Raw genomic sequence first — 54,422 nt, 5'->3', positions numbered from 1 at the left:
TGACCTGGATATTCTGTGGGGCTACCAGCAGCGACTCGTTCAGACGGAGGGTAGGAGAGATCTGCCTGGTATTATAGGGTCTTCCTCCGGATTTAATGGTCACTTCCTCTAATTGCTGACCGGATAATTGAAGGACGATATCGACCCTGATCGTTTTACCTTCTTCCACCGTAACGGTTTGAAGGGCGTTTGCATAACCTATCAGGGAAACTTCCAGTTGATAGGTTCCTGGTTTCATTCCATTAATTAGAAAACTTCCGTTTTCTTCTGTCAGAGTTGCCTTGGTGGTATTTTTAACGGTAACAGAAACGGAGGCGGCCGCCTTTCCGTCATTGGTGGTTACTTTACCCGATATATGTCCGTTCTTTTTATCTTTCTCTCCGATATGAGCAGAATCCCATCCGGTATGGATTGAAAACCATCCGGTATGGGCCGAAACCTGGAGGGAAGTAGCGGGCAGTAAAAAAAGCCAACTTAAAAGGCAAAAGGCGGATTTAGCCTGGTTGATCTTATGGTTCATACGTTTGTCTTTTTTGAAGATGCAAATCTGCGACCGGACAGCCGGATATAAATACCGGATCAGGAATTTGAGTTACGCAAACGGAAAAAATTATCTTTTGGCCTTCCGGTTCCGGCCCCACCAGCTATAGGGGAATAAGGCAATCTGATTACCTATTTTTTTACTTATCCCCAACTTCAGGTTTTCCACAATAGCGTTAGCAGCAGGAGTTGTTAATGGATTGATTATCAGAATATTTATTTCATTCACCGTTTTTACATATCAAGGAGTTCATTCTTAAATTTAAAAAGTTACCACCATAACTAAAATAATTAGTTAATAAAACTAAAATATTTAGTATTTTTGTTTTCACAAATGTGTTAACGAATGTGATTGCCAAATAGCACTACTGTGATCATGAATTAGTATTAGTGGGACTTAAAAAAGGAGAAACCGGGGGCAGGAAAAAGTAAAGTGAGTATGTGAAAAATGATATACCCGGAGGTGGAAAATGATGTACCCGTATGTGGAAAAGGACATACCCGGTGGGGGAAAAGGATAAATATGGATGTAGAAAAGGATGATCAGGGATTAAAAAAAGGAATAGTTGGGATTTTTTAAAGGAGTAATTGGCATGTTCCTCATTTTTTATTGGAATAAAAGTTTTCTTTGATTATTATGGCACACAGAGATCCACGTTATGACCTTATCAAGATTATGATTGTTCAGGGAAGTATTAAATCCTTTAATGACATTTTTAAGTATATTCCAAAAACTATCGTAGCCACAGATCTGGGTAAGAAGGTAGACCGGTTTACCGAACTGATGAATAGCGTAGAAGATTTTACACTTCATGAACTTTTTATCATAGCCAATTTTTGCCAGGTGGAGGAATCCGAAATGCTGAAACTTGCCCTTAATGAATATTTAATTAACAAAGAGAAAAAATCGAATCCCGAAATATAGTTCTGAATACCATAACCACAGCCGACCATCAGCCTTATCCTTATTTTTAAAATCCAAGTGTCCGGCTAAACCAACTGGAATCAGTAACTCAGACGAGGCCGTTTCTTTTAACAGGGAGACGACCTCGTTTTTTTATTACCTTTATTCCTGACTTGCGGTTCAAGTGCGGAGCAATTTAATTGGCCGACCTTAAAAATTGATGTAAGACTAATACATGATACTATTTACAAAGGAAATGCTGCGGTAAGACTGGGCAGCGGAAATGGCGAATTTGCGCAACGGATAAAAGTCGGACAATTGGCCCTCGTGCAAATCCTTGGATTCGGAATGTGTGGTGTATTTCCAATGCCCTGCATCCAAATGATTATATGGCCAGGTGGTATGCCCAGGGAATAGCAGCCTTATTAATTGAATAGGCTGTATATTTAACATATGATACCCGTCATAAAAATAAAAAGAGCTTACGAAAAGCCTGAAGATAGTGATGGTTTCCGCGTCCTGGTTGATCGCCTATGGCCGCGCGGCGTGGAAAAGGCTACCGCAGATTTTCAGGAATGGGTCAAAGATCTTGCTCCTACAACTGAATTAAGAAAATGGTTTGGGCACGATCCCGAAAAATGGTCGGCTTTTCAGCATAAATATAAAACAGAACTGGAAAAGAACGGCGAAGCAATCAATGGCTTCCTGGAAAATCATGAGGATAAACGCATTATTACCCTGGTATATGGGGCAAAGGATGAGCAGCACACCCATGCCCTGGTTTTAAAGGATTTTTTAGACAAACGTTTTCACAAGAAGTAGATAAAAAAAATCTGTGCCCTGCGCATAATTCAGGCTGCAGGAGAAAAATAAGAAACATGTCCAACATCAGTCTCATCATAGAAGAACGTCCTGCCGATATTGGTAATTTTATGGTCGGCCGTCTGTTGCCTTTTCGTGGCAAACGCATGGTAGGTCCGTTTATATTCATCGACCATATGGGGCCGGTTAGCATGGACGATCATCATAATATGGACATCGGGCCACATCCCCATATCGGCTTATCGACCCTTACCTATCTTTTAGAAGGAAATATTCTGCACAAGGATGCACTGGGAACCACCATAGAGATCAAGCCCGGAGAAGTAAACTGGATGACGGCTGGCAAAGGGATTGTCCATTCTGAAAGAACTCCGGACTATCTCCGTGGTCTGAACAAGGATTTGCACGGCCTGCAAATTTGGGTGGCCTTGCCAAAAGACAAGGAAGATATGGACCCTGGTTTTTTCCACGCCTCCAAAGAGGAGCTGCCCATCTGGACGGAAGATGGAGTGGAATACAAATTAATTGCCGGAGAAGCCCTGGGAAAAAAATCACCGGTTCCCGTATATAGTCCTTTATTCTTTTTGGAGATCAGATCAGAAACCCGGCAAACTCTCCGAGTAGGGAAGGGGCTTTTTGGAGAAACAGGCCTGTATATTCTCGCAGGAAGCATAGAGAGCGAAGGCAATACCTATGAACCGCGTCGTATCCTGGTAGCCAAAGATAGCTGTCTTTGTGATTTCATCATAAATGCCGGAACGACGATCTATATTTTCGGAGGAGAACCCTTTCCCGAATCCAGGCATATCTACTGGAATTTTGTAGCCAGCGATCTGGAACGGATAGAAAAGGCCAAGAACGATTGGAAAGAACAGAAGTTTCCCACTATCCCGGGAGAACACGGGTTCATCCCCCTTCCACCGGACAGCCCGCATGTAAAACAAACAAAATAGGCAGCCCAGGAGTTTCAGATCTATTGCTCAGCATACTTTTTGAAATTATCAAGGATAGACTGCCAGCCACCTCTCTGCATCTCTATGGGATTCTCGGATTCAGGATCGAAGGTTTCGGAAATCCCGGTTTTGCCTCCATCTTTCGTAAAGGTGATGTTTACTTTTCTACCATCTCCAAGCGTATAATCGATTTGGTTGTATAGGTCGACTCGGTCATAAACACCTCCAAAGTCAAAACCCATACTTCCGTCCCTGGCTTCCATACGAAAAAGGAATTTTCCTCCTGTGCGCAGGTCGTTCTCTGCCCTTGGGGTATGCCATTCGGGGATAGCAGAATTCCACTTAATAACGTGTTCGGGAGAATTAAAGAGGCTCCAGGTTTTTTCTACCGGTGCATTTACGGTGGTTTCAATGGTGATTCTTTCTTTTACTGGTGTGCTCATTTTGGTGTTTTTAAATGGTTATTTTTTATTTGTTGTTGATGGTACAAACTTAGGATGAATTTTCCGCAGCCATGATGGGTAAAAACGACAATCTGAAGGGTGATTTGCGACTATAATCTCATGGGGCTTGTCACAAGAAAGAAGTCTTATTTGTCTTACCTGATAAAATGAAAAAACAAAAGGCAATCTATTGGACGACCACAGGAATAGTATGTGCCGTCATGGTATATAGTGCGATCAACTTTAATCTTAAAGTTCCGTTGGGACCGGCGATGTACAAAACGGAAGGGCCTTTCGTCCATTTGAAATTACCTGACTATATGAGAATTGAACTTACGACCGCCAAAGTTTTGGGGATTTTTGCGTTATTGATACCAGCTATTCCGGCCAAAATAAAAGGATTCGCTTATGCTGGGTTTGCCATCGTCTTAATTTCTGCCAGTTTTGCCCATTTTTCGGTTGGAGATGGCTTCTTTTTTATAATCGATCCGCTGATTTTTTTGGGGTTTTTGACCGTTTCCTATGTCTATTATAATAGGCTGGTAGGGAAAGACAATTCATCCCCGACCGAAATTACTCCCTCCCCCCGGAATAAAAGGTTTTGACCGAAATGTATTTTATTCTCTGTATTCCGGTATCCGCTTAGCGTTTTCAATGGTTCCTTTCCTTTAGCGGCTGTAACCTGGTCAATGGTAGTGATCGTACAGCGGGCACAACGTTTTACGCCAAAAAAAGAGACGCCGGCAATTTGAAAATGTTCCATGGTATCTTCCTCATAAGGAGCCCCTCCGGTAAATACGATATTGGGTCGGAAGCGGTTCATGTGAAGTGGCGTGGAGAGCCTGCCGTTAAGCTCATCCAGCGATGACTGCCCGATCAACAGAAGGGGATAACCATCCGCAAAACTGGTGATTTCCTTATTATGGGCATACCTGTCGTCCACCAGACGATGACTCGATTCAGGCATATAGGCCAATCTGCAGTTGAATGAGAGCATATCTGAGAACCATTCATCAGCCTTTCTATTCACCCATTGCGCCTGGCAGGAGTCATCCCAGACATTTACGATGCAGGTGTCTGACTGTTGAGCTTCTTCTCCGGAGTTTTCATCAGAATTGCTGTTTTCCCCCGGCGCCCCGAAAGGGATCAGTAACGGGGTATGCGTCTTGTTTTTATGCAGTACGGTCAGCCCCTTATCAGTTATACTCACCTGTAAAAGAGCCATTTCGGGAAGTTCACGCTGCGAAAGAAAACGGTTGTTTTCATCCACCAGCATCCATCTGCGGTCATGTTTAAATCCGCGGTCAGTAAGCGAAGCCTGCCGGACGGATATTCCCCCAAGGGATTTGATGGGGTACACATATAATTCACTAATGAAACGCATAAGGGCAATGTATTGAAATTTATACTAACGTGATACTTCCTGTGCTGGTAAAATTACTATCTTTAACAAATACCCCTTGCCATGAAGTCCCTTATTTTCAGCCTTGCCCTACTATTTTGCGGTTGCACTTTGTACAGTCAAACATGGACAGAGCTCAATCCGCCTGACAATCTGCTTAATAATACCATCTTTTCCACGATCGCCGGTAAAACCGGTCAGGTCTATGCTGCAGGACTTTTTACCAATAAAAATTCAAACAATATTGTGGCCACTCTTATCAATGGGGCCTGGAAAGAGCTGGGAGCGGGAGGAGGGGCGCTGAATGCCGGAAATTCCCTCTACACCCTTGCCCTGGATTCAATGGGTAATTTATATGCCGGCGGGGCCTTTACTAATGCATCGGGTAATTATTATGTAGCGAAATGGGACGGAAGCACCTGGTCGGAACTGGGCACAGGTGCTGCGGGTCTGCAAGCGACCGGTCAGCTCTTTTCCCTGGCTACGGACAAGCTGGGTAATGTCTATGCGGGCGGGGAACTAAGCGACGGATCTGGTAAATATTATATCTCCAAATGGGACGGGCATTCCTGGACCCAGTTAGGCACCGGAACACATGCACTCAATGCCAATGGCCTGATCTATTCCATTCTGCCCGATCCATCGGGGAATATCTATGTGACCGGCCATTTTACCGATGCCAACGGCCGGTATTATGTGGCGAAATGGAACGGAAGCGACTGGAGTATCGTGGGTAATGGAGCAGGCGCATTAAACGCCAATAGTTATATCAATACCCTGACCATCGATGCGGCAGGAAATATTTTCGCTGCCGGTGATTTCACCGATCCATCAGGCCAGCAGTATGTGGCCAAATGGGATGGCAGCGCCTGGACTCCGGTAGGCACAGGAAGTTCCGCGCTAAAAGCGAACGCTACGATCAATTCGATCATCATCGATGCAGCGGGCCGGCTAAATGCGGGCGGGCGATTCACCAATGCCAGCGGAAGCTATTACCTTGCACAGTGGTCGGGGTCCGGATGGTCCGAAGTAACGGGTACTTCACCCCTGTGGCCGGTGAATAATTATATTACTTCTCTTTCACCGGATCCGGCTGGAAATATTTATGCAGCCGGCGATTTTACAGATATCAATGGAGATCATTATGTGGCTGAACTTTCCGGTTCCGGTTGGTCCGAACCGGGTCTTGGTGGAACCAAATTCCCCCTTCAGGCCAACCCCATGCAGGCCGTAACCGTTGATACCGCAGGGCATGTCTTTGTCGTACTGGGAGATAAAGATGCCGGAGGAAACCCCATTGTGGAACATTGGGATGGCCTTTCCTGGAAACCATTATCTAACACTATACCGGGGGGCTATGCGTATATCTCCGGGCTGGCGGCGGATAGTTCCGGTAATGTCTATGCCTTTGGAACTTTCGTTGCGGCGGACGGAGTTGCCAAATGGAATGGCAGCGGCTGGACCATGCTGCCTTCTTCCGCAGGACAACTGACGATCAACTCCATCAATCATATCGCTACCGATAAAAAAGGGAATGTCTATATATCCGGTTCCTTCACACAGAACGGTAATTACCTGAATATGGCGAAATGGGATGGAGCGGTTTGGCAGGCCTTTGCATCTGCCGAAGTTTATTATTTTATCGTTGATACAACAGGCACCATTTATGCGGCAAATTACGACTTCACCAATAGCGGATACAATGTATTGAAGATCACTGGAAATACAGTGACCAGAATCGGTGGAACAGGGCCGCATCAAATGAATGCCAATACGTGGGTTCAGGCTATGGTACTGGATACTGCCGGAAATTTATACGCCGGAGGCGGCTTTGCAGACAATAATGGGCATGCCTATGTAGCCAAATGGGATGGAAATTCCTGGAATGAACTGGGAACAGGAGCTGGTGCGCTTGGAGCAGATGGTTCCATTACAGGTCTTGTTTTTGACAATGCCGGTAACCTTTATTCATCCGGAAGTCTGATGCAAAATTCGGCGACCTATCTGGGCAAATGGGATGGCCAGGCCTGGTCCGCTATCAGTACAGGGCCGATGTTCTGGCATCAGAACACGATTGGTTATCTTAACCGTGACGCCAGGGGGATTATTTACGCAGGAGGGCAATTCAAAGGTTCCAGGGACATCGGCAATTATATCTATACGTACGGGTCCGTTACACCACCCGTAGTTTGCGATGGTAAGGCCTCCGTAAAACTCACGGCCAATCCAACCACCGTCACGCCGCAAAGCGGGCCTGTAGAAGTATCGGCCAGTCTTATTTCCGGCGCGGGTGTAAATATCAGGTATGTTTTCTCAAAAGACAGGAATTTTGATACGCCGATTCAGACCCCCTCCTCAGACAGCGTTATCACCATCCTTATAAGCGACCTTACTGCCGGTACCAATATCATTTATGTAAAAATGCAAATCACCGATCCCTGCGCCAATTTCTTAACGGCAACCGACAGCGTTACCATTATTAAAAATGCCGTTACGGCGGTCACGGATATCGATTTCCCCAATACAGCTATTGTAGCCTTTCCCAATCCGATCGGCCAGTTTATTTTTGTCACCGGTTTGAGCTCCTCAAAATCATACGCGCTTACCCTGCATAATAATCTGGGGATGGCGGTCCGGACACTACAGATCAAGGGCCAGACCAGGGCCTCTTTACCATCCTTTGACCTGTCTTCCGGCATTTATTGGCTGGAAATTTATGACAATACCCGTAAAAGAAGGATCGGCCAGGTCACTCTTCTGAAGAAAACTCAATAGGATCAATAGACTATACTTTACCATTGACCGTTGTTCCGTAGCATTTGCCTAATGATCTATACCTTTACGGCTGAGAAAGTACCTTTATGAAAGGACAAAAGAATAGATGGAAAGGCTTTTTACTCGCTATCGGAGCGGCTACTCTTTGGGGTATATCCGGGGCATTCGGACAGTTTTTATTCGAACACAGGGGGATCAATACGGAATGGCTGGTTAGCGTAAGGCTCCTGATCTCGGGTCTTATCTTATTAACCATCGCCGGAGCGCGGAAAGACCAGGCAGTGAATAGTATATGGAAGGTCAGAAAGGATGCCATTCAACTCTTTTTGTTCAGTATACTGGGTATGCTTGCAGTCCAATATACCTTTTTTGCCGCTATCAAACATTCCAATGCGGCTACGGCAACCGTCCTGCAATATTCCGGACCTGTGTTGATCGCCCTGTATCTGGCCATCCATAATCGAAGATTTCCTGTACCACTTGAATCCCTGGCCATTATCCTTGCGGTTGCAGGGACTTTTCTGCTGGTGACGCATGGAAGTTTCAATAGTCTTTCCATTTCCGGATTGGCGCTGTTCTGGGGCCTTTCTTCTGCCGTGGCCATGGCTTATTACAGCATCCAGCCCGGTCGCCTCTTAAAAAAATACCCTTCGACCGTCATCCTGGGATGGGCCATGGTAATAGGCGGAATGGCCTTAAGTTTTACACATGCTCCTTGGAAAACAGATGGCGAGTGGGATCTTTATACTTTTTTGTTCCTGGCTTTTATCATCCTGCTGGGCAGCTTCGTTGCCTTCTACTTCTATTTAACCGCCATTAAACTGATCGGACCCCAGGTTACAAGCCTGCTGGCCTCCGCAGAACCTCTGTCGGCAGCCATCATAGCTGTCGTCTGGCTGAAAGTGCCTTTTAGCAATATGGATTGGCTTGGCAGTTTGTTTATTTTGTCCGCGATATTTTTATTGACACAGAGGCAGAAACCAAAGGTTGCTGCAGTTTAGCTAACCTATGTTTGCTTTTTTTGCGCCGTTGACAATTTGGTATATTCGTAATGCAGGAAATGGACCAAATGGAGGAAAGGCACAAACCATCACCTTATGCAGTTTATTACGACAATTTTGCGAACGGTTATTTTACTGGGTGCTGTGCAGGGAGTTATTATCGCTATTCTGTTGTTTTTTTCAAAAAAAAGCAGAAGGTCTAACAGGCTGTTGGGGATATTGCTTTTTCTCATCGCCATCGCCAGTCTGAAACTCTACGGCACACAGACAGGTTTGGCCGATACTTTCCTGTTTCGGATAATAGATGCTTTTTTCCCCATGATCATTATTATGCCTGTTGGCCCCCTCCTCTATTTTTATGTAAAGTCATTTCTTATCCCGGATTTTCGTCTCACCCGAAAGGACCGTTTCCATTTTTACCCCGTAATCATCGACCTTGTCCCTCAATTAACGGCGATAGTATTTATAATTGGAGTAGTCGCCCATATTTTCCCAAATCATCCTCAACCATGGGGACTATTCATCGATACCTATAATGTCTATTCTGATATTCCCCGCTGGATTTCCATCAGTGGTTACCTGTGGATGGCTGCCAGGGAGATAAAGAATCAACCCTTAACAGGCGATGACCCGGGAGGGCAAAAGACCGATTCCCGTAAATGGCTGCGCCAATTTATTCGTATGTTCCTGATTTTTCAGGGAATATGGCTGATCTATCTCATTCCTTATGTCATTCCGAAGTATACCGACATTCTCTTAACTCGTTTCGATTGGTACCCGGTATATGTGCCTTTGGCCATTCTGATATATTGGCTGGGATTGCGTGGCTATATCGTATCGCAACGGGAAATTCCTTTTAAAAAAAATACCGGGAACCAACCCGTCCTGCCTGCATCCGATCTGGAACGACTTGTCGTTTTGTTAAAAACGGCGATGGAAACCGACAGGCTTTACCTGGATCCTGCCCTTACAGTAGCCTCTCTGGCTGCTCACACCGGCGCAACCCCAAAGACCCTCTCAGCTGTTCTCAACCAACACCTGAACAAAAGTTTTAATGAGTTCATTAATGAATACCGGGTGCAGGCCATCAAAGAACGATTGCTGCTAGGCGAAACAAAGGAGCTGACCATTGCCGGCCTGGCCTATGAATGCGGTTTTAATTCCCTGCCTACTTTTCAGCGGGCCTTTAAGACTATAATCGGTCAGACGCCAAAAGAATTCCTGTCGAAAAATACCTGAAAAGATACTGCTCAAATCCGGATTTGAATAGGCATTGGTAGCGACTCCACGTTACTTTGTCTCAAAAAAAAAGATGAAGAAATATTTCCGGCTTGCGCACCTTTCCCCGAATTTCCTGGTTCTGTTCCTGGTTCTTTTCCAGATTCTTGCTTCCTTTTCCCGCTTGTCCGCCCAGGACAAAACAAATATTCCTGCTAAAGATACCCTTGATCCACTGACCGGGCTCTACCATATGACGATAGATACCACCCAGGCATTCCGGATCAAAAAAGAAAAGGACCAGTTAATCCTGGAAGTAGCAGGTCAGGGTCAAACAGAACTGTTACCCCTGGGCACTGATCAGTTCAGACCTAAGGTCGTTGCTCCGCCAGCTACGTTGACCTTTATCAGGGATAGCCTGAAGGAAGTAAACCGGTTTACCTGGTACCAGGACCATACCGGCCAGCAGACGAAATTCATCAGGAAAAATCCTGTCAATAAACAGGACAGACTTTCCCATTCTGCCGGATGGGCGGGGTTGTATAAAATGACGCAATCCCCTTACCGGTCGATAACGATAGAAGATGAGGAGGGCCGGCTGTCTGCTCAGATCGATGCCGGAGCGAAAATGGAATTATCGCTGCTGTCCGGCGACGAGTTAGTCTTTAAAAAAGACGGCTATACCATTTGGTTTGTTTTCAAAAGGGATAAACAGGGATTAATCCGGCAATTAATTACCCGCGAAAGCGGCCTGGTGAATTTTACCCGGGTCAGGGAAACCGGGGAGAAAGAAAGTTCGCCGGACTTTAGGGCAAAAAGACAACAATTTACCTATGCAGATTCCCTGCGGGGAATGTTGACTTCATTACGGACCTGTTATGACGTTTTGTACTATGGGTTGGATATTAAGGTAATGCCGGAGACAAAATCCATACAGGGAAGCGTTACGATCCGGTTCCGTGCCGTGGCGTCTTTCGATAAACTACAAGTGGATCTGTATGCCAATATGGCTATCGAAAAAATTGTCTTTCATGACAGACTATTGCCCTTTACCCGGCAGTATAATGCCATATTTATTCAGTTTCCCGGTCTGGTGGAAACCGGAAAGGAAGAATCGATTACGATTACCTATTCCGGAAAACCGCAAACCCCTGACATTACCACCTTGAAGGGAGGTTTTATTTGGTTCTATGACCGCAATGGCAATCCCTGGATCGAGTCCGTATGTCAGGGCTCGGGGGCAAGTCTCTGGTGGCCCTGCAAAGATCATCTTTCCGACAAACCGGATAGTATGGATATAAGCATCACCGTTCCCCCCGGTCTTACGGATATCTCCAACGGCAGACTGCGGAAGGTGACCAGGCTTGCGGATAGTTCCACCCGCTTCGACTGGCATGTCAGTTACCCTATTAACAATTATAATGTGGTTGTCAACATTGGAAAATATGCTCACCTCACCGATCTATATAGCCGCGGCAAAAATGATACACTTACACTGGACTATTATTGTATGCCCTATAATCTGGACAAGGCAAAAAAGATCTATGCCCGGGTGAAACCGCTGCTATCTCTATATGAGCAAGATTTTGGCAACTACCCTTTTGAACGGGATGGATTTACCTTAATGGAATCTCTCTATCCCATGGAGCACCAGGGGGCAGTGAGCATCGGACCCGTCAACAATCCGGTAAACAGTAATAAAACTGATTTACAGGATCTGATCCGTACTGCCTGGCATGAGACGGCACATGAATGGTGGGGTAACAGCGTCACCTGTAAAGATATGGCGGACTTTTGGATCCATGAGGCGTTTGCTACCTACGGCGAAGTGCTGGCTTATGAAAGATTGTCCGGGAAAGCCGCAGCCATGGCCTATCTCGGAAATCAGCATCCGGAAAATACCGAACCCATAATCGGTACCTATAACGTAAACGATTTTCATTTGGGGGATATGTATCCTAAAGGCTGCCTGATGCTGCATACCTTAAGAAGCATCCTGGATAAGGATACTTTATGGTTTGGGGTCCTCCGTGGCATACAGGATAGTTTCAGGTACAAGACGGTGACGACCGAAGATATAACCGGTTATATTAACCAGGCCACACGCAAAGACTTTACTGCTTTTTTCGATCAGTATCTCCGTCACGGGGCCATTCCCGAATTGTCCATCAACCTGAAACAGGAAGACGGCATCCTGGTCGTCCGCTACAAATGGATCGTGGATGTCCCTGGATTTAACATGCGAATAAAGGCAACCACTGTAAAAAACGAATGGGCATTTATATATCCGACAACCGATTGGCAGACTATCAGCCTGCCGGGAATGCAAGAAGAAGACTTTAAAGTGGATACAGATAATTTTTATATTAAGGTTAAGAAGGAATAGCGGATGTGTTCAACGGCAAAATCTGTTAAATTCATTGTGCGTAAAAAAAAGAAGACATAGACTAGTTCCATTTAAACACTTGCGTGTTTCTATTGGGTATGAACAATTATATCGATGATGTTAAAAGAATTTTGGACCATGCAAGAAAGAATGCCTATGCTGCTGTTAACACTGCTATGGTCGATGCCTATTGGCAAATAGGGAAACGGATCGTGGAACAGGAGCAGCATGGTGAAAATAGGGCAGCCTATGGAGAAGGTATTTTAAAGGAACTTTCAAAGGCCTTGACTACCGAATTCGGGAAGGGGTTTTCTTATGCGAGTTTGTATAATTTCCGGCAGTTTTACCTGATTTACCCCATGAATGAGATTTTCTACACACTGTGTAGAAAATTGGCTTGGAGTCATAATCGGTTGATAATGAGGGTTGAAGGAGGTGACGCCCGACAATATTATCTGAAAGAGGCGGCGGAGCAAAATTGGAGTGTACGGACCTTGGAACGGAATATATCTACCTTTTACTATCAACGGTTATTGTCCTCACAATCCTCTTTAGCCTCTCAGGCTAAGCAGGAAACTTTGCAGCAGACGGTGGCGTTGGATAAATCCAATCCTCAGGGTTTTATTAAAGATCCGTTTGTCTTCGAGTTTTTGAATCTGCCTCAACCTGTTTCGGCGACTGAAATAGAAATTGAATCAGCATTAATAGAAAATCTTCAACAATTTTTACTGGAACTGGGAAAAGGTTTTTCTTTTGTCGGACGGCAGTTTAGAATAAGTACGGAGACCGATCATTTTTTTATTGACCTTGTTTTTTACAACTATCTTCTTAAATGTTTTGTGCTGATCGATCTGAAGACAGGAAAGCTAAGTCATCAGGATATCGGTCAAATGGATATGTACCGGCGCATGTTTGACGATTTGAAAAAAACGGAAAGCGACAGCCCGACCATAGGTATCATACTGTGTACTGAGAAAAGTGAGACTATTGTAAAATATTCGGTTATAAATGACAACCAGAATGTATTTGCTACCAAGTACATGCATTATTTGCCAACGGAAGCCGAACTTATCGAGGAAATTGAAAGGGAGAAAAGAAATCTACATTTTTTTAAGGAAGAAAGAAGGAATAAAAGGAATTGAACCGGATGATTAATATATTGTAGTGCCAGACATATTCTGTTAAATATGAATGGTATTAAAAATATATTTTATGCGAGGTGTTAGGTTTCAGTTGATCGTTCTCAGCCTTTTTGCAGGGCTGGTTTCTTTAAGCAAATGCGGTTTTGCACAGGAAGTCTATCCTTTTAAAAAAGGCCTGATAGCCGTTACCGAACCACGCTATGGCCGGGAAGCTTTATACAAGGATCCGCTTGCCTGGCAGCTTTACAAGGATTCTTTAAAAACACCGGTTGACGGAGGTTTATTTGGTTTGAATGCCGTAGGAAAACCTATTCTTTGGAAAGAGTTGGACGCCGATAGCCTGAACAGGTTTCGCAGACGGGGAGCCGGTTTTGGGGCTGAGGGCAGTTACCTTTATCTTTCTTATTTCTCCGACAAGGCAAGACCTGCATTGTTACATATACTGGGCGATGGAGGATTATTCTTCAACGGCGTGCCGCATGCCGGTGATCCTTATAGTTCCGGCTGGTTATATATTCCCGTCAGCCTAAAAAAGGGGCTAAATGAATTGTATATCCGTGTTGGCGGCCAGGTTACGGCCAGCCTGATCTTTGGGAATAAGGACGTGCAGTTAAATTGTGAAGATCCTACCATTCCTGTTATCGAAACAGGAGCCGCCGGAAACGATTCTCTGCAAGGAGCCGTGGTCGTGGTCAATACTTCATCGAAGTCATTAAAAAACTACAGGATCAGTGCTCTTGTGGAGGGAAAGACCCTGGTAACAGCCATCCCGGTTGTGTTGCCTATGAGTACCCGTAAGGTCAGCTTTATATTTAACGGCTCGGGGATACGCAGCAAGGGGCGTTTCGATTGTTTGCTCTCTTTAATGGATCCTGATAAAACTTTGGATGAAAAAAAACTGAGCCTCGAGGCGGCGGGCACCGGGGAATCCTACAGCGTGACCTTCAAAAGCGGGATAGATGGCAGTCTTCAGTATTATGCGGTGACCCCACAAGCCCAAGCCCCGGGGACCAACGGTGAAGCCGTCAGGATCATGAATCCTGGTACAGAAGCGGCTCCTCCCGGGACTGTTTTTGCGGCGGGAACTGCTCCAGGCAATAAAATACCAGACAATAAAATAATGGTGTCCGGGAAATCACCGGCTGCTCAGGGAGCATCGCTGTTCTTATCTGTACATGGAGCAGGAGTGGAAGCAATTGGCCAGGCCCGGGCATACCATAGCAAGGATTGGGGTACCCTGGTAGCGGCAACAAACCGCCGGCCCCGGGGTTTTAACTGGGAGGATTGGGGACGGCTGGATGCCCTCGAAGTATTGGCGCTGGCGGAAAAAAGGTTCGCACCCGATCCGCAACGCATTTATCTGACGGGACATTCCATGGGTGGGCATGGCACCTGGTTCCTGGGCGCTGCTTACCCGGAGAAATGGGCCGCGATTGGTGCCTGTTCCGGTTATCCGACCCTAAAAGATTACGGTTCGCATGATGGTGTCGTTCCTGACAGCAGTCAATCGCCGATAGAACAGATCCTGCTCCGTGCAAGCAACCAGAGCGATGTGATCAAACTGGCGACCAACTATAAGCCCCTGGGAGTTTATGTTCTTCATGGGGACTCTGATAAAGTAGTGCCGGTAAAATATGCCAGGCAGATGCGAAAGGTTTTGGCAGAATTTCATACCGATTTGAGTTATCATGAGGTTCCCGGTGCAGAACATTGGTACGGCAACCAGAGCGTCGATTGGGATCCTTTATTCGATTTTTTCAAATGGCATACCCGCAAACCCGACAGCCTGGTGACTCACATCGACTTTATGACAGCCAGCCCGGGAATCTCCGCTTCCTATTATTGGGCCTCCATTCAGCAGCAGGTACATCCCCTGGTTTATAGCCGTATGCAGTTGACAAGGGACTTAAAAATGCGAAAGATCACGGGCAATACGGAAAATATCCGGCTGCTCAGACTGTCCCTGGCTGATTTCGGCCCCGGAACTATAATAAAGATCGGGTTGGATGACCTCAGCCAGTTGGCGTATACGACGGTGAGCGCAGAAGATAGCCTCTTCCTTTTGCGGGAGCAGGATGCCTGGAAAATAGTGAAGAGGCCTGAAGCGGATCAAAAAGGGCCCCAACGCTACGGGACACTTAAAGATGCTTTTACCAACCATATGGTCTTTGTATATGGTACAATAGGTAACGAAAAAGAGAATCAATGGAGTCTCAATAAAGCCCGTTATGATGCGGAGACCTGGTATTACCGCGGTAATGGAGCCGTTGATATCATCTCCGATAAGGAATACTCCCAAACTGCCTATCCGGGCAGGAATGTTATTTTGTATGGGAATGCCAGCACCAATGCCTCCTGGAAACTGTTATTGCCAACCTGCCCAATACAAGTGGAAAGAAATAAGGTACGGGCTGGAGACCGGGTATGGGAAGGAGATAGTCTGGGTGTTTATTTTGTATGGCCGCTCCGCAATTCCCCGATCGGTTCTGTAGCCGTTATCGGAGGCAGTGGGCTGAAAGGTATGGAGGCCGCCAATGCCAACCAGTATTTTGCCGGTGCAAGCGGATTCCCGGATTTTATGGTATTCGGCTTAGACATGCTGCAGACCGGGGAAAGGGGAGGCGGTCTGAAAATCGCCGGATTTTTTGACAATGATTGGAAATTGACAAAGGCAGAGATGGAAGAGAATTAAGGTTTTCGCCGGCAGCAAACCGCTTCCTTCAAACGACAAAAGTTTCCAGGATTGTCCTTGCATATCCAATCATTTCTTCTGCCGGAATGGTCGCACCGTCTTCCAGCCATTTGAACAACATGGCGACAATGCCGGCAGCGGCCGCTGCTGCCTTGTAACGAAGGATCTTTTGCGCTTTCCTGTCTTTCATCGTATTCCCTTTGTAGTGCTCATGGATCTTAGCGGCGCAAACTTCCGCGAAGTGGTTGCAGATAATGTCCATGCCCCTGCTACCTCTGAGAGCTTTGACAACGGGAAAATATTCTTTCGTATGATGAAATAAGTAAGAAAGATTGATCCCCATCGGATATTGTTTATCATCACCTGTCGGGGTATGAATGAGCTCATTCTGAAAATGAATATTGCCTACGAGCAGTTGTTCTTTACTTTCATAATGCGCATAAAACGTGCTGCGGCCGATATTTGCCCTGTCAATGATTTCCTGGATCGTTATGGCGTCGAATCCTTTTTCGGCGATTAGTTCGGCCAGTGCTGCCGCCAGGGCCTTTTTTGTTTTTTGTGTCCTTCGGTCATCCTGTAAAACAGGGAGAGACTTTTTTTCAGCCATTTCAAGACTTTTAGAAGTTTTTGTTCAGTATCGGATACAACCGGCTTTTTGTGCCTTGTTAATAAGCAGGCAAAATCTTTATTTTGTAAAACTAAACATTTGTTCAGTATCTAACTATTGTTTTATGGAGACGTTTACCCTTTTAAAAATTGGATTAATAGTGCATCTTATTGGCATAACGACCATGGTAGGATTAACGGTGGCAAACTTTTTAGCCTTGCAGCAACTCTGGAAATACCTGCTGCACGAACAGGATAAGGCTATGCTGATCCTAAAAGCCATTTCCCGTTTCCCCGTGTTTCAGATGATTGGAGGGATGTTTGTCGTCCTGGGCGGGATCACTATGATGTTGGCCTTACATGGCGTGTTCATGCATCAGACCTGGTTCAAAGTTAAGATGGTATTGTTGGTGCTGATCATCCTGAACGCCATCTTTATGGCCAGGCCGGCCGGAAAGAAATTGGGGGTGCTTCTGACTGTAAATTCGACGATTGCCGATACGACGGAGCCTGGGATTGTGGCTGTGAAAAAACGCCTTACCTTTTTTCACCTGCTACAGCTTCTCCTGTTCTTTATTATTTTTATCCTGAGTGTTTTTCAATTTACTTCCTGACAACACTAGCATATATTTCCTCGAACGGCTTCCCTTTGTGTTGTTGTAACATAGGACCGAACTTTGTCTCTATATTTTTCAGGAGCTGGATACATAATTTTTTATCATCTGTATCCATATCGATCAACATCATTTTCGCCAATAAGGCTATCCGGCCTTTACAGGTAGTGATTACCTTCTCGCCCTTAGCCGTTATTTTTAATCGTTTGGATCGTTTGTCTTCCGTATCATCGTGTTCGGTTAAATACTTTTGCGTTCTCAACCTGTTTAATATCCCGGTTCCGGTAGAAATTTCATGCAAACAAGCATGGATCACCTCCGACTTTTTGGGGTTCTTTAAAATATAAACCGTATTTAACATGCTAAACTCTTCCATACTGCCGATGCCACTTCCTTCCAGGGCAGCGTTCGCATAAACAGCATGCAGACTCATAATTCTTCCCATAGTGCGCATTAACAGGGAGTCCTCATTGGCTGGCACCAAGGCTTGATTTACTGCCGGTCCATCCTTCCCGGCTTTATTATGGATCAGGTGATAGCGGCAAAAATCGTCCATACTCCCATCCGGATGCTTTTCTTCAAATTTCCCCCATTCGTTCACTAACGCAATTGTCTTATTCATAATCAATTAATTCTGTTTGGTTGCAAATTTATAAAAAATACTACCAATACGTACTAATTAATACGTAAACGTATTATATTTGTATAATAAACAACGTAAAAGTATTAAATAGCTTCACCATAAAATACGCTTAAAAATGGAAAACATGGAATCAACGAAAAACAAAACCATCATTCGTAATCTGTACGAAAACAGCCTTAATCCCAGAAGGATGGATCTGCTTAATGATGTAATAGCTGATGGCTACACGGGTATCCGCGGAGAAAAAGGCGTGGCGGGCTTTACAGAAACTGTCGGGAGCATTATTGCCGGTTTTCCGGATATAAAATGGACTATCGAGGATTTGATCGCGGAAGGAGATAAGGTGACGGTGAGATGGTCATGGAAAGGAACACATGTGAATGCATTCAGGGGTATTCCTCCCAGCCACAAACAGGTTGTCGATAATGCAATTGCTATTTACCAGATTAAAGACGGGAAAATAATTCAGGCCTGGATTCAGAGCGACCGACTGGCGTTTTTGACCCAGATAGGGGTTATTCCCCAGGATCTGATTCCTTCTCCACCCTCCACTAAACAATAATAAAACTAATATCATGGAAACACCATTAACGAAAGAAAGCTTTCAAATATCTGCCATTGGCCCTGCGTCTGAAATTAGCTATAAAAGCGCATTTAAGTGGTCCATTGCCACTTTAGTCAGCTTTATTGCTCTGTTCCTATCCTTTCCACTGATGCATAAATTTCCAAACGTACTTTATCTAAGTACTGTTATAGCTGTTATATTTCATTTTACCTTATTACCATTGATTGCAGCTATGCCCGCACCTGCCTGGGCAAAAATGGGCGGATTTACCTGGGTGTTTGTCGATATCATCCTTGCAGTAGCAAGCGTAAATGGTGTCTCCAATGAAATCCTGGAGCCTATGCGGGGGGGTGTTCATGTTGCATTAATCGTTTGGCCTTTTGGCATCGCCATTATAAATAAAGGCTTTATCCGTTGGGTATCGATAGTCTTCGCTTTGAGCATCGGGATCGTTCCGTTATTTGGTAAGCTGCTTCCCCCAACGGCAAGATTCATCGCCATACCTTTTATCCTGACCTGGTTTATCGCCATTATCCTGGAGTTCAGGAAATTAAAACGGATTTATTCCTGAGGCGGGGAATTTTTAGACAATCGTTTGCGCAAGCCGAACTACGGTTTTTAAGAATAATTCTCTTAATTTAAGCCTTTCAATCTCATTAAAGTTTTGGAGATCCCGGTTAAAAGTGATTCCAATTAAAAGTGATCCGAGTTAATAGTAATCCCGGTTAATTGTGATCCCGGTTAATAGTGATCCCAGATAAAATGTAAAAAATGAAAAAGGCTTTTATTCTGATTTTCTTTATTCTTTGTGCCGGTTACTCTTTTGGTCAGACGAAAAAGGACATATCCTTTGTAATAGGGCAGGAATCCTTCTTATTGAATAATAAACCATTTGTTATTCGCTGCGGAGAAATGCATTTTGCCCGGATACCCAGAGAGTACTGGGCCCATCGGTTAAAAATGGCGAAGGCAATGGGACTTAATACGGTTTGTGCTTATTTATTCTGGAATTATCATGAACTCAGCCCCGGGAAATTCAGTTGGGAAGGCATGGCTGATGCGGCCGAATTTTGCCGCCTTGCCCACCGGGAGGGATTGTTTGTGATCCTGCGTCCCGGTCCTTATTCCTGCGCCGAGTGGGAGTTCGGCGGTTTCCCCTGGTGGCTGCTCAAAAAGAAAGATATCCGGCTTCGTACGCAGGATGCGTATTACCTTGAACGTTGCCGTATCTATTTAAACGAGGTGGGAAGGGTATTAGCGCCATTGCAGATCTCTCACGGAGGTCCGATCATCATGACCCAGGTTGAAAATGAATATGGATCCTATGGCGGAGATCGGGAATATATCGGCAAAATCCGGGATGACCTGAAAGAAGCAGGATTTACCGTTCCTTTATTCACCTGTGACGGACCTTCCCAATTGAAAAATGATGTTCGGGATGATATTTTCAGCGTTGTAAATTTCGGGAATAATCCGGAAGCGAATTTCAAGGCTTTACGGGAAATAAGAAATACCGGCCCCTTAATGTGCGGTGAATATTATCCGGGCTGGTTTGATTCATGGGGCGCGAAGCATCATACCGGTTCGGTCGATAACGTGATCAAAGAGATCGGATACATGCTGGACCATCAGGAATCCTTTAGCATTTATATGGCACACGGCGGAACCAGTTTTGGATTATCCTCCGGCGCCAACAGCCCTCCCTTTCTGCCACAGACATCCAGCTATGATTATGATGCTCCGATCAGTGAAGCCGGTTGGGCCACCGATAAATTTACTGCCCTACGTACCTTATTCTCCACCCATTTGCAGGAAGGAGAATCATTGCCATCCGTACCGGCATCCAATCCGGTAATAAAAATTCCCACCTTTACGACTACAGAAATAGCTCCGCTTTTTTCCAATCTGCCCGTACCTGTGCAGGACAATCAAGTTCGGAATATGGAGCAGTACGATCAGGGATACGGGTGTATTCTCTACCGCACCACCTTGCAAGCCGGCGGGGCTTCTATGCTGACCCTGCCGGAAGTCCATGATTTTGCCCTGATCTTCATCGATGGTAAAAAAATCGCTACCCTTGACCGGAGAAGGAATGAGAACAGTTGTAAAATACCTGCCGTAAAAACAGGCGCGGTCCTGGATATCCTGGTAGAAGCTATGGGACGGGTTAATTATGGAGGGGCTCTTCATGACCGCAAAGGGATTGATGGCAAGGTGCTGATCAGCGGATCAAATGATAAGACAAGAGAGTTGAACAATTGGAAAATCTATCCGATTCCATTACAAAACGAGGGAATTCCTGCCGGGTTGAAATTTCATGCTGGCCAGACCGCTATGCCTGCCTTTCATAAGGGTTCGTTTAGTATAAAAGATACGGGAGATAGCTTCCTGGATATGCGCAACTGGGGCAAAGGATTGGTGTGGATCAACGGCCATTGCCTGGGGCGGTTCTGGAATATCGGGCCGACACAAACCATGTATGTGCCGGGGCCCTGGCTCAAAACCGGAAAAAATGAACTGATCATCCTGGATTATACCGGCCCATCGGGAAATGAATTATCCGGTTTGGATTCTCCCATACTGGGTCAGGTAAAAGAAAACGCGGTTGCCAGTAAACACCGTAAACCAGGGCAAACGCTTCAGCTAACCGGTACAACTCCTGTTTATCAGGGCAGTTTTAACCCGGGAATCGAATGGCAGACGGCGCGTTTCAATGCGGTCTCCGGCCGCTATTTTTGCCTGGAGGCTTTGAATGGGCAACGGGCAGGAGACCCTTTTACTACGGTGGCAGAGTTGTATTTGCTGGATGCCAAAGGAAAAGAGATCCCCCGTAATAAATGGAAGGTGGTGTATGCGGACAGCGAAGAGACGGCAGGCGACGACGGGAAAGCCGACAATATATTTGATTTGCAAAACACTTCCGTCTGGCATACACAGTGGCAGGACAGTACGCCTTCGCACCCGCACCAGGTAGTGATCGATTTGGGTGCAGTTAAGGAGATTGGCGGTTTGAAATATCTGCCCAGGCAGGATTCGCCAAATGGGAGGATAAAGGATTTCAGGGTTTATTTGAGGAGGGAAGGATTTGGGTTATGAGTTTATTACAGCCAATCATTTATCCAATCCGGCAATTTGCATTTTAAAGTTCGCCGGCAAAAGAAATGCCTTCAATACCCCATCGAATTTCAGCCATCGGGCCGCCTTATAAAAGGGCAGTACAACATAGAACCATGGTAGGGAAGGCAATGCCATCAGGCTTCCGACCCCGGGAGGCGCCAACAGGGCCTGGGCCTGCAATAAGATATGATATCGGAAACTCCCCAGCTGTTTGTTGTATTGCCTAAACAGATCCCTGGTAAAAGAACTGTATTGCAGGTTTGTTTCCAGGTTTTGTCTTCTCATCAGCTTCCATCCGTCATAATCAGCAGGCAGTCCTTCCAATTCCATTCGCAACCCCACCCGGTAAAACACTTCGAAAACCGCTTTCTTTTCTGCCTCTTCCAACCTGCGTTCCAATAGTTCAAATGACCGTATGGAATAATCGATCAACATAAACAATACATCCAGGTAGGCCGTGGCGGGAATTCGGGCGCCGCGGCTGTGCTCCACTTCCCGGTGAATGGCCGTGATCTTGTCGATGGAAGCCAAGGCATGGTCATTTTCCGAGAACACGATCTCCTGGGCATAGCGCACCGTGGAAAAAAGCCTGCCAATCGGATCGGCAGGCAATCGCCCTGTATAATACAACCAGTCTACCGATTTATTCAACGCAAATTCCGCAGCCGCTCCGGCGAAAATCAGCAATACGGTATCGCTTCTGCCCCAGATCTTTCTTACGATTGATTTGTCATTTACAAAAAAATTATCCATAACAAGGTTGTTTTAGTGAAACCATTCAGGCTATCCTTCTCACTGGACAAGACCCTGCCTTTCCTTCCAGCATCAACACCAATAAAATTCCAAGCGTATAACTAAGTATATCCGCCCAGGAAAAGCTCGTCCCTAAAACGATTCGGGCCAGGGAATGGGCTTTGAGATGCAGGCGGTCAGCCAAATTGAAATATTGCATCGTCTCAACGAGATAAGAAAATACCAGCACCGATAAAGCCACAGGAATAACAGGCAGGTCCAGGAAACTCCTGGCGAAGCAGTACAAAAGGATAACAACCAGGAAATCACCCCCATATGGGCGAATAATACTGTCATGAAGAAAGCCCCCGATTAATATCTCCAATCCCAGCAGCCCGAGACTGAGCAGAAAATAAGATGCGTGAAATCGGAATATGGTTTTCATTAAAAAGTACTTTGAAATACAAAGTAAAATAAAAATATGGATATTTGCAAGGGGGAGAAGAAATTAACCCTCAGATTACGGGAAATAGAATTTAGTGGATTATCTAACCATTACAACCCAATACGCCAAAACGATCGGATAATTTTCCAGATAGCGTAAATTCTTTTCCGGATTACGCAAAGTACCGGAAAGCGCACCCCTTACTTTTGCAAAATAGGAACTTAGATAAAATATAATTATGCTTTTGAGAAGGTATGGTAGAGTGATTATAGCTTTTGTTGTAATAATGGTTGTTTTTTCTTCAACAGGCATTGGCCAAACAGGAAAAAAGCAATCTGGAAATATAAAGGGCAGGATAGCGGATAAAACAGGAAATCCTGTGGTAAATGCAAAAATTACGCTTATTGGAACCGGCGAAGCGACCAATAGTGATCAATTGGGATTTTACTTCATAAAAAGATTAAAACCAAGCAGTTACTATCTTTGTGTAACCAGTATCGGTTTTGATAGTGTCATCAGTGCCGTAATCGTTAAGCCAGGAGAAACAACATTGCTTAACGTGGAATTACCTTCAAATACCGCTCTGTTGCAGGCGGTAACGGTCAATGGCGTGAGGACCATTACCGGGATGGGCCGGCTTGATGAAATGCACGACGGAGTGATCTATTCCGGGAAAAAGACGGAAGTATTATTACTGGACAGCCTTAATGCCAATACGGCTCAAAACAATCCCCGGCAGGTCCTTGGAAGAATACCCGGCGCCAATTATTCAGAGACGCAAGGCAGCGGATTCCCCTCTAACGGCATCGGATTCCGGGGATTGAAACCGACTCAATCCGTTGAAATGAATACCCGGCAAAATGGATACAATATCACCGCGGATATCTACGGATACGCAGAGACCTATTATCAGCCCCCTTTAGAGGCCGTACAACGCATTGAAGTGACCCGTGGTGAATCCTCCCTGCAGTTCGGACCCCAATTCGGCGGGGTGATTAATTATATAATCCGGGACGGGAACAAAACCAAGCCATTTGAATATTGTATGCAACAAACAGGTGGAAGCAATGGATTGGTCAATTCTTTCCATTCTGTTGGAGGCCAGATCGGGAAATGGAATTATTATGTGTTTGCCCAATATCAATCTTCCCAGGGTTGGCGACCAAATTCCGACTACAGACAAATCAGCGCCTTTGGGAAATTGTCCTACCAGGCAAATGCAAAACTAAAACTCAGTCTGGAATATACCCTTTTCCGCAACCGGATTCATATGCCGGGGGGCTTTACGGACGAGCAATTTGCAAAAAACAGCGATACTTCTTTCCGGGCCAGGAACTGGCTGGAAAATCCGTGGAATATTGTTGCAGCCAAAATGGAATATGCTTTTTCGCCAAAAACTTCCCTGACGGTTACTTCTTCTTATTTATTCAGCGCCCGGAATCTGGTTTGGAAAAATGAAGACGGCGGTCCCGGAACGCCGGACAGTATCAGCCCCGTTACCCTGCAATATGTAAACCGGGAAGTGCAAAGGGAAAAGATGAATAGCCTGACAACAGAGGCCCGCTTGCTCAGCCAGTATTCGTTATTTGGAATGAATAATACACTTGGCGCAGGCGCCCGGATATTTTATGGTAAGTTTAAAAGACAGGGTGGGGGTCAGGGTACGACAGGAAGCGATTTTACGCTTAGTTTACTTGATCCGCGGTATGAATATGGCCTGGATTTTACAACCACCAATGTCGCTCCATTTATAGAAAATGTTTTTAGGGTTACCGATAACTTGTCCATTACTCCGGGTATCCGGTATGAATATCTCCGGTCAACGGCAAAAGGATATATTACTATAGATGGTGATCAGGTTAACACAGATAGTGTGAGAAAACGATACGTCCCATTAATGGGAGTAGGAGTCCAATACAGGACTACCAGGACGTCAAATCTTTACGCCAACATATCCCAGGCTTACAGTCCTATTACCTATGACCAGGTAACTCCATACGCCGTTGCATCAAAAATTGATCCCAATCTGAAAGATGCTAAAGGCTATAATGCGGATTTTGGCTGGAGAGGTTCTTTTAGTAACTATCTTAATTTTGATGTTAATGCCTTTTACCTTTCCTATGGCAATAGGATAGGTCTCGTCCAGTTGAAAGATGGGGCCGGGAATCCCTATACCTATCGAACCAATGTGGCGAACAGCGTCCATAAAGGAATTGAAACTTATGTAGAGTTTAGCCCCACCAAATTGGCAAAGACACCCGCATCGCTGGGGACTATCAGTTTTTTTAACTCCTTTTCCTACATCCACGCAAAATATACGTCCGGACCTTACAAAGGCAATTTTGTGGAATACGCTCCGGAATTCATAGAACGTTTTGGCATCACCTATTCCAGAAAACATTTCTCCTCCACGTTTATCCTTAGCCAAACGGCCAGATCATTCGGAGATGCCAATAATACGGTGTCCAGTTCTGATGCCATCGTAGGTGTCATTCCGGCTTATACGGTAATGGATTGGGCAGTCACCATACCCCTGGCAGGCAACTGGAACATAAAAACCGGGATCAATAACCTGGCTGATAAACGGTATTTCACGCTAAGAACAGATGAATATCCCGGTCCGGGTATCATACCGGCTATCGGCCGAAGCTTTTATATTTCTTTTGGGGCGAGATTTTAATTTTTTTATACTGTTCCATTTTTAATTATCACCAGCGGACTATCCAATCCTTTTTAACCGGAGCCAGACACTGCTCCTGCGTACAGATCACATATTGCACCGTGCCCTGCATACCATGCCTGCCTGTATCAACCCTGACACCCTGAATAAACTCTGCCATACCCATAAAATACCGCACCGAACCATCCGTCGACACCAGCCTGCCTTTTTCCTGTAAAGGCCCGCTAAATTTCAACCCTGGTTCTGGCAGAATATTGATCTTTGTCGGGAACGGAGAAGACAGCGTATCCGTTCCATACAGATGCCAGCCATCCGATAAGGATGCTTTCAGATGTAACTCAACCAGGCTATCCGTTTTTTTAACAGCCGAAAAGCTCCAGCTCACTTGTGCATAGCCCGCGAAACCCGCGATTATAAGGGCAAAAAATAGCCCGGGCCGAAGAACTTTATTGTTTTGCATAATTTGCCATTTTTTCGATTTGCAGCATCTTTATCCAACGGTCAGCCTGAATGATGCGCAGGCCATAGAGATGAAGTTGCCTGTTCAATTCCGCTACCGTCTTCGCGCTAAAATCGATCTTCAGGTCCACATTACCCGCGTACGTCGTCTCATCGATAAAAGGTATCGGCCCATCTCTCAGGATCCCGGTATAGCTGGCATAAATCCCCATAACAACCTCTTTTAAAGGTGTATTTATATAGGCACGCCACTCCGGTATTTCATCCTCCTTAGAATAGAATGTCTCCATAGGTTTGTCTCCCTTCGTTTTTAAAGGGGTCGTTCTCTCATTCACCAGCACCAGGCATTTTTTCTTCTCCGTCACGATCCTCGCCAGGATACCACGCAGCCCGCCAAAATAACGGTTGACATCCTCCTGCATCAACTGATAACACTTGGGCTTATCTTTTAAAGGAGCCACCTGCTCATAGTTGTAGAAGTTATGGACCGTCCATTCATCCAGCGAGTCGTAGCTCGTTGGCCGGAAGAAGACGCCATGATCCGGGATCTTCCATTCTATCCGGTTCTCATTAAAGAAGTCATTATTGAATTGATCCGCTTCTCCTTTTGTAAATGCTTCCTGGAATAAATGAAGCATGGAAAAATTTGTATAACTCATACGGAACAGCTGCTTCGCGGAGTCGATATGCCTGGACATACTGTAAAGATTTGCCAGTTCATTCGAATAATCCATAAAGAAAGAAGAATATTTTACATGATCCGCCATATGTTGGCCTACATAAGCGGTCAGCGGTTGCTCATCGATCACATCTCTTCTGACATCGACCTTTGGCAGCATAAAAGGACGTTTTCCATCCAGCACCGATTGGATATGACCGGCCGTAGCATTGTATCCATTCGTGATATATAGTATCTTTCCTGTTTCGTCGATCCAGATATGATGGGGCACATAAAAGAAGGGACGGAACAAACCCGATATACCCGTATCGGCCATCAGAGAGGGAAGTTGCGATCTTCGCGCATGCTGCCTGGTTATCCAGGGCTGCATAAATAAAGTGTCGATCTGGCCGGGTGAATTCTTAGTCACCGTGATGAACTGAATACGACCTTTGAATTGTTCCTGCAAAGCCTCCAGCCTGGGAAATGCAGCAATACAACTCGTACATCCACGGTCCCAGAAATCGATGATAAGCAGCTTGCCCCTGAAATCGCTGATCCGCGCCTGCCCGGAGGGATAATTCAGCAAGCTGTTGAGTGCCAGATCCGGCATCTGATCGCCGGGTTGTAAATAACTGTTTTGCGCCAATGACACGATAGTGCTTAACAGGCATGACATGACCCATGCCTGTACTTTGATGGAGTAACTCATAGCTTTTATTTTTTAAGGGATAGGCCTAATACGCCGGGTTTTGTGAAAGAAAAGGGTTCGATTTGATTTCGGGTAAAGGGATGGGGAATACAATGCCTGTTAGTTTCCAGGTCTGCGGTTTAAGTTGCCTCAGCACAGAATCGGCCCTGCCTATCCGTAACAGATCGAACCACCGTTGTCCATTTTCCGCAAATAATTCAATCCGCCGCTCCCTGTAAATTGCTTCCAACAGCGACGCCTGGTCATTGGTCACGACCGGAGAAAGGCCTGCCCTGCCCCGGATCAGATTAAGGTCCTGTGCTCCATCCAACAGTTTATTCTGCTCGGCGCAGGCTTCCGCCCGGATCAGGTACTGCTCCGTCAGGCGAAGGATCGTATAATATTCAGTAGAAGGAGCCAAACCCGTCGTCTTATATTTATAAGGATAGTAATAGAACTGACCATTTACAAGGGTGCTGTCCACCCAGGCTTGTCTCCGCAGATCGCCTGGCTCGAAGGCATTTATCAGACCCGTTGTCAGGGGATAATTCGGCAGCGTCCCCTGCGATCCCGGTATAAAATAATACCCTTCATACATCGCATACCCATCAGCAGGCATGATCTGCCAGATTGCTTCGCTATTATTCCTGAGAAAAATATGCTGCAGATCGGATTCCATCGTATACTTACCGGATAGAATGACGCCGGCAGCCTCCTTCTCCGCATTGACCCAGTCTTTCTGATATAGATAGACACGCGCCAAAAGGGCCGAGGCCGCCCATTTATTGGCCCGGACGTTCTCTGCTCCCGGATAGTCACTGCCCAACAAACTTTTTGCATCCAGGAGGTCGGCAATGATCTGTTCCATTACCTTCGCCTGCGGTGTACGAGCCATTACTGCGTTCACCCGGTAGTCCGAGGTCAGGATCAGGGGAATATCTCCAAAGAGGCGGACCAGTTCAAAATGTGACAGGGCACGAATAAACTTCGATTCCCCGGTCAGCTGCGTCCTGGTGATTTCGGAGAGCGCAGTCGTTGTAGCCGCATTTTCTATACAGATATTGGCCTGGTAAATATATTTATAGCAGTTATACCAAAACGACTCTACGTTATTATTATCCGAAAGCAGGGCAGATTGATGGAATTGCTCATCTTCCAGCGCTCCTGCGGTGACATCAAGCTCATCTGCATACAAACCCAGGTAAATGCTCAGATTATAATTGACCACCCCATCACCCCCCAAATTGATATAGATCCCGTTCAAAACCTGGATAGCTGTTGCGCTGTCTTCAAACAACTGTGTAGTAGGGACCTGTTCGGCAGGAGGTGTGACTTGCACGAATTTTGTGCAGGAGAATACCGAAAGACAGAAGAAGATGATCAAAGACTGTTTATATAAAGCTTTCATTGTAAGTAGAGTTTTTTAAAAGTCAATTTGTATGCCGCCGGTCCAGACCCTCATCAAGGGATTGCCGATACCCTGGCTTTCCGGATCGCCACCCTTATAGGCGGTGATAAGTCCCAGGTTCTGCCCCTGGATATAGATACGCATGTTCCTTATTTTCATCGTACGCAACAAGGAAGGAGAGAAATTATAACCGGCCGATATATTTTTGAATCGGATAAAGGACGTGCTGACGAAAGAAGCGCTCGAATTCCTGGCATAGGTGGTATAGGCGCTGGAAGCGCTACCCCCGGTAGTAAATCGTTGGATAGAGGCCTTATCACCAGGTTTCTGCCACCGGTTCAGCACATAATCCGGCTGATTGGTCATCGCTCCAGGAGGGCCGTAGAAATACATCCTGGACGCATATCCCGCCCCATACGTTTTGGAGAACTGGATAAACAGGCTCAGATCCCAGCCCTTCCACCTTATCTTATTATCGATCCCGCCATAAAATCGCGGAGGTCCATAGGCATCGATAGATACGATCCTGTCCTTGTTATAATTGGTTCCGTTGAAGGTATAGACCCCGGTTTGGGGGTCCACCCCCTGATATTGAAAAAACCGCCCGATCGTGATGGGCATGCCGATCGTATACCTCGAGGCATAGGAAGAAGAATCGATCCCCGGGAAAGTAATTAGTTTATTACGGTTGATGGTTAAATTAAATGAGGTGCTCCATTGAAATTTCTTCGTCCGGATATTCGTTGAGTTCAGCGAGATCTCGATCCCGCTGTTCTGCACCACCGCAGGAAAATTCTCCAGTACCGAACCAAATCCTGTCTGGGTCGGCAAGGCATAATTTAGCAGCTGATTGCCAGCCCTGTTGCGATAATAGCTGGCAGACAGTAATACCCTGTCTTTTAAAAATCCCAGCTCCAAGGCTCCCTCCAGCTTCTTGTTGGTCTCCCAGGCATAATCGGGGTTCTTAAGGTTATTGGCGAAGAATCCGATGGATCCATCATAGGTATAGCCGGAATAAGACCACCAGGTATCCACGTATTGATAATCTCCGATATTGTCGGATCCGGTGATTCCATAGCTTCCGCGTAGTTTACCAAAACTCAGCCATCCCAGATGATCCTTAAACCAATTTTCCTTTGTAATGATCCAGGCCGCCCCAATAGCTCCGAAATTGGCGAACTGTCTGCCTGGCCCAAAGCGGGAGGATCCATCCCTCCTTCCCGTCAGATTCACCAGGTACTTTTCATCATAATCATAATTCAATCGGCCATAAAACGCATTATACCGGTAATCCGACGAAGAAGTTTGCGTGCCGGTAATGGCCGCACCTGTCAGCGTTCCCAGGAACGCATCGCTGCTATAATTATAGGCGTTGCTGTTGACCTGCGACCCGGACTTATTCTGCCAGGTCGCTCCTGCAAGGACATCGAACTTCCCGATACCCGTTTTACGAATATATTCCAGTTGTGGCTCGACGATCCAGCTGCTTTGCTGATTACTGACTATATAGGAATAGCTGACCGGATTATCAGAAGGGTTCTGCGCAACCTTGGGCGCGGATTGTATATGGGAATTTTCGAGTTTGTTATACCCTATATTCGCCTTTATAAACAGCCCTGGCAATAGGGTATAGCTCAGCGTATTACTTGCGATCAGGTTATTATTTTTAATATCGAAACTATTCAGGAGCAGCGCGAAAGGATTTTTAAAACTGGCTCCGCCTTCGCTCCACACTAATTTCCCCTGGCTATCGAAGGGGTTCGGTGCATCGGGAGGCAGAGGCACTTCACTAAAAACCGCTGCCGAGTAATTACTCTTATCGGCCGTATACTGCGCATTCAGCCCCATCGAAAATTTATTATCCTGCGAAGTATGGGACAATCCAAAGGCAAAAGAACCGCGGTCATACCCATAACGCTTGTTAACAAAAGGGCTATTGGCGTATACAGGCGTCTCATGATGCCAGGTCGATGCGACACGAAATTGGGTTTTCTCCGTGCCTCCGGTCAGCGCAAGCTGCGCCTCATCGGTATGGGCCGTTCCACCCAACATCAGCTTCTGCCAGTCTACATTCCTTGTTGTATCCCATACCAGCAGATCCGGCGCATTCAGGGTTGTAGGTGTGATACCGTCATTTTTAAATGCCTCCCTTCGCATCTTCAGGTATTGCGGAGTAGTCAGCCATTTCATCAGGCGTGTAGCTTTCGACATGCCCGTATATGCATTGATGGATAGACCGCCTTTACCCGTCTTACCCTTTTTGCTGGTGATAAGAATAACCCCGTTAGCGCCCCGCGATCCATAAATGGCCGTAGCATCCGCATCTTTTAAAATATCGATCCGTTCGATATCGGCAGGGCTTATCGTATTCAGAGGACTGGATTCGTAATTGGTGCCCGGGAATTGCCCCTGACTCGAACCATCAAAAGGTACACCGTCCACGATATAGAGCGGGGGTGCGTTATTATCCAGGGAATTCCGCCCCCTGATCACCACCGTATAGATCCCCCCCGGCAGTCCGTCGGATTGCATTACCGATAATCCTGGCGCTAGTCCTTCCAGCGCACCGACTACATTGCTGACTGGCTGACGGGCGATCTGTTCTGCCGTGATACTGCTGACATTACCGGTATTTAGTCTTCGTGTAGTCGTTCCATATGCTATCACCTGGATCTCATCCAGCCGGTTTTCAATGTGCAGCAATACGATGTCCACCACGCTCCGGCCATGGACGGCTACTTCCCGGCTGCCATAGCCCGTGAAGGAGACGATGAGCACTGCCTTTGCCTCCACATTTTTCAGGATAAAATAACCATCCCCGTCCGTTTGCGTCCCTATCTTCGATCCCTTCACCGTTACCGAGGCCCCTGGCAAAGGATGTCCAAGACTATCGGTCACTCGTCCATGAACTTCAAAAGGCGGGTCAGCGATCGGTGGAGGCAGGAGGGAAGGTACCACCGGTCGTAAACTGATAAAAATTGTACTTCCTTTGATAACAAAACTCAGACTTTGTCCCCGCAGGCTTTCCTCGAGGGCTGCTGTAAGGGGAGTGTTTTTCCAGTTAATGGTCACCGGCTTTGTAGTCCGCAGGTCCTGGTCATTATAGAAGAAGGTATACCCTGTCTGCCCATGAATGACGGAAAAAATTTTCTCGATAGGGACATTGGCCCCAGTATACGTAACAGCCTGGGAAATTCCCCTGGCGGTTACCTGCGTCAGAGCTACAGTCAACAGAATAACAGTTAATCTCATGATCCTCCAACCTTTAATTTTCATACATTTGCAGTGTTTGGGTTTAACAATAATTAATGCCTCAACAGTTTTGGTTATGGGGAACCCAATTTCAGACCGGGAGTGTTACTAGCGCTTCCGGTTTTTTTTGGCCATCCCCTTGTCGGTCTATGGTAAAATGATTAGTTTCCTGTCTTCTATCCGGTAATGCACCCGGGTAAACCGCAATCCATTCAATACATCGGAAAGCAGCAGGTCACGCCCTATCTCTCCGGTGAAAGATTGCCCTTCATCGATTGCCCCCTGGTATTCTACATCGACATCATACCAGCGCGCCAGCTGCCTGGCCACCATACGGATACCTGCATGACGAAAAGTAAATAGACCGTTCTTCCAGGCCATTACCACATCAGGATCTATATTCACGATCTTTTTGATATGCTGCCCGCCCACCTGCGCCTGTTCACCAGGCTTCAGCACCAGGCTCTCCGAGCCTTCATCCACCCGTACAGCGCCCTCCAGCAGGGTCGTCCGTATGGCTTCCTCATCCTTGTAAGCATTGATATTAAAACGTGTACCCAGGACCTGGATCTTCTGGCCGCCGGATTCCACCAGGAAAGGCATGTTCACTTGTTGCGTCACTTCAAAATACGCCTCCCCCGTTATCTGTACCCGGCGCTCTTTTCCGATAAAAGCCGTAGGATATCGTATGGACGAGGCCGCATTTAACCATACTTTGGTACCATCCGGCAATTCCACCTGGAACTGTTTACCCCGTGGAGTTGTCAATGTATTGTACAATACAGCAGCAGCATTTCCCTGTTGATACATCAATTTGCCGTCTGCCTGCCTGATCAATTTTGTTCCTCCCTGCATTCCCAGATTACCGTTGCCTGCGCTATCCAATTGGATATCCGACCCGTCGGCAAGCGTCAATACCGCTCCATTGGTGCCCGGCCTTGCATCATGGGCCGGACGGGATGCAATAACGATATCGGCTTTCCCTACATTCTGCTGCCGGCTTATCCACCAATAGCTTACAAGAAGGAAACCTATTAACACCGCGGCCGCTGCCCATCGCATTTTTGACATCCAGCCACCTGCAGGGAACAATTTGCGAACCGGCACTTCATTATCTGGCAGGATCTGGCTAAGCATCGACCGGCTTTGCTCCGCGGTAAAGACTAGTTTGTTCCCACCAAAACTTTCCCAGCTCTCTTCCAATACCGCCTGAATGGCCTGCTCATTTTCCGGCTTATCCAATAACGCCACAAGCTCCTCCGTTTCCGCACCGGAAGCTTCATCATTAAAATAACGATATAGTAAATAGGTCATCCTCGTTTCAGGCATAACGACTGTTTAGTAATAGTAAGACCCCGAAAAAAGACAAAGCGGGTAGTCGAAGGATAAAATTTATTTCAGGATAGCAGCAAAGGCGTGGAAAGGATCAGCAGAGTGACATTGATATGTGTCTGCACATAAACGCGGATATGCTGTGTAGCCGTCGCCAGGTGCTTACGGGCCGTCTCAGGGGATATTTGGAGTTGGCGGCCGATCTCTTCATACTTCAATCCCTGCTGCCGCTTCAGGCGATATACTTTCTGTTGCTGCGGAGACAGCTGACGAACAGCTTCTTCAATGAGCAGCCCATAGTCTTCCGGCACAGGGCCATCGGCCAGGCCCTTTTCGCTTTCCAGGTACTGCAGCCATGCCTGCTGCCGCAAGCGCACACGCGCAGCCTGTCGCATAGAGTTAAAAGTATAGTTGCGGGCGATAATATAGAGATAGCTATCAAAACGTTCTACGGTCCTCAAAGTTTCCCGTTTGTTCCAGACCTTCATAAAGACATCCTGAACGATCTCTTCGGCCAGGGATATAGACTTTGTCCATGCCAGCACATAGGCGCCCAGTTTATGATGATAGGCATAGAACAACTGGGTAAAAGCTTTCTCATCGCCTGCCGCCACTTGTTGAAGTAGTTCCCGTTCGCTATGTATTTCTTTTACAGACAAATATGATAGTAGCCTTTTATGATCAATGCTCCTTCAGGAGATATTCGAAGGATAGGCTCAGAATAGAATTAATTTAAAGATAAGAAATAAAATTGAAAATAATAATCTCCTATAAGGAGAAGTATATAAAGGATTTACAGGATTCCAGCATTTTTAAATTAGATTTATTGCAACATTTCTGCCATTGACCTGTCCAATCCAATCAGTGCATAATAAAACCGGAAATAATCTGACAGACCAGCTCCTGGTGGACAAGGTATTAGGTGGCGACACCCGCGCCTTTGCCACGATTATTCGAAACACGGAAAGACTGGTAGCCCAGATTGTATTTAAAATGGTGTCACATGCGGAAGACAGGAAGGATCTGGCACAGGATATTTATCTGAAAGTTTTTCACTATTTGCCCGGTTTTAAATTTCAATCCAGGCTTTCCACCTGGATAGCCCGGATAGCTTACAATGCCTGCCTGACGCACCTGGAAAGGAAAAAACTTGTGCTGCCCGGCCAGGAGCAGGACAAAGATGGCACGGGCGAAGAGGAGTTGGAATTGCTGAGCAACAGATCCATCAGCGATTCGGGAAACGAAACCGAGAAGCTCATTTTTCAAAAAGAATTGTCCGGCATTCTGCAGGAAGAGATCAGCGGACTTCCTCCAGTTTACAGGATCCTGATCACGTTATTCCACCATGAAGAAATGAGCTATGAAGAACTGTGCCTGATCACCGGGTTGCCGGCTGGATCGGTAAAAAGCTACCTGTACAGGGCAAGAAAAATGTTAAAGACAAATCTACTGGCGAAATATAAAAAGGAGGCATTATGACTACCGGACACCTTTCAGAAATGGAATTGCAGCAATATGCGCTGGACGAGCCCGCCTGCACAAAGGAAACCAGGGAACATATCGAGGCCTGCACTAACTGCCAGGCAGAAGTGATGACTTACCGGCTGCTGTTTGCCGGAATTAAGCAACAACCGAAGCCTGAATTTGCTTTTGATCTATCCGGCCTTGTATTATCACAGTTGACGGTGGGCCTGAAGAGTGAGCTTCCGGGCGCCCGGGCCAGGGTCAGGTCGTTTAGCTTTTCCGCCTGGTTACTGGTTTTATTTACCACCTGCACAGTGGGTATTCCGATATACCTCTTCCGGAAGAATATCTGGAATATGTTCTCGGAAATTTCCGGTTTCTTCCTATATATCATACTGGTTGCCGCCGCAATCGCTGTAATATCCAGGATGGTGGGCATGTACAGGAAGTTCCGCCGGCAAATACAAACCTTAAATTATTATTGAACTTAAATTATTATTGAACTTTCTGCAACATACAACCAACAAAACGATCTAATTAATTATAATCAACACCAAAAGATAAAATGAAAAAAATCATCATTGGAGCAGCGATCCTGTTCACTTCTACAGCTGCCTTTGCGCAGGAAGACAAGGCACCCCTGGTCGACAGGTCCCTCCTTTTCGATATACTAAATATTTGCGCCATTGTTACGGTCATTTACCTGATCTCGAACTGGATTCTGCAAATGATGAAACATAACCTGGATTACCGGCTTAAATCCAAGATCCTCGAAAAGGATACGGCCGAAAATATTGTGGTCCAATTGGTGAGGCCTCCTAAAAAGGATAATGAGAACGGAAAGGCCTTCCTGCAATGGACATTCATCCTGGCTGGTATTGGTGCAGGTTTTACGCTTATCAACTTTAGCCGGCCCTATGGCGTGCATTCCCTGGCCATCATGGCCTTCTCTATCGCTGCCGGTTTTGCAGGAAATTACTATGCTTCCCGGCGTTTAGAAAAATAATTCCTTTCCCTAAAGCGCAAACAAATGAAAATCACATTTTTCCTGATTGCATTTTGCCTGGTATTCGTCCGTCTGTATTTGGGCTGGACAGGGCATATGCGGAGTGACAACAATGATGGTACGATGATCATCCGGAACGGGGATGAAAATTTGGAGATCAAATGGTTCGGTAAGGTCAGGCTAAAAGAGGATGAAACGGCCGTGGAAAGCATTACGCCGGGCGGCTATTTAAAATTCACGCATAATGACGAAAAAATGGCGGCTGAAAGCAACCTGCAGGGAGACATCCGCTACACCCTGTATGATGGCCGGCAATCATTGGCATTGGATGAGAAAGGAAAGAAATTCCTGGCTGATGCCCTTCACGAGATGATTGAATTAGGCTATGATGCCGAGGGAAGGATGCATCGCATATATGGGAAGGGCGGAATCAAGGCCTTGTTCGCCGAGACGGGAAAGCTGAAGTCAGATAACCTGAAAGGGAGGTATATCGATTACCTGCTGCATAGTGACAGTCTTACAAAGGACGAGTTGATCACCTTGATAGATCGGATCGGGGAGATGAACGCTGAGAATGAAAGGGGGAACTACTTAATGCGCTTCAGGGCAGATCAATTGAAAGACTCTGCTACGCTGCAGGCCTGGCTCCGAACGGTCGGTCATCTTGGCCAGGACGAAGAAAAAAGCAACCTGCTCAAATATTTGATTGCCCGGGACACCCTTTCCGACGAAGTTTTTGGCAAAGTAGTAGACATAACGGCCCAATTTGGCGCCGACTGGCAGAAGGCAAATGTCCTGGCTCAACTGGTAGAAAAAGATACGATCCTGTCCAATCATATAGATAACCTATTAAATGTGATCGGTCAAGTCAACGATGACCAAATTAAAGGGAATTTACTCTCCAAACTAATAGACAAGGATAGCTTCCCCGGGGACCGGTTCCACAGGCTATTGGGATTGATCGATCATTTCAATACTGATTGGGAGAAGCGGAACCTGTTTTCGAAATTGATTGAAAAGAACAGGTTGACCGAAGAACAATGGGCAAGCCTGCTTGACGAGGCAACACATATCCCTGCAGACTTTGAGAAAAGTAATTTTTTGGTGGAGATTGCCCGGAAAATGCCTAAGACGGAGAGCTTGAAAACGGCTTATTTTCATGCAGCCAAGACCATCAAAGATGATATGCAGTATGGTAAGGCGCTCAGGGCGGTGGATTGATTATTGGGCCATTGGTTCATTCTGAAGATTTCCTTACAAATTTGCTTTCCTCGAATAAAATCAGGTACTTTGGCTGGAGCTATGGCAAAAGACCCTACCCATATTCTTTTCGAACGACTGTCTTTATCGGAGGATGAAGCTGCACTCTCCGATTTGCATAAGCTCTACTTTTATCGCCTGTATAAACTCTGCTATTCCATCATCGGAAATAAAGAGGCAGCCGAAGAGATCACTAATGATGTTTTCATCAATATCTGGCAAAAAAAGCACCTGCTTTCCAATATCATCAATCCCGAGCTGTACCTGCTCAAATGCGCCCGTAACCAGGCTCTCCAGTATCTTCGGAAGCCAAGACCTGAAATATCGGAAGAAAATCTCCATGATTTCAGCATCGAATGGGAGATCAGTCCTGAGCAAATCTTCATTTCCTCTGAAATGGTCCTCCGCATCAATGCCGCCATCGATAGCCTCCCGCCCAAATGCAAGCTCATCTTCCTGCTCATCAAAGAGGGCAGTCTCAAATACCGTGAAGTGGCCGATCTCCTGAATGTATCGGTAAAGACTGTCGAGACCCAGATGAGTATTGCCTTGAAAAAGATAGGCCATTCCGTGCCCTTCTCCTTTTCCCGTCAATAAATTATTTTAAGGATCGCTTTAGGGGTAAACCATTTTTTCTGCATCAGCCTTTTTAAGGAATACTAAAACAAATGTCAGAACAACGTATCTGGGAACTATTGACCAGGCAATTCAACAATGAGATCTCCGAAGCGGAACTAAAAGAGCTTCAACTACATATACAGAACTCAGGGGATGAGAACCTTTCCCCCGAACTGCTGGCCAAAATTCATTTCCTGAACCTGAAACCTGCTCCGGATGAGGAAGCCCGCCGAAAGAACAGCCTGGATACCATCCGGCATGCCATCCGCCTCCGGCAAAACGGCAGAGATCAGGAACCAGCCTACGAATATCAAACCACCGCCGAATATGAAGAAGACCCCGCAAACGATACTTCGCCCAAACGAAAGAAAGCACGCGTCATAACCTTGCTTTCGGCGGCTGCATGTATTGCCGCATTTATTACGGGCTATTACCTGTTCAAAATGAATTCCGGGGAAGGTAAGACTCCTCCGCAATTCGAGACCATCGTCACCCGGGCAGGATCAAAGACCTTGATCAACCTGCCGGATAGTTCCACCGTATTGTTGAACAGTGCCTGTAAGTTTGGTTATAACAAAACCTTCGGTACCGAAAGCCGGGAAATCGAATTGGCCGGAGAAGCCTATTTTGACATTCGTAAAAGTGCCGAAGTGCCGCTCGTCGTTCACGCAGGCGATGTTATCATCAGGGTACTCGGAACCACATTCAACGTGCGGGCCAATCCGGAGGATTCCTTTGTTGAAGCCACACTGATAAAAGGCATTATTGAAGTCAGTCTGCGGACAGACCCTGAAAGGAAGATATTATTGAGACCCAATGAAAAGATCCTCATTCGTAAAAGTGAAGACCTGCCTGCGAATAAGGTAAGGGATTCCTTCCTTAAAAACAAGAATCCTGTCATCGCCGTGACAAAGGTAGAGCCGGACGCCGAAGACAGCTCCTATATCGAAACAATCTGGACCAGGAACAAAATGCAGTTTCAGAAAGAACATTTTGCCACCCTGGCCAGGAAGATGGAACGGTGGTATAATGTAAGAATGGTCCTGACCGATATAAGTCTGAATGACCTGGTGTTTACCGGCTCCCTTGAAAAGGAGTCCTTGCCTGAGGCTCTGAATGCCTTACAACATGTAACATACTTTAATTACAAGATCAAAGGACAAACTGTTTCCATTTCAAAATAATATTAATAACAATAAAATTCCATATGAAATGTAGTTAATAAAAACGCTAACAGCATAACGATTGCCTGAAATAAAAAGGAGAGGTGTTCGAACCACCCCTCCTGGAATTGTATAACAGGCAAGGATTCGCCTATTACTAACTAAATCAACTGTAAGGTATGAAATTTACCAGAATTACTGCTTTGTCCGGGGTGATCGACCTCCGGCGTAAACTACTGTTTGTCATGAGAATAATTACTTTCGCCATCTTATTTGTGAGCCTCCATTTTTCCTTGTGGGCCTCGTCACAAACCAGGTTCAGCCTCTCCGTAGCGAAGCAACCGCTATCGGCGGTCCTGAGCCTGATCGAGCAAAAGTCTGATTACCGTTTCCTGTATAAAGAAACAGCTGTCTTTGCCAACAAGGAAATAACCCTGAAAGTAAAGAATGCATCACTGGATGATGTACTCTCTATGATCCTGGATGGCACCGGTCTGAGCTATTCAATCAATGAAAAACATCTCGTCTCCATCGGCGAAGACAAGGCTGTGATCGGGAAGCCAGGGAACCCTGTAACAGGGGTGGTACGGAACGAAAGAGGAGAACCCCTTTCACACGTATCCATATTTTTAAAAGGATCTTCACGGGGGACCCAGACGGATGAAAAAGGACAATTTAGCATCCTCGCAGCGGAAACCGATACACTCCAGTTCTCCTACATCGGATATGAGACACTTGTAGTAAAAGCGGGAACTGCATCCAATATGCAGATCACGCTGAGGTCATCCAGCCAGCAGATAAATGATGTGGTGGTGGTAGGGTACAGCGATAAAAAGAAGAATGAGCTCACCAGCGCCGTCACTGTCATATCATCCGAAAAACTGAAAGATGTTACATCAAATGATATCGGATCGATGCTGCAGGGAAAGGTAGCCGGCCTTCAGGTGGTCAACAGTTCCGGAGCCCCCGGCTCAGCCGGGGAAATCCGGCTGAGGGGTATCTCTTCCGTGAATGCCTCTCAAAGTCCCCTGATCGTTGTAGATGGGATCATCGGCGGCAATTACGATCCCAATGATGTCGAGACGATCACCGTTCTGAAAGACGCCGGCGCCACCTCCATGTACGGCTCTCAGGCCAACGCCGGTGTGATCATCGTCACTACCAAGAAAGCCGCATTGGGTAAACTCAGGTTCGAGGCAAAGATCACTACCGGCATGCGGACCCCGGACTTCGGCAAAATGCAAATGATGAATGGCGGTCAGCTGTACAATCATACGCAGCAGTATTACCGGGACTATATTCCGGGGAATACCAACAACTCCTATAAGATCGATCTCATTCAGTTCATAAACGACTATCCCCGCACTCTTCAGCAACAAAACAATAACTGGCTTACCGATATGTTCAGGAAGGCCCCTGTAACGAATTTATACGTATCGGCCAGCGGGAGGACGGAAAAGAATGATTTTTACATGGGGCTGACCTATTACGATGAGAAGGGTACTTTTCTCAATTCAGACTATAAGCGGATCAATCTCCGGGCAAACACCACCCATCACTTCACTCCTGGCATCAGCCTGACCAATGGCATCAACCTCAGCGGAACCATCGGGAAAAGCTATGATTACAATGATGTATATTATGCGTACCTGAACATGCCATGGGACAATCCCTATGACAGCATGGGCAGGCCGCTCTATGTCGACGGCAACTCCACCTTTAAATGGTGGTCACGCGACAAGATCAATCCGATCAATACCATCGCAGGCTCAAACCATCCCTACAAAAGTTTTGACGCCAATTATGACCTTGACCTGAATGCCGGCATTACACCCTGGTTATCCTTTGTCAGTACCAACCGCCTGGGCGCGAATTTCTTCCGGAGCGGCGATTACTATTCTCCCCTGGCAGCGGGACAGTATCATGGTACCGGGTATATCAATCAGCAGACGACATTTGGATATGGTTATATTTCCAACGATCTCCTGAAGTTCAATTTTCACCTTGGAGATCATGCCATCAGTGGATTGGCCGGCGTAGCCTACCAGGGCAGTTATACCGATGTCAGTGGCGCCTCGGGCAAAGGATTGCCGGTGGGACTCTCCGTTCTGAGCGTAGCCTCCAACAGCCAGGCCATCAGCGGCAATAACAATGCATCGATCCTGAACTCCTATATCTCGCAGGTAAACTATTCTTTCCGGGATAAATATTTCCTCTCAGGCTCTTTCCGCACTGATGGGTCATCCTCCTTTCCTGCCGCACACCGGTACGCATCCTTTCCTTCGGTTTCGGCAGCATGGCTTGCCAGCAAGGAAGATTTTCTCGCCGGTAGTCCCCAGATCAACCTACTCAAATTCCGCCTGAGCTACGGAGTCACAGGAACCCAGGACATCGGATCATCCCGCTACCTTGGCCTCTATTCTCTTTCCAGCCAGTACAATTCACTTGTAGCCGCAGAGCCTTCCCAGCTGGCTAGCCCCAACCTCACCTGGGAAAGTAAATACCAATGGAATGCAGGGGTTGACATCAGCCTGTTCCATCGGATCGATCTGACCGTGGATGCTTACAATAATGTCACCAAAAATCTTCTCCTCCAGGTATCCCAGCCACTGTCCGTAGGCTTTGAGAACCGCTGGGAGAACTCGGGCCAGATCGTAAACAATGGTATTGAGATCGGTCTTTCGACCACCAATATAATTACCCGTGACTTCACCTGGAAAACCGATTTCAATATCAGTTTCAATTCCAACAAGCTGCGTCGGTTTCCCGCGCCCAATATTCAGACCTATTCCACCTGGAGCATTTCGCAGATCTACCGGGAAGGCGGCAACCTGTACGAATTCTATATGCCCAAATGGATGGGGATAGACCCGCAGACCGGCGCTCCGCTTTGGGAGCAGCTCACTATGAACGCACAGGGCAAGGTAATTTACCGCCAGGCCACTTCCAACTATGACAGCGCCACCTATCAGGAAGTAGGTTCGCCCCTGCCAAAATTCCAGGGCGGCTTCACAAATACCTTCCAGTACAAGCGTCTCAGCCTAAAGGTCAATGCCTATTTCCTTTATGGCAATAAGATATTCAGCAATGTCCTCCGGTTTGTGGAGAACGACGGAAGCGAGCCACTCTACAATCAGGCCGTGTTGCCCAAAGGTTACAGCATCTGGACAAAACCGGGCGATATGGCTACGGAGCCCAGCCCGCAGAACTCCCTCAACTCCACCCAGAATTCTACCCGCTATCTTAAGGACGGCAGCTTCCTGTCTATACGGAATATCTCCCTTTCCTACGAGTTGTCGGCAACCCTGTTGAAAAAAGCAGGCATCACGGATATGACCATTGGTATTTCTGCTGATAATGTCTACACCTTTTCAAAATTTTTCGGACAGGATCCCCAGACAACCATTACGCCAGGAATATATACTATGCCGGGAGTTTCGGATTTTAAATATCCAAACAACCGCCAATATTTACTCAACGTTGCTTTCCGATTTTAATTCGTTCAGCTCATAAAAACGATATAACATGAACTCAACATATAGAAACAGGCTTTTCTGGATACTGCCCGCCCTGTTGGGCATGACGGCCTGCGTCAAGGACATCAACCCCAGCGATTCCATCACCACTGCTTCGATTGCGACCACCAGTGACGGGCTGACCAATGCCATCAACGGAGCCTATGCCCTCTTCAAAGACCATGTGGAATTCTCCGGGGGGACCGATCAAAACAATATGTATTTGCGCCAGTTCTTCCAATGCTCTGATTTTGCCGGGGATGATATCGTCTGCGGACAGACGACCACAGACCCCTTATTCTACGGCTTTAGCCTTGGTCATACGCCCACCCAGCCGAACATGCGTTATTACTGGTACGTCTCCTACAAGATCATCAATGATGTCAACACCGTCATCGAGGCAGCCGAAAAAATAGCGAACCCCGATGCCAGCACCAGGCAATTGATTGGCGAATGCTACTTCCTGCGTGCCTTCACCAACTTCAATCTTGTTAAATTCTTCGCGATGCCCTATACGGAGGCGCCTTCTTCACCGGGGATCATCCTCCGTACTTCAACCAGTGATCCGACCCTGAAAGCCAGATCCACGGTTCAGGAGGTCTACCAGTCTATCGTTGCAGATGCAGCCAAAGGCGCTTCCCTCATGGAAAAGCCGCGTGGCGTGATGTATGCGACCAGGGAAGCGGCCTGGTCCCTGCTGTCCAGGGCCTACCTTTACGAGGACAATGCCGATAGCACCATTTACTACTCGAATCAGGTCATTAATTCGGGGAAATTCAGTCTCTGTACCGCTGACACCTATCCGTCCCTTTTTGCTAACGCAACTTCGGGCTCGGAAACCATTTTCTGCGTCGCCTTCACGACCCTGGACGATTTTGGAAAATTCGGGTCGATTGCCTCCATGATCTATTCCGATGGAAACTCCGGCTGGGGCGAAGAATATGCATCCCAATCCATCCGGGACACCATGTCGGCACATCCGGAAGACGTTCGCTGGTCTTATATCCAGCCAGACACGCTTAACGGCGCCCTGCAATACAAGAACGGGATCCCGATGTACTACATTTCCAAATTCTCCTTCCAGGGAGGAAGCCCAACGCTAAGTTCTCCGATCATGTTCCGCCTGGCGGAAATGTATCTTAACCGGGCGGAGGCCGAGGCGAAATCCGGCCAGGCCGGCCCGGCCCTCAACGATGTCGACTTGATCCGTTCAAACCGCGGACTCCAGGGCAGCCTTTACAATGGACAGGTTCCAGCCGGCTCTACCTTGCTCGATGTTGTGTTGAAAGAAAGACGTCTCGAACTAGCCTTTGAAGGTCACCGGCCTTTCGACGTCTACCGGAACAAACTGAGTCTGAACCGTACCTATTGGGGTTATCACCTTCCTGGTCTCAAGGTTTCCGATATCAACCTGTCGGTCCAACCCGCCGGTTATTCCGGCATGATCATCGCGCCGACCGATCCAAAGATAATTTATTATATACCCATCGATGAGATCAATTCGAATACGCTTTGCACCCAGAACCCATAAAATTCTAAAAATGATCCATCCACAACAAAAAAATAGTAATAAGATGAAACCATCCAAATTCACCCCCGGCCTGCTGATCCTGGCTTCAGCCTGCCTGTTATACTCCTGCATGTTTTTCTCCTGCAAGAAGACTTCATCCACGCCGGCTTCCGATATTTTTTATTCCACCACCATCGACGGATACACGGTCTCCTTTACCAATCAAACCACCGGAGCCACTTCCTACAAATGGGATTTTGGCGATGGAACATCCTCTGCCGAAGCCAGCCCGGTTCATATCTATCCGGGCAAAGGGAAATATGTACCTACCCTCTATGCCACCAACAAGGCGGGTTTGACAGACTCCGGATCCACGGTGATCCATATCTCCAAAGCATCGGCAGTAAGTCTGACTGACAACACCCTGACAGACTGGGATACCGTCACCAACAATATGATCATTTCAGGCCCCGGCGGCGGGAATTTCATCAAGGCGAAATTTGATTATAACAGCAACTACCTGTACTGCTACTTCGAAATGAATGCCACTGTCGCCCAAGGCAATATTTTCGACTTCTATTTCGATGCGGACAATAACACCGCTACAGGATACAATAGCTGGATGTTCAACAATGCCGGCAACGATGTGGTACTGGAAGGCTCCCTGTTTGCAGGCGGCTGGATGAATGTCTTCTACTTCGCAGGTGGCAGCGACCAGGGCTCATGGACCTGGAATACCATGAACATCACCAATTTCTACCAGATCGGCACTATCGTTCAGGATGGCCCCGTGTTGAAGTTCGAAATGAGCCTGACCCGTGCAAAGCTCCAGGGATTCCTTGGTACAGGCATCAGGATCGGGGTCTCTTCGACTAAGGATGATTGGAGCGAGACCATCGGGACGATTCCTGACCAGACAACGCCAGCTTTTTCCCTGGACATGAGTGAATGATCCATGACTGAATAATTATCTAAAAAAATTATATGAATTTTTTTCTTAAACGATCCTTCCTGTCAAGGATCATAGTCCTCCTTTTACCAGGAATTTGCCTCTTGTTCCTGATCCGGTGCAGTAAATTCGACGCCCCGGCAAAATATACGCCCATTGCTGCCGATACGGTCCGATATGTGGAAAACGACACCGATTTTGCCAATCCGGAACGCGGTTTTTACCGCTACAGCGAGACGCATGCCAACAATTATATCCCTCTGGACAGCAACCAGATGAAAAAATGGCGAACCTTGCAACAGGCAGATGGAGGAGGCAATTACCAGATCTACAGTACCCTGATTTTCCGGTACTTCGTGCTGGATGGATTGACCAATTCTGTCCTGCCAGCGGATCTGTTGACAAAAATACAAACAGACTTCGATCTGGCGAGGGCAGCCGGTGTCAAACTCATTGCCCGCTTTGCCTACACCATCACTACCCATCCAGGTGGTTGTCCGGACAGCGGCGAATGTCCTCCATACGGTGATGCACCCAAATCGACCGTCTTGCAACATATCTCACAGCTGGCCCCATTGCTCCAAAAAAATGAAGACGTCATTGCCTGTATGCAACTTGGATTCATCGGTATCTGGGGCGAGAACTACTATTCCGATTATTTCGGCGATGCTTCAGGCAATGGGAATGGCCAACTGTTTGACAACAACTGGCAGGACAGGATCGACGTCCTGAAGGCATTGCTCACTGCCCTCCCGGCAGACCGCATGATCCAGGTACGTTATCCGCAGTTCAAACAAAAATATGTCTACGGTATCGATGCTCCTGTATCATCCGCGGCCCTTACTACGGCGCAGGCCTTTACCCAAACGGACCAGGCCCGCATCGGCATGCATAATGATTGCTTTATCTCCAGCGCCAATGATTACGGCACCTACGACGACTATGGCACTTCATCGACCCCGCGGCAAGGCGCAACTTCCGTACTAAGGTCCTTTGCATCAGCCGACAACCAGTTTGTTGCCGTCGGCGGCGAAACCTGTGACGATGCCTATAGTCCTCAGAATAATTGCGAGAACGCAGGCATCGTGCAAACAGAACTCAATACTATGCACTACAGTTTTTTGAACTGTGCCTACAATAATGACCTCAATAATATCTGGGTTAGCGGTGGTTGCATGGACAATATCAAAAGGAACCTGGGTTATCGCTTTGTGCTAAAGAACGGCCTGTTTCCAGCGTCTGCCGTTCAGGCAGGCCTGCAGTTCAAATTCACGCTCAATCTCGTCAACCAGGGCTATGCCTCTCCGTTCAATCCACGTCCGGCCATGCTGATCATGCGAAATCAGTCTACCAACAAAGAGATAGTCTTTAAACTGGCTTCCGATCCCCGGACCTGGTTCACCGGAAATGTACAGGTCAATGAGACCATTTCCACCGATGCTGCCATGCCTAAAGGCAAATACAGCATGTTCCTGTACATGCCGGATAACTCCGCCACCATCGCTGCAAGGCCCGAGTATGCCATCCGGCTTGCAAATGCCAATTGTTGGGAAGCGACTACAGGATATAACGATCTTTCCGTTACTTTGACGATCAACTAAAAGGTGAGCGTCATTTCATAAATGAACAGATACATGCCATTTCGAACGCCGGTTATAGTCTTTCTAAGTATTGCCATTCCCTTTTTTTCGGTTTGCGCACAAACCCAAAATCTTCAGCCAGCCCCCTCAAAAAGCCTGGGCTCTAAAACACTAGCCTTGCTTCCAGGGGAAAAATGGTGGGGAGGAGCAGTTACCGAGGGACAAAGGATGCCGTTTGAAGCCGGTTATACCCTTAACCTCAATGATGGCAACAGGGGCAACCAGGCCGCGCCCCTCCTGCTGTCTTCTTCCGGACGGTATGTGTGGAGCGAGCAGCCCTTTGAATTTACCGTAGGAAAGGACAGCCTCGTTATTTCAAGCGCCAGGGATTCTATCTTTATGGGTCAGTCGGGTAATACTTTAGCCGGGGCCTACCGGAGCGCGAGCCGTTTTTTCCCTCCATCAGGCAAAATGCCGGATAGCCTGTTGTTCACACGCCCCCAATACAATACCTGGATTGAATTGATCTATAATCAGAATCAGGCTGACATTTTAAAATATGCGAATGGCATAATTGACGCCGGGTTTTCACCGGGTGTCTTTATGATTGATGACAACTGGTTCGATAGTTACGGAAGGTTTTCGTTCAGGAAAGACCGTTTTCCCGATGCCAGGAACATGATCCGGCAGTTGCATCAAATGGGGTTTAAGGTCATGGTTTGGGTATCGCCTTTCATCAGCCCGGATAACGAGGTCTTTAGGGAGGTTCAGGCGCAAAGGCTCTTCCTCTTTGACAATAAGGGGCATGACACGCTCCGGTGGGAAAATGCCGAAGAACCTGCCCTGATCCATTGGTGGAATGGGTACAGCGCCCTGCTGGATTTCACGAATCCGGCTGCTATCAGGTGGTTTGAGGCAAAGCTTCGTTCCATGGTCGATGAATACGGCATCGATGGTTTCAAGTTCGATGCCGGTGACACGGAATTTTATCCCTCCTCAACCGTATCTTTCCAAAAGGTCAATCCCAATGAGCAATGCATGATATGGGGTACTTTTGGTCTCGGGTATCCGCTCAACGAATACCGCGCCATGTGGAAGCGGGGTGGTCAGCCCCTGGCAGAGCGCCTTCGAGATAAATCCCACACTTTTGAGGACCTGCAGAAATTGATTCCCCATACTCTCCTGGCTGGACTGCTGGGATATCCTTTTGTCTGTCCCGACATGATCGGTGGCGGCGATTTCAGCTCCTTCACCGGAAGCAAGACCATCAACCAGGACCTTATTGTCCGGTCTGCTCAGTGTCAGGCCCTGATGCCCATGATGCAGTTCTCGGTTGCTCCCTGGCGGGTGCTGGACGCAGCTCACCTGGCGGCAGTAAAGGATGCCGTAGCCCTGCGTAGCAGGTTCACACCGCTGATCATGCAACTGGCCCGTGATGCCGCCATATCCGGAATACCTCTTGTACGCAGCCTGGAATACGTTTTTCCTCACCAGGGTTTCGAAAATATAAATGATGAATTTATGCTGGGTAACAACTTGCTGGTTGCCCCTGTTCTGACCGCTTCTTCCGGAAGAATTGTTGTTTTCCCTAAAGGACGATGGAAGGACGCCAAAGGAAATGTTTTTAAAGGACCCGGAACAAAAGAATGGAGTGGCCCCCTGAATGAGTTACCTTATTTTGAATTGGTACGTTGAGCGAGTCTGCAAATGAGAATAAGACGGTAAGTTAGACACCTGCTTTTTGCCTATTAAAAGTCTTAATTTATTGTTAAGCAAGCATTTCTGACTAGTTCGATAGTTATGCCTTAAGTGTTACTATTTAATAGGTTGTTTTTTGGCATGGCAGAAATGATGAAATAATTTGTTAATTTAGATCAGGGGCCTGGAGGATATTCAAATCAATCTGCCCTCATTCTTAATGGTTAATGTTCTGACTGTAGCTTGACTTGTTCGGCCTTATTTTTTTATAATAAATTTCTATGGCGAAAAATAAACAGGAGTATAGCGGAGATCTGACACTAACCAATAAAACTATTTCTTTCAAGGGAACTACGATCCAATTGAAAAGTATTGCCAGGTTTCAGCAATTTGAACTTACACGAATCAATAGCATTGGCATCCCTTTGATGCTGGTAGCAGGCCTGGCAATTATTATATTCATGAATTACCTGTTTTGGGGACTAATCTTTATTGTACCTGCGGCGTTAATAATATATGCCGGGATTAAGGAGCGGCAAAAGCCAAAACTTTACGAAATCGTCCTGGAGCTTGCTTCCGGGGGTTTACATAATATTGTTAGCGCGGATGAGCAGGGCATAAGGTCATTATACTCAAAAATTAAAGAAGCGATGCAAAATGAAGAGAATCCGATAAATTATCATCTTAATTTCAAGAGTGGAAAAATCGATTTTAACACGGGAGATACATATAATGTAAAAGATTCTCAAATAGGTGCTTTAGGAAATGCAGCTTCCGCATCCGGAACTATTTTCAATACAACCTATAACAAGCCTTCGTAAAATAAAAATATATTTATATGGGTGATAACTATAATATCGGTAATTCACAAGTGGGTGCGATAGGCAAGAATGCCAATGCAACTAATATTTCTTTTAATGGGGATAACGCCCCTGAAACCGATTATATAGGCCTTCGGGAAGAACTGATCGGGCTTTTAGAGCATGTCTCCGGGTTAAAGCTGAGTCACGAACAGGAAAAGGATGTGGACAATATAAAAAGGGCAATTGTTGCCACTGAAGGGCAGGAGCCCGCAAAAGCCAAAACGATACTCAAAGGTATTGGCAGATGGGTACAAGATGTAGCAAAAGAGATAGGGGCCAAGGTTTTTGCTGAGCTTATTTTCCGTTAAATGATACTTCCCCCGGTTAATTAATACTTTGGACATTTCAATTCCAGCTACCCAATATCCGTCCCTTCCTGGTAACATATTTTCCGGTATTGAATTGAATTCCTAACATTATTGATGATCAATAATGTAAACACTATCCGAAGATGGATTGTAAAAGATGCACTGTCCAAATAGATTTATATCGTGAATATGAAATCGGCTACGAACTATACCAATAAACAAGTTTTTTTTATTGAGGGCAATAATGATAATGGATGTCATATTGGTTTCGGAAATTAATAATCAACAGAGTTGTCGAAAGGGGTTAGCTATTTGTATATAGGAGGCTCGCTCCGGATTGTATTTTTCCGCCCGTTCGCTTTGACGAGCAAGCTAAGCTACAGGATGTCAAGGCCTATAAAAGGTTGACTGATTAAATAATTGGTGGCGAAGGTAAAAAACCATCAGAACCCATCAAAGTTCTGGTGGTTTTTTTGTGCCAGGCCTTTGGTTTTAGCAGATCCTGGCTATGCATCTGTTCGGGTGTCAATAGGTGATTGCTCATATGAGGTCGTTGCCTATTGTATAATAACACACTTTCCTTCAACTCTTGCTCAGCCTGCTGCCTGTTGTCAAACAATTCGTCCAGCCCAAATTCCTGCTTTAATATACCATTTACCCTTTCGGCATTCGCATTGTCATAGGGGCTTCCATTTTGAGTCATGCTTATGGCGATAGTATAATGCGGAAGAATTACTTGTGCTGTTTCTCAGTGATAAAATACTCTATGAAATACAAGATGAAGACCTTGGCGAAAAGGCATTAAAGGTTGCGGAAGAACGTGTTAAATATTTAAAATCGAACAAAAACAAATGACGATTAAGCTATGACAGTTTTTTGTGTGGTAACTCAAAACTATCAATATTTACAATGCTCTTTTTTATTCTTTAACTGGCAACTTGGGTTAATTATTATCGTTAAGTTGGTAGTATTTACTTAATTTTGCGTCCGAAAATACAGAGCGTATGACAACACAGGAATTCATTGCCGCAGCATTGCTCGAAGACGTGGGCAGCGGCGATTACTCTACACTGGCATCCATACCAGCCGATGCGAAAGGTAAGGCGGTACTTAAAATAAAGGAAGAAGGCATACTGGCAGGCATGCAGCTGGCGCAGGATATTTTCCATCATCTGGAAGAAGATGCAAAATTCACCCTCTATAAAAAAGATGGCGATGCTGTAAATAATGGCGAAACCGCGTTTACCGTTGAAGCCAGCGTGCATACCATATTAAAAGCAGAAAGACTGGTGCTTAACTGCATGCAGCGCATGAGCGGCATCGCAACGCTTACCAATAAGTACGCCGATAAAATAAAAGGCTACAAAACCAAAATACTCGATACCCGCAAAACCACGCCGCTGTTCCGCGAATACGAAAAGCAGGCAGTGCGCATTGGCGGCGGTTACAACCTTCGCATGGGCTTGTACGATATGATCATGCTGAAGGACAACCATATCGATTTTTGTGGCGGCATAGAGCAGGCCATACAGAAAACCAACGAGTACCTTGCGGCCAACAACCGCAACCTGAAAATAGAAATCGAGACCCGTAACCTCGATGATGTGCGCCGTGTGCTTGCTGTGGGCAATGTACACCGCATCATGCTCGATAACTACTCGCCGGAACTATTGGAAGAAGCAATTGAGCTGATTGGCGGTAAGTACGAGACCGAGGCGTCGGGCGGTATCAATATCGATAACATTATTTCATATGCCCATACTGGTGTCGATTACGTCTCATGCGGCGCTATCATACATCATGCTGTGAGCATGGACCTTAGTTTAAAAGCACACAAAATATAGAGCAGATATTATCGCTGTTGTTATTATCTCGCTGTCACTAACCCTGATTCGGATGTCTTCCTTATGACCACATGCCTTTTGCCGATGTTTGGTCTTCTGACCAACAGCATCATTTCCCTTTCTGATTGAATACAGTTGCCAGTCAAGAAGTCACGGCAAGGGCTGAAATGGCTGAAAGGTTGGATTATTTTGAAAATTCCTTTCGTATAATCGTTCCTAAATCTTGAAGCAATCGCTCGTTAGAATGTATAAAAGATACAACTTTCATTCCCAAATCGGAAGTTTCCTTATTATAATTTTCGGGAGCTGAATCAAAATAAAACCTAGGAAATGTTGAGTGCATTGCCATAGCAGATGAATGTAGCTTTTCAAACACTTGTAATTCGTTTTTATTAAAATATAGGAACAAGTTAGAAAAAGCAGAATGGAGCTTGTTTATGGAAGGTCTAAACATTTCGTCCATTTCATTAACTGTATAAATATGTTTGACAACTTTATGGTATGATGTATCGGAGTATGTACGTTTGTAGTCGGCAACTAACAAAGTTTTCAACTGAAGAATACACCTTTCGGAATTTGTTGAAAGTTTTCTATATATAAATCGCTTTAAATTGTCGGGAATACGATAGAGGAAATTTCAAATATTTAATGTGTGGGAAAATCGTGTGTCACACTTGATTGCACTAGGGTGTTCGAAGTCCCCTACGGATTTTGGGGAATTCAGGTTATTTCCGGAGATTTTCACTGCATGGAGGCGTATTGGTTTATCAGCGTGTAATTGGTTTGGGGTCTTTTTTTCTTCCACCAACTTATCTTGTTGGGTGGTTGGCGTCCGGCCCTTCGATCGTTCTATTTACCCGTCTTGGTCATTATGGAATTGTAAATACTATCTGGTCTTCCGGGAAAAGCAAATTGGTGATCCATGGCCCTTCTTTGATCACCGCCTTTAATTTTTTTTTTGTCGCCGGCAGGGCATAGGCCAAATTGGTTTCTTTGGATTCATGCAGTTCCAACTTGGAGTCTAAAGTAATTGGTTGAGTTGTTGATGCTGCCCAGGTATGTCCTTCGCCGTCAATGATATAAATCCGGGGTTCTGAAGGTTTTTGTGCAATACCGCGGGCATGATTGGACATTGTGACATGCAGGATGATTGTGATGCTGTCCTGTGAAGCGGAAGGCTGTCTTTCCGCCCTATTGACGGTCGCACACCAGTCGTCAAAGCAGGCATCCGACCCCATTGGTACAGGGTGATCGGTTTTGGTCAAGAAAAAGCCCAGCCAGACCAGGCTGTATCCGGCTACAATATAGCATATAAGCCTGAATGACTTTTTAAAAGGCCTGCGCCGTATGGCTTTGACGATTAGCTCCAGCAACGTGATAAAAAGAGTCAGAAGGGTCACTAGGAAAATAAGAGTAGTCAAAGTTTAATGTTTGGATGTGAGATAGGCAATTAGGGTATAAACCGCGCCGATGATCAGCAGATTGAAGAAAAGGTTCATAAGGAAATCACTTACCGAATGCTGCCGTGCATTAATATCGATTGTAATATATATTGAATATATGATCGTAGCTGCAGCGATGAGCCAGGCGGGCATCGACGCAGGGATATATAGCAAGCCCGTGCGCCTGAACCAATTTAAATGCATAAGTAAATGATTAAAATGATAAGAGATATAATAATCATCAAAAGATTCTGCCAGGTCATGCTGATCAGTTCTTGTCTTCCAGGTCTAAGGATGCGGTAGACCTTCGTCACGTGGAGGGCATTGACCAACATAATACACATAGGCAGTAAAAGCAGCGACAAAACCGGGAGGATGGGATTATGTGCTGTTAGTTGATGAAGGCCGGAATTCAGGGTCGTCCCGGTTTTATAAAGGGTCTCCATCACGAGTGACGTAATCAGGAACAGCGGGACGGACAACCACCAAATGCTCAGCACCATTTTCCTTTTGGCCTGGCTGATCGCGTCGCCTAGCATGTCCTGGTGTTTCAAGTCTGACACCTTTGGTTTTGACATGTTGGTTAATATTTCATGCAGGTCTTCCATTTGAGATCAATAATTTGGAAATCTATATTTGGTTGCACTTTACCCTAAGTTTTTCCAGTCCTCTTGACAGCAGCGACTTCACTGTACCCTCATTTACATCTAGTATCTGGCAGATCTCTTTATTACCCTTGCCCTCAAAATAGCGCAAAGCTATCACCTCTTGGTATTTTACCGGGAGTTCCTTCAGATATTTCAGTATCGACTGGAACTGATTGTGCTGGATGAATTCCCTTTCCATTGTTGCCTTGTCATCCTGAAAATACTGACCGAACTTTTCGATGTCGCCGAGTTCGTGGCGTTTAAAGAGAGAAATATGTTTTTGCTTATTCCTGAAATACAAATTGACCTCATTGGTCGCGATCCGGTAAAGCCAGACCTTAACGGAAATACCGCGGTACTTAAAATGACGTATATAGATAAATGCCTTCAGGAAACTGTCAGCTGCAATATCTGCCGTATAATCGAAATCCCCGGTACGACGGAAGATGTAACCAAAAATTGGTTTATAATAAAGATTGAAAAGTTCCGAAAATGCGGAGGGGTCAGCTTTTATGCGGTTTAGCAGTTCAGTTTCGGACATTTCATTGCGGATTGCCCTTCAATAATACAAAACCCTGGTTTTGGTTGCAATAAATATTGGCTTTCAGCATCAAAAATCTTTTTTAAGGAAGTGCCACGACTAGCGGTCTAATATGATCGATTATTCAAGTTAGTACAGAGTATAGCCTTACTTTGATCTTTTGATGTTCCAGCATCAGTAGGGTAAAAGAAAAAGCCTCGTAAAATTAGTATTTACAAGGCTGATTCGTACCGCGTAGGGGAAACTAACTCCTCATTTCTCCGTGAAGCTTGGCCAATAGGGTAGTACGTTTCCTCTTCCCAATCATAAGTTCCTTAGGCATTAACGTGGCAATTTTGCCACTTGCAGAATTGACACGTATTAACGAAAACTACCGACACGAAAAGCCGCTCAATAATTTGATCGAGAGCTGCTTAAGTCATTTTTGGTGTTGTTAGGATTTGTTGAAGACCCCCGATGTTGCCCGACTTGGATTACCTGCGTGCCTTAACAGGCAACTCCGGTGATCCAAACCCGCTTTGCATTACCCAAAGG

47 protein-coding genes are annotated in these 54,422 nt (G+C 46.2%); 29 read left to right on the top strand and 18 right to left on the bottom strand.

Annotated elements, in window-relative coordinates; translation table 11 throughout:
• Positions 1–520 (bottom strand): carboxypeptidase-like regulatory domain-containing protein (locus ACX0G9_RS25485; protein WP_459067797.1); only part of this gene is annotated, 520 nt, incomplete at its 3' end.
• A 657-nt stretch (positions 521–1,177) separates the two neighbouring features.
• On the opposite strand from ACX0G9_RS25485, the gene ACX0G9_RS25480 reads away from it, so the two are divergent.
• From ACX0G9_RS25480 to ACX0G9_RS25470, 3 genes are all read left to right on the top strand, one after another.
• Positions 1,178–1,465, top strand: a complete 288-nt coding sequence (locus ACX0G9_RS25480) for a hypothetical protein (protein ID WP_459067796.1) — start codon at positions 1,178–1,180, stop codon at positions 1,463–1,465.
• Positions 1,466–1,897: 432 nt separating this feature from the next.
• Positions 1,898–2,266: a DUF488 domain-containing protein gene (locus tag ACX0G9_RS25475; protein WP_459067795.1), complete on the top strand. Its 369-nt coding sequence runs from the start codon at positions 1,898–1,900 to the stop codon at positions 2,264–2,266.
• A gap of 56 nt (positions 2,267–2,322) precedes the next feature.
• On the top strand, positions 2,323–3,219 hold the full coding sequence (locus ACX0G9_RS25470; RefSeq protein ID WP_459067794.1) for a pirin family protein: 897 nt from the start codon (positions 2,323–2,325) through the stop codon (positions 3,217–3,219).
• 20 nt (positions 3,220–3,239) lie between these two features.
• Here the strand turns inward: ACX0G9_RS25470 and ACX0G9_RS25465 are convergent, their stop codons facing one another.
• The gene (locus ACX0G9_RS25465) at positions 3,240–3,662 is read right to left on the bottom strand and encodes an SRPBCC family protein (RefSeq protein ID WP_459067793.1); all 423 of its coding nucleotides are present in this window, start codon (positions 3,660–3,662) and stop codon (positions 3,240–3,242) included.
• Between the two features lie 167 nt (positions 3,663–3,829).
• On the opposite strand from ACX0G9_RS25465, the gene ACX0G9_RS25460 reads away from it, so the two are divergent.
• Positions 3,830–4,267, top strand: coding sequence for a DoxX family protein (locus ACX0G9_RS25460; RefSeq protein WP_459067792.1), 438 nt, complete (start codon positions 3,830–3,832; stop codon positions 4,265–4,267).
• On the opposite strand, the gene ACX0G9_RS25455 is transcribed toward ACX0G9_RS25460, so the two are convergent.
• A complete protein-coding gene (locus ACX0G9_RS25455; RefSeq protein WP_459067791.1) occupies positions 4,192–5,046 on the bottom strand; it encodes an MOSC domain-containing protein in 855 nt (284 codons plus the stop codon). The genes ACX0G9_RS25460 and ACX0G9_RS25455 overlap by 76 nt on opposite strands.
• An 81-nt stretch (positions 5,047–5,127) precedes the next feature.
• On the opposite strand from ACX0G9_RS25455, the gene ACX0G9_RS25450 reads away from it, so the two are divergent.
• The 6 genes from ACX0G9_RS25450 (at position 5,128) to ACX0G9_RS25425 (ending at position 16,278) form a co-directional block, all read left to right on the top strand.
• On the top strand, positions 5,128–7,839 hold the full coding sequence (locus tag ACX0G9_RS25450) for a T9SS type A sorting domain-containing protein (protein ID WP_459067790.1): 2,712 nt from the start codon (positions 5,128–5,130) through the stop codon (positions 7,837–7,839).
• Positions 7,840–7,925: 86 nt separating this feature from the next.
• Complete coding sequence (locus ACX0G9_RS25445; RefSeq protein WP_459067789.1) at positions 7,926–8,840, top strand: EamA family transporter; 915 nt, start codon at positions 7,926–7,928, stop codon at positions 8,838–8,840.
• Positions 8,841–8,936: 96 nt separating this feature from the next.
• Positions 8,937–10,079, top strand: a complete 1,143-nt coding sequence (locus ACX0G9_RS25440; protein WP_459067788.1) for a helix-turn-helix domain-containing protein — start codon at positions 8,937–8,939, stop codon at positions 10,077–10,079.
• Positions 10,080–10,152: 73 nt separating this feature from the next.
• A complete protein-coding gene (locus ACX0G9_RS25435; protein ID WP_459067787.1) occupies positions 10,153–12,444 on the top strand; it encodes a M1 family metallopeptidase in 2,292 nt (763 codons plus the stop codon).
• A 98-nt stretch (positions 12,445–12,542) separates the two neighbouring features.
• Positions 12,543–13,586, top strand: coding sequence for a PDDEXK nuclease domain-containing protein (locus ACX0G9_RS25430; protein WP_459067786.1), 1,044 nt, complete (start codon positions 12,543–12,545; stop codon positions 13,584–13,586).
• 70 nt (positions 13,587–13,656) lie between these two features.
• Positions 13,657–16,278: an alpha/beta hydrolase-fold protein gene (locus ACX0G9_RS25425; protein WP_459067785.1), complete on the top strand. Its 2,622-nt coding sequence runs from the start codon at positions 13,657–13,659 to the stop codon at positions 16,276–16,278.
• A 28-nt stretch (positions 16,279–16,306) separates the two neighbouring features.
• Here ACX0G9_RS25425 and ACX0G9_RS25420 read toward each other — a convergent pair whose 3' ends face one another.
• Entirely contained in the window at positions 16,307–16,885 is a 579-nt protein-coding gene (locus tag ACX0G9_RS25420; RefSeq protein WP_459067784.1) for a TetR/AcrR family transcriptional regulator, read from the bottom strand.
• A 124-nt stretch (positions 16,886–17,009) separates the two neighbouring features.
• On the opposite strand from ACX0G9_RS25420, the gene ACX0G9_RS25415 reads away from it, so the two are divergent.
• Positions 17,010–17,498, top strand: a complete 489-nt coding sequence (locus tag ACX0G9_RS25415) for a hypothetical protein (RefSeq protein WP_459067783.1) — start codon at positions 17,010–17,012, stop codon at positions 17,496–17,498.
• Here the strand turns inward: ACX0G9_RS25415 and ACX0G9_RS25410 are convergent.
• Complete coding sequence (locus tag ACX0G9_RS25410) at positions 17,488–18,120, bottom strand: MarR family winged helix-turn-helix transcriptional regulator (protein WP_459067782.1); 633 nt, start codon at positions 18,118–18,120, stop codon at positions 17,488–17,490. The two genes, ACX0G9_RS25415 and ACX0G9_RS25410, sit on opposite strands and share 11 nt — an antisense overlap.
• A gap of 145 nt (positions 18,121–18,265) precedes the next feature.
• Between ACX0G9_RS25410 and ACX0G9_RS25405 the strand changes: the two genes are divergently transcribed.
• From ACX0G9_RS25405 to ACX0G9_RS25395, 3 genes are all read left to right on the top strand, one after another.
• Complete coding sequence (locus tag ACX0G9_RS25405; protein WP_459067781.1) at positions 18,266–18,703, top strand: ester cyclase; 438 nt, start codon at positions 18,266–18,268, stop codon at positions 18,701–18,703.
• 13 nt (positions 18,704–18,716) lie between these two features.
• A complete protein-coding gene (locus ACX0G9_RS25400; protein WP_459067780.1) occupies positions 18,717–19,277 on the top strand; it encodes a hypothetical protein in 561 nt (186 codons plus the stop codon).
• A 200-nt stretch (positions 19,278–19,477) separates the two neighbouring features.
• Positions 19,478–21,802, top strand: coding sequence for a beta-galactosidase (locus ACX0G9_RS25395; protein ID WP_459067779.1), 2,325 nt, complete (start codon positions 19,478–19,480; stop codon positions 21,800–21,802).
• Between the two features lie 15 nt (positions 21,803–21,817).
• Here the strand turns inward: ACX0G9_RS25395 and ACX0G9_RS25390 are convergent, their stop codons facing one another.
• Both ACX0G9_RS25390 and ACX0G9_RS25385 read right to left on the bottom strand, forming a co-directional pair.
• Positions 21,818–22,576 (bottom strand): oxygenase MpaB family protein, encoded by a 759-nt coding sequence (locus ACX0G9_RS25390; protein ID WP_459067778.1) that lies wholly within the window; start codon positions 22,574–22,576, stop codon positions 21,818–21,820.
• A 25-nt stretch (positions 22,577–22,601) separates the two neighbouring features.
• The gene (locus ACX0G9_RS25385; RefSeq protein WP_459067777.1) at positions 22,602–23,000 is read right to left on the bottom strand and encodes a ribosomal maturation YjgA family protein; all 399 of its coding nucleotides are present in this window, start codon (positions 22,998–23,000) and stop codon (positions 22,602–22,604) included.
• 238 nt (positions 23,001–23,238) lie between these two features.
• On the opposite strand from ACX0G9_RS25385, the gene ACX0G9_RS25380 reads away from it, so the two are divergent.
• On the top strand, positions 23,239–25,680 hold the full coding sequence (locus ACX0G9_RS25380; RefSeq protein ID WP_459067776.1) for a TonB-dependent receptor domain-containing protein: 2,442 nt from the start codon (positions 23,239–23,241) through the stop codon (positions 25,678–25,680).
• A gap of 28 nt (positions 25,681–25,708) precedes the next feature.
• On the opposite strand, the gene ACX0G9_RS25375 is transcribed toward ACX0G9_RS25380, so the two are convergent.
• The 6 genes from ACX0G9_RS25375 to ACX0G9_RS25350 form a co-directional block, all read right to left on the bottom strand.
• Entirely contained in the window at positions 25,709–26,140 is a 432-nt protein-coding gene (locus ACX0G9_RS25375; protein WP_459067775.1) for a hypothetical protein, read from the bottom strand.
• Entirely contained in the window at positions 26,127–27,509 is a 1,383-nt protein-coding gene (locus tag ACX0G9_RS25370) for a TlpA family protein disulfide reductase (protein ID WP_459067774.1), read from the bottom strand. Before ACX0G9_RS25370 ends, ACX0G9_RS25375 begins: the two co-directional genes overlap by 14 nt.
• 25 nt (positions 27,510–27,534) lie before the next feature.
• Positions 27,535–28,896, bottom strand: coding sequence for a RagB/SusD family nutrient uptake outer membrane protein (locus ACX0G9_RS25365; protein ID WP_459067773.1), 1,362 nt, complete (start codon positions 28,894–28,896; stop codon positions 27,535–27,537).
• Positions 28,897–28,911: 15 nt separating this feature from the next.
• Positions 28,912–32,172, bottom strand: a complete 3,261-nt coding sequence (locus ACX0G9_RS25360; RefSeq protein WP_459067772.1) for a SusC/RagA family TonB-linked outer membrane protein — start codon at positions 32,170–32,172, stop codon at positions 28,912–28,914.
• A 123-nt stretch (positions 32,173–32,295) separates the two neighbouring features.
• On the bottom strand, positions 32,296–33,477 hold the full coding sequence (locus ACX0G9_RS25355) for a FecR family protein (protein WP_459067771.1): 1,182 nt from the start codon (positions 33,475–33,477) through the stop codon (positions 32,296–32,298).
• Between the two features lie 68 nt (positions 33,478–33,545).
• Positions 33,546–34,139 carry an RNA polymerase sigma factor gene (locus ACX0G9_RS25350; RefSeq protein ID WP_459067770.1) on the bottom strand — a complete coding sequence of 198 codons (594 nt, stop codon included), beginning with the start codon at positions 34,137–34,139 and terminating at the stop codon, positions 33,546–33,548.
• A gap of 205 nt (positions 34,140–34,344) precedes the next feature.
• On the opposite strand from ACX0G9_RS25350, the gene ACX0G9_RS25345 reads away from it, so the two are divergent.
• From ACX0G9_RS25345 to ACX0G9_RS25285, 13 genes are all read left to right on the top strand, one after another.
• On the top strand, positions 34,345–34,959 hold the full coding sequence (locus ACX0G9_RS25345) for an RNA polymerase sigma factor (protein WP_459067769.1): 615 nt from the start codon (positions 34,345–34,347) through the stop codon (positions 34,957–34,959).
• Positions 34,956–35,429, top strand: coding sequence for an anti-sigma factor (locus ACX0G9_RS25340; RefSeq protein ID WP_459067768.1), 474 nt, complete (start codon positions 34,956–34,958; stop codon positions 35,427–35,429). The genes ACX0G9_RS25345 and ACX0G9_RS25340 overlap by 4 nt, the downstream gene beginning before the upstream one ends.
• Positions 35,430–35,509: 80 nt before the next feature.
• Positions 35,510–35,950 carry a hypothetical protein gene (locus ACX0G9_RS25335; RefSeq protein WP_459067767.1) on the top strand — a complete coding sequence of 147 codons (441 nt, stop codon included), beginning with the start codon at positions 35,510–35,512 and terminating at the stop codon, positions 35,948–35,950.
• A 24-nt stretch (positions 35,951–35,974) separates the two neighbouring features.
• Positions 35,975–37,171 carry a hypothetical protein gene (locus tag ACX0G9_RS25330; RefSeq protein WP_459067766.1) on the top strand — a complete coding sequence of 399 codons (1,197 nt, stop codon included), beginning with the start codon at positions 35,975–35,977 and terminating at the stop codon, positions 37,169–37,171.
• A gap of 69 nt (positions 37,172–37,240) precedes the next feature.
• On the top strand, positions 37,241–37,807 hold the full coding sequence (locus ACX0G9_RS25325; RefSeq protein ID WP_459067765.1) for an RNA polymerase sigma factor: 567 nt from the start codon (positions 37,241–37,243) through the stop codon (positions 37,805–37,807).
• Positions 37,808–37,878: 71 nt separating this feature from the next.
• Positions 37,879–39,012 (top strand): FecR family protein, encoded by a 1,134-nt coding sequence (locus ACX0G9_RS25320; protein ID WP_459067764.1) that lies wholly within the window; start codon positions 37,879–37,881, stop codon positions 39,010–39,012.
• A 158-nt stretch (positions 39,013–39,170) separates the two neighbouring features.
• Positions 39,171–42,488, top strand: coding sequence for a SusC/RagA family TonB-linked outer membrane protein (locus tag ACX0G9_RS25315; protein ID WP_459067763.1), 3,318 nt, complete (start codon positions 39,171–39,173; stop codon positions 42,486–42,488).
• A 28-nt stretch (positions 42,489–42,516) separates the two neighbouring features.
• Positions 42,517–44,037 carry a RagB/SusD family nutrient uptake outer membrane protein gene (locus ACX0G9_RS25310; RefSeq protein ID WP_459067762.1) on the top strand — a complete coding sequence of 507 codons (1,521 nt, stop codon included), beginning with the start codon at positions 42,517–42,519 and terminating at the stop codon, positions 44,035–44,037.
• A gap of 43 nt (positions 44,038–44,080) precedes the next feature.
• Positions 44,081–44,968, top strand: a complete 888-nt coding sequence (locus ACX0G9_RS25305) for a PKD domain-containing protein (protein ID WP_459067761.1) — start codon at positions 44,081–44,083, stop codon at positions 44,966–44,968.
• Positions 44,969–45,000: 32 nt separating this feature from the next.
• Entirely contained in the window at positions 45,001–46,566 is a 1,566-nt protein-coding gene (locus ACX0G9_RS25300; protein WP_459067760.1) for a DUF4832 domain-containing protein, read from the top strand.
• A 33-nt stretch (positions 46,567–46,599) separates the two neighbouring features.
• A complete protein-coding gene (locus ACX0G9_RS25295; RefSeq protein ID WP_459067759.1) occupies positions 46,600–48,240 on the top strand; it encodes a glycoside hydrolase family 31 protein in 1,641 nt (546 codons plus the stop codon).
• A 284-nt stretch (positions 48,241–48,524) separates the two neighbouring features.
• Positions 48,525–49,064 (top strand): DUF6232 family protein, encoded by a 540-nt coding sequence (locus ACX0G9_RS25290; protein WP_459067758.1) that lies wholly within the window; start codon positions 48,525–48,527, stop codon positions 49,062–49,064.
• 17 nt (positions 49,065–49,081) lie between these two features.
• Positions 49,082–49,414, top strand: a complete 333-nt coding sequence (locus tag ACX0G9_RS25285; RefSeq protein ID WP_459067757.1) for a hypothetical protein — start codon at positions 49,082–49,084, stop codon at positions 49,412–49,414.
• Positions 49,415–49,826: 412 nt separating this feature from the next.
• Here ACX0G9_RS25285 and ACX0G9_RS25280 read toward each other — a convergent pair whose 3' ends face one another.
• On the bottom strand, positions 49,827–50,123 hold the full coding sequence (locus tag ACX0G9_RS25280; RefSeq protein ID WP_459067798.1) for an integrase core domain-containing protein: 297 nt from the start codon (positions 50,121–50,123) through the stop codon (positions 49,827–49,829).
• A 295-nt stretch (positions 50,124–50,418) separates the two neighbouring features.
• Here ACX0G9_RS25280 and nadC point away from each other — a divergent pair, with 295 nt between their 5' ends.
• The gene (gene nadC, locus ACX0G9_RS25275) at positions 50,419–51,258 is read left to right on the top strand and encodes a carboxylating nicotinate-nucleotide diphosphorylase (RefSeq protein WP_459067756.1); all 840 of its coding nucleotides are present in this window, start codon (positions 50,419–50,421) and stop codon (positions 51,256–51,258) included.
• 869 nt (positions 51,259–52,127) lie between these two features.
• Here the strand turns inward: nadC and ACX0G9_RS25270 are convergent.
• The 4 genes from ACX0G9_RS25270 to ACX0G9_RS25255 are packed head-to-tail and all read right to left on the bottom strand — an operon-like array spanning position 52,128 to position 53,888.
• Positions 52,128–52,679 (bottom strand): hypothetical protein, encoded by a 552-nt coding sequence (locus ACX0G9_RS25270; RefSeq protein ID WP_459067755.1) that lies wholly within the window; start codon positions 52,677–52,679, stop codon positions 52,128–52,130.
• A 3-nt stretch (positions 52,680–52,682) separates the two neighbouring features.
• On the bottom strand, positions 52,683–52,904 hold the full coding sequence (locus ACX0G9_RS25265; protein WP_459067754.1) for a hypothetical protein: 222 nt from the start codon (positions 52,902–52,904) through the stop codon (positions 52,683–52,685).
• Entirely contained in the window at positions 52,895–53,278 is a 384-nt protein-coding gene (locus ACX0G9_RS25260) for a hypothetical protein (protein ID WP_459067753.1), read from the bottom strand. Before ACX0G9_RS25260 ends, ACX0G9_RS25265 begins: the two co-directional genes overlap by 10 nt.
• Positions 53,279–53,330: 52 nt before the next feature.
• Entirely contained in the window at positions 53,331–53,888 is a 558-nt protein-coding gene (locus ACX0G9_RS25255; protein WP_459067752.1) for an RNA polymerase sigma factor, read from the bottom strand.
• Positions 53,889–54,422 lie beyond the last annotated feature (534 nt).

Source organism: Flavitalea flava (assembly GCF_054461575.1).
This window is presented reverse-complemented; position numbering and strand designations above follow the sequence as displayed.

Bases quoted from the DNA above. Each gene is read 5' to 3' on its own strand.
- ACX0G9_RS25480 (WP_459067796.1), top strand. From the start codon at position 1,178: ATGGCACACAGAGATCCACGTTATGACCTTATCAAGATTATGATTGTT.
- ACX0G9_RS25475 (WP_459067795.1), top strand. From the start codon at position 1,898: ATGATACCCGTCATAAAAATAAAAAGAGCTTACGAAAAGCCTGAAGAT.
- ACX0G9_RS25470 (WP_459067794.1), top strand. From the start codon at position 2,323: ATGTCCAACATCAGTCTCATCATAGAAGAACGTCCTGCCGATATTGGT.
- ACX0G9_RS25465 (WP_459067793.1), bottom strand. From the start codon at position 3,662: ATGAGCACACCAGTAAAAGAAAGAATCACCATTGAAACCACCGTAAAT.
- ACX0G9_RS25460 (WP_459067792.1), top strand. From the start codon at position 3,830: ATGAAAAAACAAAAGGCAATCTATTGGACGACCACAGGAATAGTATGT.
- ACX0G9_RS25455 (WP_459067791.1), bottom strand. From the start codon at position 5,046: ATGCGTTTCATTAGTGAATTATATGTGTACCCCATCAAATCCCTTGGG.
- ACX0G9_RS25450 (WP_459067790.1), top strand. From the start codon at position 5,128: ATGAAGTCCCTTATTTTCAGCCTTGCCCTACTATTTTGCGGTTGCACT.
- ACX0G9_RS25445 (WP_459067789.1), top strand. From the start codon at position 7,926: ATGAAAGGACAAAAGAATAGATGGAAAGGCTTTTTACTCGCTATCGGA.
- ACX0G9_RS25440 (WP_459067788.1), top strand. From the start codon at position 8,937: ATGCAGTTTATTACGACAATTTTGCGAACGGTTATTTTACTGGGTGCT.
- ACX0G9_RS25435 (WP_459067787.1), top strand. From the start codon at position 10,153: ATGAAGAAATATTTCCGGCTTGCGCACCTTTCCCCGAATTTCCTGGTT.
- ACX0G9_RS25430 (WP_459067786.1), top strand. From the start codon at position 12,543: ATGAACAATTATATCGATGATGTTAAAAGAATTTTGGACCATGCAAGA.
- ACX0G9_RS25425 (WP_459067785.1), top strand. From the start codon at position 13,657: ATGCGAGGTGTTAGGTTTCAGTTGATCGTTCTCAGCCTTTTTGCAGGG.
- ACX0G9_RS25420 (WP_459067784.1), bottom strand. From the start codon at position 16,885: ATGGCTGAAAAAAAGTCTCTCCCTGTTTTACAGGATGACCGAAGGACA.
- ACX0G9_RS25415 (WP_459067783.1), top strand. From the start codon at position 17,010: ATGGAGACGTTTACCCTTTTAAAAATTGGATTAATAGTGCATCTTATT.
- ACX0G9_RS25410 (WP_459067782.1), bottom strand. From the start codon at position 18,120: ATGAATAAGACAATTGCGTTAGTGAACGAATGGGGGAAATTTGAAGAA.
- ACX0G9_RS25405 (WP_459067781.1), top strand. From the start codon at position 18,266: ATGGAATCAACGAAAAACAAAACCATCATTCGTAATCTGTACGAAAAC.
- ACX0G9_RS25400 (WP_459067780.1), top strand. From the start codon at position 18,717: ATGGAAACACCATTAACGAAAGAAAGCTTTCAAATATCTGCCATTGGC.
- ACX0G9_RS25395 (WP_459067779.1), top strand. From the start codon at position 19,478: ATGAAAAAGGCTTTTATTCTGATTTTCTTTATTCTTTGTGCCGGTTAC.
- ACX0G9_RS25390 (WP_459067778.1), bottom strand. From the start codon at position 22,576: ATGGATAATTTTTTTGTAAATGACAAATCAATCGTAAGAAAGATCTGG.
- ACX0G9_RS25385 (WP_459067777.1), bottom strand. From the start codon at position 23,000: ATGAAAACCATATTCCGATTTCACGCATCTTATTTTCTGCTCAGTCTC.
- ACX0G9_RS25380 (WP_459067776.1), top strand. From the start codon at position 23,239: ATGCTTTTGAGAAGGTATGGTAGAGTGATTATAGCTTTTGTTGTAATA.
- ACX0G9_RS25375 (WP_459067775.1), bottom strand. From the start codon at position 26,140: ATGCAAAACAATAAAGTTCTTCGGCCCGGGCTATTTTTTGCCCTTATA.
- ACX0G9_RS25370 (WP_459067774.1), bottom strand. From the start codon at position 27,509: ATGAGTTACTCCATCAAAGTACAGGCATGGGTCATGTCATGCCTGTTA.
- ACX0G9_RS25365 (WP_459067773.1), bottom strand. From the start codon at position 28,896: ATGAAAGCTTTATATAAACAGTCTTTGATCATCTTCTTCTGTCTTTCG.
- ACX0G9_RS25360 (WP_459067772.1), bottom strand. From the start codon at position 32,172: ATGAAAATTAAAGGTTGGAGGATCATGAGATTAACTGTTATTCTGTTG.
- ACX0G9_RS25355 (WP_459067771.1), bottom strand. From the start codon at position 33,477: ATGCCTGAAACGAGGATGACCTATTTACTATATCGTTATTTTAATGAT.
- ACX0G9_RS25340 (WP_459067768.1), top strand. From the start codon at position 34,956: ATGACTACCGGACACCTTTCAGAAATGGAATTGCAGCAATATGCGCTG.
- ACX0G9_RS25335 (WP_459067767.1), top strand. From the start codon at position 35,510: ATGAAAAAAATCATCATTGGAGCAGCGATCCTGTTCACTTCTACAGCT.
- ACX0G9_RS25330 (WP_459067766.1), top strand. From the start codon at position 35,975: ATGAAAATCACATTTTTCCTGATTGCATTTTGCCTGGTATTCGTCCGT.
- ACX0G9_RS25320 (WP_459067764.1), top strand. From the start codon at position 37,879: ATGTCAGAACAACGTATCTGGGAACTATTGACCAGGCAATTCAACAAT.
- ACX0G9_RS25315 (WP_459067763.1), top strand. From the start codon at position 39,171: ATGAAATTTACCAGAATTACTGCTTTGTCCGGGGTGATCGACCTCCGG.
- ACX0G9_RS25310 (WP_459067762.1), top strand. From the start codon at position 42,517: ATGAACTCAACATATAGAAACAGGCTTTTCTGGATACTGCCCGCCCTG.
- ACX0G9_RS25305 (WP_459067761.1), top strand. From the start codon at position 44,081: ATGAAACCATCCAAATTCACCCCCGGCCTGCTGATCCTGGCTTCAGCC.
- ACX0G9_RS25300 (WP_459067760.1), top strand. From the start codon at position 45,001: ATGAATTTTTTTCTTAAACGATCCTTCCTGTCAAGGATCATAGTCCTC.
- ACX0G9_RS25295 (WP_459067759.1), top strand. From the start codon at position 46,600: ATGCCATTTCGAACGCCGGTTATAGTCTTTCTAAGTATTGCCATTCCC.
- ACX0G9_RS25290 (WP_459067758.1), top strand. From the start codon at position 48,525: ATGGCGAAAAATAAACAGGAGTATAGCGGAGATCTGACACTAACCAAT.
- ACX0G9_RS25285 (WP_459067757.1), top strand. From the start codon at position 49,082: ATGGGTGATAACTATAATATCGGTAATTCACAAGTGGGTGCGATAGGC.
- nadC (WP_459067756.1), top strand. From the start codon at position 50,419: ATGACAACACAGGAATTCATTGCCGCAGCATTGCTCGAAGACGTGGGC.
- ACX0G9_RS25265 (WP_459067754.1), bottom strand. From the start codon at position 52,904: ATGCATTTAAATTGGTTCAGGCGCACGGGCTTGCTATATATCCCTGCG.
- ACX0G9_RS25260 (WP_459067753.1), bottom strand. From the start codon at position 53,278: ATGTCAAAACCAAAGGTGTCAGACTTGAAACACCAGGACATGCTAGGC.
- ACX0G9_RS25255 (WP_459067752.1), bottom strand. From the start codon at position 53,888: ATGTCCGAAACTGAACTGCTAAACCGCATAAAAGCTGACCCCTCCGCA.